This window comes from Bacillus lumedeiriae (genome assembly GCF_044891285.1).
Lineage (GTDB): Bacteria > Bacillota > Bacilli > Bacillales > Domibacillaceae > Pseudobacillus > Pseudobacillus lumedeiriae.
The window spans coordinates 1-46,130 of the sequence record NZ_JAUIYO010000020.1; the positions used below are offsets into that span (position 1 = coordinate 1).

At 39.2% G+C, this 46,130-nt stretch carries 41 protein-coding genes, 8 tRNA genes and 1 pseudogene; 12 read left to right on the forward strand and 38 right to left on the reverse strand.

Features of this window, described 5'->3' with window-relative positions; genetic code table 11:
• Together QYG89_RS15480 and QYG89_RS15485 are read right to left on the reverse strand one after the other, a co-directional pair.
• Positions 1-181 (reverse strand): annotated as a pseudogene (locus tag QYG89_RS15480) (urocanate hydratase); the annotation flags it as partial.
• Between the two features lie 322 nt (positions 182-503).
• Entirely contained in the window at positions 504-1,454 is a 951-nt protein-coding gene (locus QYG89_RS15485) for a substrate-binding domain-containing protein (RefSeq protein ID WP_404318944.1), read from the reverse strand.
• A 312-nt stretch (positions 1,455-1,766) separates the two neighbouring features.
• Between QYG89_RS15485 and modA the strand changes: the two genes are divergently transcribed.
• From modA to sspK, 4 genes are all read left to right on the forward strand, one after another.
• Positions 1,767-2,582 (forward strand): molybdate ABC transporter substrate-binding protein, encoded by an 816-nt coding sequence (gene modA / locus QYG89_RS15490; protein WP_404319010.1) that lies wholly within the window; start codon positions 1,767-1,769, stop codon positions 2,580-2,582.
• A 26-nt stretch (positions 2,583-2,608) separates the two neighbouring features.
• Positions 2,609-3,298: a molybdate ABC transporter permease subunit gene (modB, locus tag QYG89_RS15495; RefSeq protein WP_404318946.1), complete on the forward strand. Its 690-nt coding sequence runs from the start codon at positions 2,609-2,611 to the stop codon at positions 3,296-3,298.
• 12 nt (positions 3,299-3,310) lie between these two features.
• A complete protein-coding gene (locus QYG89_RS15500) occupies positions 3,311-3,988 on the forward strand; it encodes an ATP-binding cassette domain-containing protein (protein ID WP_404318948.1) in 678 nt (225 codons plus the stop codon).
• 112 nt (positions 3,989-4,100) lie between these two features.
• Positions 4,101-4,262: a small, acid-soluble spore protein K gene (gene sspK / locus QYG89_RS15505; RefSeq protein WP_404318950.1), complete on the forward strand. Its 162-nt coding sequence runs from the start codon at positions 4,101-4,103 to the stop codon at positions 4,260-4,262.
• 246 nt (positions 4,263-4,508) lie between these two features.
• Here the strand turns inward: sspK and brnQ are convergent, their stop codons facing one another.
• From brnQ to QYG89_RS15550, 9 genes are all read right to left on the reverse strand, one after another.
• Positions 4,509-5,828: a branched-chain amino acid transport system II carrier protein gene (brnQ, locus tag QYG89_RS15510; protein ID WP_404318951.1), complete on the reverse strand. Its 1,320-nt coding sequence runs from the start codon at positions 5,826-5,828 to the stop codon at positions 4,509-4,511.
• Between the two features lie 391 nt (positions 5,829-6,219).
• A complete protein-coding gene (locus QYG89_RS15515) occupies positions 6,220-7,680 on the reverse strand; it encodes a hypothetical protein (protein WP_404318953.1) in 1,461 nt (486 codons plus the stop codon).
• Positions 7,681-7,892: 212 nt separating this feature from the next.
• On the reverse strand, positions 7,893-8,816 hold the full coding sequence (locus QYG89_RS15520) for an FTR1 family iron permease (protein ID WP_404318955.1): 924 nt from the start codon (positions 8,814-8,816) through the stop codon (positions 7,893-7,895).
• 31 nt (positions 8,817-8,847) lie between these two features.
• Positions 8,848-9,609 carry a hypothetical protein gene (locus QYG89_RS15525; protein WP_404318957.1) on the reverse strand — a complete coding sequence of 254 codons (762 nt, stop codon included), beginning with the start codon at positions 9,607-9,609 and terminating at the stop codon, positions 8,848-8,850.
• Between the two features lie 141 nt (positions 9,610-9,750).
• A complete protein-coding gene (locus QYG89_RS15530) occupies positions 9,751-10,494 on the reverse strand; it encodes a glycosyltransferase family 2 protein (protein WP_404318959.1) in 744 nt (247 codons plus the stop codon).
• Complete coding sequence (locus tag QYG89_RS15535) at positions 10,491-11,957, reverse strand: alkaline phosphatase family protein (protein WP_404318961.1); 1,467 nt, start codon at positions 11,955-11,957, stop codon at positions 10,491-10,493. The genes QYG89_RS15530 and QYG89_RS15535 overlap by 4 nt, the downstream gene beginning before the upstream one ends.
• Entirely contained in the window at positions 11,954-12,895 is a 942-nt protein-coding gene (locus QYG89_RS15540; protein ID WP_404318962.1) for a lysylphosphatidylglycerol synthase transmembrane domain-containing protein, read from the reverse strand. Before QYG89_RS15540 ends, QYG89_RS15535 begins: the two co-directional genes overlap by 4 nt.
• On the reverse strand, positions 12,879-13,826 hold the full coding sequence (locus QYG89_RS15545) for an NAD-dependent epimerase/dehydratase family protein (protein ID WP_404318964.1): 948 nt from the start codon (positions 13,824-13,826) through the stop codon (positions 12,879-12,881). Before QYG89_RS15545 ends, QYG89_RS15540 begins: the two co-directional genes overlap by 17 nt.
• Before the next feature lie 106 nt (positions 13,827-13,932).
• Entirely contained in the window at positions 13,933-15,126 is a 1,194-nt protein-coding gene (locus tag QYG89_RS15550; protein WP_404318966.1) for a hypothetical protein, read from the reverse strand.
• 265 nt (positions 15,127-15,391) lie between these two features.
• On the opposite strand from QYG89_RS15550, the gene QYG89_RS15555 reads away from it, so the two are divergent.
• Positions 15,392-16,720: a UDP-glucose dehydrogenase family protein gene (locus QYG89_RS15555; RefSeq protein WP_404318968.1), complete on the forward strand. Its 1,329-nt coding sequence runs from the start codon at positions 15,392-15,394 to the stop codon at positions 16,718-16,720.
• 190 nt (positions 16,721-16,910) lie between these two features.
• On the opposite strand, the gene QYG89_RS15560 is transcribed toward QYG89_RS15555, so the two are convergent.
• The 5 genes from QYG89_RS15560 to QYG89_RS15580 all read right to left on the reverse strand — a co-directional run bounded on the left by QYG89_RS15560 (position 16,911) and on the right by QYG89_RS15580 (position 22,715).
• Positions 16,911-17,918, reverse strand: coding sequence for a glutaminase (locus QYG89_RS15560; RefSeq protein WP_404318970.1), 1,008 nt, complete (start codon positions 17,916-17,918; stop codon positions 16,911-16,913).
• 85 nt (positions 17,919-18,003) lie between these two features.
• Entirely contained in the window at positions 18,004-19,431 is a 1,428-nt protein-coding gene (locus QYG89_RS15565; RefSeq protein ID WP_404318972.1) for a M20 family metallopeptidase, read from the reverse strand.
• Positions 19,432-19,476: 45 nt separating this feature from the next.
• Positions 19,477-20,721: an MFS transporter gene (locus QYG89_RS15570; protein WP_404318974.1), complete on the reverse strand. Its 1,245-nt coding sequence runs from the start codon at positions 20,719-20,721 to the stop codon at positions 19,477-19,479.
• 473 nt (positions 20,722-21,194) lie between these two features.
• Positions 21,195-22,496 (reverse strand): hypothetical protein, encoded by a 1,302-nt coding sequence (locus QYG89_RS15575; protein ID WP_404318976.1) that lies wholly within the window; start codon positions 22,494-22,496, stop codon positions 21,195-21,197.
• A gap of 45 nt (positions 22,497-22,541) precedes the next feature.
• Positions 22,542-22,715 (reverse strand): hypothetical protein, encoded by a 174-nt coding sequence (locus tag QYG89_RS15580; RefSeq protein ID WP_404318977.1) that lies wholly within the window; start codon positions 22,713-22,715, stop codon positions 22,542-22,544.
• Between the two features lie 213 nt (positions 22,716-22,928).
• On the opposite strand from QYG89_RS15580, the gene QYG89_RS15585 reads away from it, so the two are divergent.
• Positions 22,929-24,068 (forward strand): YibE/F family protein, encoded by a 1,140-nt coding sequence (locus tag QYG89_RS15585; protein WP_404318979.1) that lies wholly within the window; start codon positions 22,929-22,931, stop codon positions 24,066-24,068.
• Complete coding sequence (locus tag QYG89_RS15590; RefSeq protein WP_404318981.1) at positions 24,065-24,838, forward strand: YibE/F family protein; 774 nt, start codon at positions 24,065-24,067, stop codon at positions 24,836-24,838. Before QYG89_RS15585 ends, QYG89_RS15590 begins: the two co-directional genes overlap by 4 nt.
• A gap of 373 nt (positions 24,839-25,211) precedes the next feature.
• On the opposite strand, the gene QYG89_RS15595 is transcribed toward QYG89_RS15590, so the two are convergent.
• A complete protein-coding gene (locus QYG89_RS15595) occupies positions 25,212-26,588 on the reverse strand; it encodes a sigma-54 interaction domain-containing protein (RefSeq protein WP_404318983.1) in 1,377 nt (458 codons plus the stop codon).
• Positions 26,589-27,196: 608 nt separating this feature from the next.
• On the opposite strand from QYG89_RS15595, the gene QYG89_RS15600 reads away from it, so the two are divergent.
• Complete coding sequence (locus QYG89_RS15600; protein WP_404318985.1) at positions 27,197-28,603, forward strand: amino acid permease; 1,407 nt, start codon at positions 27,197-27,199, stop codon at positions 28,601-28,603.
• Positions 28,604-28,991: 388 nt separating this feature from the next.
• On the opposite strand, the gene QYG89_RS15605 is transcribed toward QYG89_RS15600, so the two are convergent.
• From QYG89_RS15605 to QYG89_RS15630, 6 genes are all read right to left on the reverse strand, one after another.
• Positions 28,992-30,236 carry a M20 metallopeptidase family protein gene (locus tag QYG89_RS15605; RefSeq protein WP_404318987.1) on the reverse strand — a complete coding sequence of 415 codons (1,245 nt, stop codon included), beginning with the start codon at positions 30,234-30,236 and terminating at the stop codon, positions 28,992-28,994.
• Between the two features lie 110 nt (positions 30,237-30,346).
• A complete protein-coding gene (locus QYG89_RS15610; RefSeq protein WP_404318989.1) occupies positions 30,347-31,618 on the reverse strand; it encodes an MFS transporter in 1,272 nt (423 codons plus the stop codon).
• Positions 31,619-31,685: 67 nt separating this feature from the next.
• Positions 31,686-32,801, reverse strand: a complete 1,116-nt coding sequence (locus QYG89_RS15615; RefSeq protein WP_404318991.1) for a M20 metallopeptidase family protein — start codon at positions 32,799-32,801, stop codon at positions 31,686-31,688.
• Between the two features lie 368 nt (positions 32,802-33,169).
• A complete protein-coding gene (locus QYG89_RS15620) occupies positions 33,170-33,817 on the reverse strand; it encodes a GntR family transcriptional regulator (protein WP_404318992.1) in 648 nt (215 codons plus the stop codon).
• A gap of 136 nt (positions 33,818-33,953) precedes the next feature.
• Complete coding sequence (locus QYG89_RS15625; RefSeq protein WP_404318994.1) at positions 33,954-34,472, reverse strand: GNAT family N-acetyltransferase; 519 nt, start codon at positions 34,470-34,472, stop codon at positions 33,954-33,956.
• 26 nt (positions 34,473-34,498) lie between these two features.
• Positions 34,499-34,951, reverse strand: a complete 453-nt coding sequence (locus QYG89_RS15630) for a MarR family winged helix-turn-helix transcriptional regulator (protein ID WP_404319012.1) — start codon at positions 34,949-34,951, stop codon at positions 34,499-34,501.
• Between the two features lie 168 nt (positions 34,952-35,119).
• Between QYG89_RS15630 and QYG89_RS15635 the strand changes: the two genes are divergently transcribed.
• The 3 genes from QYG89_RS15635 (at position 35,120) to pssA (ending at position 36,766) form a co-directional block, all read left to right on the forward strand.
• Positions 35,120-35,560: a GNAT family N-acetyltransferase gene (locus QYG89_RS15635; protein ID WP_404319014.1), complete on the forward strand. Its 441-nt coding sequence runs from the start codon at positions 35,120-35,122 to the stop codon at positions 35,558-35,560.
• A 2-nt stretch (positions 35,561-35,562) separates the two neighbouring features.
• On the forward strand, positions 35,563-36,186 hold the full coding sequence (locus tag QYG89_RS15640; protein ID WP_404319015.1) for a YczE/YyaS/YitT family protein: 624 nt from the start codon (positions 35,563-35,565) through the stop codon (positions 36,184-36,186).
• Positions 36,187-36,274: 88 nt separating this feature from the next.
• Positions 36,275-36,766 carry a CDP-diacylglycerol--serine O-phosphatidyltransferase gene (pssA, locus tag QYG89_RS15645; protein ID WP_404318996.1) on the forward strand — a complete coding sequence of 164 codons (492 nt, stop codon included), beginning with the start codon at positions 36,275-36,277 and terminating at the stop codon, positions 36,764-36,766.
• A 247-nt stretch (positions 36,767-37,013) separates the two neighbouring features.
• On the opposite strand, the gene glmS is transcribed toward pssA, so the two are convergent.
• From glmS to sigW, 6 genes are all read right to left on the reverse strand, one after another.
• Positions 37,014-38,816 (reverse strand): glutamine--fructose-6-phosphate transaminase (isomerizing), encoded by a 1,803-nt coding sequence (gene glmS / locus QYG89_RS15650; protein WP_404318997.1) that lies wholly within the window; start codon positions 38,814-38,816, stop codon positions 37,014-37,016.
• 490 nt (positions 38,817-39,306) lie between these two features.
• A complete protein-coding gene (glmM, locus tag QYG89_RS15655; protein WP_404318999.1) occupies positions 39,307-40,653 on the reverse strand; it encodes a phosphoglucosamine mutase in 1,347 nt (448 codons plus the stop codon).
• A gap of 42 nt (positions 40,654-40,695) precedes the next feature.
• Positions 40,696-41,679 carry a CdaR family protein gene (locus tag QYG89_RS15660; RefSeq protein ID WP_404319001.1) on the reverse strand — a complete coding sequence of 328 codons (984 nt, stop codon included), beginning with the start codon at positions 41,677-41,679 and terminating at the stop codon, positions 40,696-40,698.
• The gene (cdaA, locus tag QYG89_RS15665; RefSeq protein ID WP_404319003.1) at positions 41,672-42,505 is read right to left on the reverse strand and encodes a diadenylate cyclase CdaA; all 834 of its coding nucleotides are present in this window, start codon (positions 42,503-42,505) and stop codon (positions 41,672-41,674) included. The genes QYG89_RS15660 and cdaA overlap by 8 nt, the downstream gene beginning before the upstream one ends.
• Positions 42,506-42,650: 145 nt before the next feature.
• Positions 42,651-43,271, reverse strand: coding sequence for an anti-sigma factor family protein (locus QYG89_RS15670; RefSeq protein ID WP_404319005.1), 621 nt, complete (start codon positions 43,269-43,271; stop codon positions 42,651-42,653).
• Between the two features lie 7 nt (positions 43,272-43,278).
• Entirely contained in the window at positions 43,279-43,842 is a 564-nt protein-coding gene (gene sigW, locus QYG89_RS15675; RefSeq protein WP_404319007.1) for an RNA polymerase sigma factor SigW, read from the reverse strand.
• Between the two features lie 163 nt (positions 43,843-44,005).
• On the opposite strand from sigW, the gene QYG89_RS15680 reads away from it, so the two are divergent.
• Positions 44,006-44,155 carry an aspartyl-phosphate phosphatase Spo0E family protein gene (locus QYG89_RS15680; protein WP_404319017.1) on the forward strand — a complete coding sequence of 50 codons (150 nt, stop codon included), beginning with the start codon at positions 44,006-44,008 and terminating at the stop codon, positions 44,153-44,155.
• Between the two features lie 157 nt (positions 44,156-44,312).
• On the opposite strand, the gene rocF is transcribed toward QYG89_RS15680, so the two are convergent.
• From rocF to QYG89_RS15725, 9 genes are all read right to left on the reverse strand, one after another.
• Positions 44,313-45,218 carry an arginase gene (gene rocF / locus QYG89_RS15685; RefSeq protein ID WP_404319008.1) on the reverse strand — a complete coding sequence of 302 codons (906 nt, stop codon included), beginning with the start codon at positions 45,216-45,218 and terminating at the stop codon, positions 44,313-44,315.
• Between the two features lie 142 nt (positions 45,219-45,360).
• A tRNA-Lys gene (locus QYG89_RS15690) sits at positions 45,361-45,433 on the reverse strand.
• 4 nt (positions 45,434-45,437) lie between these two features.
• A tRNA-Gln gene (locus QYG89_RS15695) sits at positions 45,438-45,512 on the reverse strand.
• A gap of 59 nt (positions 45,513-45,571) precedes the next feature.
• Positions 45,572-45,656: transfer RNA gene (locus QYG89_RS15700), tRNA-Tyr, on the reverse strand.
• A 22-nt stretch (positions 45,657-45,678) separates the two neighbouring features.
• A tRNA-Thr gene (locus QYG89_RS15705) sits at positions 45,679-45,754 on the reverse strand.
• Between the two features lie 8 nt (positions 45,755-45,762).
• Positions 45,763-45,835, reverse strand: a tRNA-Val gene (locus QYG89_RS15710).
• A 5-nt stretch (positions 45,836-45,840) separates the two neighbouring features.
• Positions 45,841-45,915: transfer RNA gene (locus QYG89_RS15715), tRNA-Glu, on the reverse strand.
• A 15-nt stretch (positions 45,916-45,930) separates the two neighbouring features.
• Positions 45,931-46,003, reverse strand: a tRNA-Thr gene (locus QYG89_RS15720).
• 1 nt (position 46,004) lies between these two features.
• Positions 46,005-46,079: transfer RNA gene (locus QYG89_RS15725), tRNA-Asn, on the reverse strand.
• Positions 46,080-46,130: the final 51 nt, after the last annotated feature.

Genomic DNA, 46,130 nt, shown 5'->3' on the forward strand with positions numbered 1-46,130 from the left:
CTTCCCAGTTACGAGCTGCTTTCCCAATGCCTCCGTAAACGACAAGTTTGTCTGGATGCTCAGCTACTTCAGGATCTAAGTTGTTCATTAACATACGAAGAACCGCTTCTTGCTGCCATCCTTTTGTGTTTAATTCTGTGCCTCGATAACGGATTACTTTTTCGCTTGAAATCGTCTTCATTTTTCCCGCCTCCTCGATTGATTAACTCCATTATATAGTCAAACTTCTATTTTGATCATTATGATTTGTTTATTATTTTATGTTTTATTTACAATATTTTTTATTAAATAAATTTTTTTATAATTTATTTTAACATTTACTTTTCCTGAGATAAAACAAATCACCGGAGCCTTCTTCACACCTTCTGCAGCAAAAATAGAACTGCCTCGAAACCAAAGTGTCAGACACTTCCTTACGAGACAGCCCCTATTATTAGTGCATTTTTATAATCGCTGACGAGGGCAATGATTTTCACCTTTACAGAGCAGGCGAGGAAACTATTTTAAAATGCTTCGTCCATGATCTGTCCCATCTGCGACAAATCATAACCGCCGATCGCTTGAATTTCTTTCTGAAATGAATCTGATCGTAAAATTTGCAGCAAATGATCAATGAGTGCTTTATTTTGTATTGTTTTTAAAATGACTAAATCATAGCGTTCCTTTATAAGAGGAATAAAGTCGACACCTACAATGTGGGCAGCTTTTTCGATGCCTACTCCTACATCCGCTTCCCCAGTGGCTACCTTGCCGGCAACCCCTATGTGGCTTGATTCTTCTATCTCATAACCATTCACTTGTTCAGGGGATATCCCTTGAATTCGTAACTGTTCATCCACCAATACTCTTGCACCAGATCCCTTTTCACGATTGACCATTTTGATTTCTGGTTTCGTTAAATCCGTCCATGAGTGAAGGTTTTTAGGGTTTCCTTTTGTGACATAAAAGCCTTCCCAGCGCGAAAGGAAATTCACCACAATATAAGAGCGGCCTACGAGAATTCTCCGGATATACGGAACATTGTATTCTCCGGTGTCACCGTCAAATAAATGAGTGCTGACTATGTCCGCCTCGCCTTGATACATGGAGATTAGACTATTCAAACTTCCCGCATAAGAGCGAAGCGGACGGCATCCTTTTAGATCTTTCTCTATATAGTTAGCCAAAATATCTAAACTAATATCCTGTCCGCTAATGATGATTTGCCTTGAGGCATGGGCGATTGGCATATATTCCTCAGACTCCATCGGCAAACCTATCCTTTTCCCTCTTGTTCCACTTTTGGCATTTTCCTTATACGATTCTAAGTCGTGAGCATCCACTCTCATTTGCCGCCCCACTCGATACGCGGGCAGTTCTCCTTTTTTTATTAGATCGTATACCGTTAACTTGGACACTTTCAATAATTGAGCAATTTCTTCAGTTGTATAAGAAACATGGTCATTGGTCCTCATCTTGTCCTCCATCCAATGGCTTGTTTCATTATTCCAACTGCTCTTTCAGCTGAAACAAGCCGATAGTGCTTCAACGTTTTATAATTAGTGATCTCTTGGATCACTCTTCCCCGTTTATACATGTTATTTCTCAATTATAGCACACGCCCTGCACTAGAACGGCGTATCGAAAAAGCATAGCGGCTTCTTCCTTACATAAAGAACACCCGGAAAAACTTGACACTTATTTTACGATCATTATATTTAGATATAATTGGTTATATTTAGTTATATATAAATATATAAAACTATCAATTCAAGGGGGGTTTTATGATGAAAAAGGCATGGCACTTTCTTTTTTTATTATGTCTGCTTATGATTCCTTTAGGGTGCTCAAATGGTGAACAACCTTCCACGACATCGTCTAAAGAATCAAATACCAATGAAGCTGTTTCAAGCAAAAAGACGGAACTGATCATTTCATCCGCAGCTAGTCTGACAGACGCATTAAATGAATTAGAGAATTCATTTGAAAGTAAACACCCTAACATTGACTTAACGTACAACTTCGGCAGTTCAGGTAAATTAGTACAGCAAATTGAACAAGGAGCTCCAGCGGATGTTTTCCTTTCAGCCAGCAAACAGGATATGGATACACTGCAGGAGAAAAGCCTCATCCAAGAAGAATCACGTTCAGATTTTGCTAAAAATGAAGTCGTTTTAATTACCAATAAAGATCACTCATTACCTCTCTCTTCGTTTGAGGAATTAAGCCCTAAGCAAATCAAGCATTTTGCAATCGGCGAGCCTGAAAGCGTACCTGTAGGAAGATATACGAAAGAAGTGCTTGAACATCTAAAATTGTGGGCACCACTACAAAGCAAACTAGTTTTAGGTTCAGACGTACGCCAAGTTCTTACATATGTAGAATCAGGCAATGCAGATGCCGGAGTCGTTTATTCCAGCGACGCAATGATTTCTGATAAAGTAAAAGTAGTCGCTGCAGCGAAACCGGAATGGCACGAGCCAATCATCTACCCGGGTGCTGTCACTTCTAACTCCAAACACACCAAAGAGGCGCAGGCATTCTTAACGTACCTTACAAGTAAGGAAGGAAAAGAAGTTTTTACAAAATACGGCTTTAAATAATTAAGTGGACGGGGGAAAAGATACGAATGATTGATATGAATTACACACCTTTACTTTTATCACTAAAAGTAGCAGCCATCTCGACCTCCGTCGTTTTTCTCACCGGAGTATTCTTTTCACACCTGCTTGCCCGGAAAAATTTTTTCGGAAAAAGTTTGATCGAATCCATCTTTTTACTTCCTCTCGTGTTGCCGCCAACGGTCGTCGGTTTCGGCTTGCTCATTCTCTTTGGCAAGAACGGGTGGATCGGAAGCTGGCTTTTATCTCTATTTGATATCCAAATTGTTTTTTCTTGGATTGGAGCAGTGATTGCTTCCATTGTCGTTTCTTTTCCTCTTATGTACCAAAGTGCCGCGGCCTCTTTTGAAAACTTGGATTCAAAATTAGAAATGGCAGCACGGACGATGGGCGCATCAGAGTGGAGAGTCTTTTGGACAATCTCCTTTCCCTTAGCATGGCCGGGCCTTCTTGCCGGTCTAGTTCTTTCTTTCGCAAGAGGACTAGGAGAATTCGGAGCTACTTTAATGCTGGCTGGATATATACCCGGAAGAACAGATACCATTCCAATGGCTATTTACTTTGCTGTAGAATCCGGACAAATGGAAAAGGCAACCTTTTGGGTAATCATTATCGTTGCTCTAGGATTTAGCACAATCATGTGGCTCAATTGGTGGAGTAAACGTAACATGCGGCGCTTTGCTAATAAAAATACGTAAGAGGAGGATAAGATGCTTGAAGTTCAAATTCAAAAAAAGCTAGATCATTTCTTGTTAGATATTGAATGGAAAATGGATGATGAAATTCTTGTTTTATTTGGACCATCTGGATCAGGAAAAACGACGATCCTCAACAGTATCGCCGGCCTAACTAATCCCGATTCCGGATCTATCCAATTAAATAATCTCTCCTTTTTCAATACAGACAGGGAATCACTTCCCCCGCAAAAGAGAAAGATCGGTTATCTCTTTCAAGATTATGCCCTTTTTCCTCATATGACAGTAGAGAAAAATATCGCCTATGGCGCGAAGAAGCAAAAGAACGGCAGCCCTTCACCCCTTATTGAACAATTATTAAGTATTTTAGGAATTAAACATTTACTCAAAAAGTATCCTCATCAAATTTCAGGAGGAGAAAAGCAAAGGGTTGCGCTCGCCCGTGCTTTTGCGACCGAGCCCTCTATTTTATTGTTAGATGAGCCTCTATCGGCTTTAGATCAAGATACACGCATAGAATGTCAAAATGAACTTCTGCGCCTTCATGTTATGTGGCGCATCCCATTTATTATTGTTACCCATGATATGAACGAAGCTAAGAAGCTTGGGGATACCATCCTTTTTCTTGAAAAAGGAAAGGTCATTAAAACGGTAAACAATCCAGACAAAAAATTTTCCGCTTATCACTCATAAGCACCTGATATTTTAAGTTTCCCACAAACTTCATGGAATCACTTTTGTTTCTTCTACCCATACTAGAAGTACGCGGAAACGCGAACTTCTACTACACGCCTGGAGGAGAACGATGAGAAATAAAGCAAAAGATTTCCCCGCTGATAATATGAATGGAGAAGCTGGTGAAGCACGGGCTAAAGCACAATATGCTTCTAAACGAGCTAATGGCACCATCAACACACAGCCTCAAGAACGCATGAAAGCTTCAAACGAAAGAACAAGAAACTCTTAACATTCACAAAAAAAGAAAGACTGACTCAAAAAGCCGTTAAAAACGACTTTTTAGGGCTAGTCTTTCTTTTTGACAAAGTCCAAACGGTATATTTTCACTAAGTTGATTGTAGAGGAAAGCGCAAAGACTCCTGCGGGGGAAGCAAAGCGCCTGGAACGGAAATCAACGGACAAGTGTAAAGAACCATCAAAAAAGAGGATACCCCTAAAAGTTATACTTTTGGGACATCCTCTCAAACTCTCACAATTATTTATTTTCTGCAGGATCTAAAACAGGATCTTCGCTTTGCTTTTGGCCGACAGCTTTGTCAATGATCGTTCCGACGATGAAACCTACTATCGCCGGCACGAGCCATGAAAACCCATTTGAACTTAAAGGAAGGACAGAAGCGACGCTGCTTAAAAATCCAACGTTTAAAACGGAGCCTAATGTTTCACATACGCTGACAATGAATGTTAAAAGGATTGCTCCTCTATATGACCCTGCATTCGGCACGTATTTGCGGAATACACCTAAGAAAACTAATACAATCGCAACTGGATAGAGTGCCAAGAAAATAGGCATAGCGTAATCAACAATTTTCTCTACTCCCATTGACCCTATAAACACTCCTACAATACAAATCACTAGTGCCCAAGCACGATAGCTCACTTTATTATTCGTTAGTTTATTCAGAAAATCTGCAATAACCGCAATGACGCCAATCGTAGAAGTTAAACATGCCAATGCGATCGCTATGGATAACGCAATCGTTCCAAAGTTACCTAGCAACATACTAACTACTTCAGATACGAGCGCTGTATCTCCAATATCTTTAGGAAATACACTGCTGCCTGATGCCCCAATATAGAGTAATCCTCCATAGACAATAAGCAAGCCGATCCCTGCGATTAATGTTCCGCTAATCGCCATTTTTCTCGCTGCAGCCCCTTTATACCCATAAGCCGCGATAGCTGCAATAAAAATCGGAGCACAAAGAATTCCTGTAATCACATCACCTGTCTGATAAGCACTAATAAAAGCATTTGAAAACGGTGTCTTTAAATCGGTTGCAACTGGTGTTCCAATCGGATCAAAAATTCCTTTACCTACAATAAACAAAAGAATCACTACTAAAAGAGGTGTAAGAATTTTTCCTATTTTATCAATTACATTTGATTGATCCATCGCAAAATAAAAGCTGATTGCAAAAAAGATGATGATCGTAATAGTAGAAGGAACATGAGGAAACAAGGTGTGAATGCCCAGCTCATGAGTTGTAGCTGCCATGCGCGGAATCGTCACAAACATCCCTATTCCAACCATAAGTAACAGGTTAAATACTTTGTAAAACCAAGGACTAATCGGTCTCGTGAGGTCTTCAAACTTACCGCCGGCATTTAATATCGCAATAACTGCTAACAAAGGAAGGACAATTCCAGTGACTGCGAAACCAGCCAATGCAGGAATCCAATTCGTCCCTGAAGCGTTTCCAATCGATGGCGGGAAAATTAGGTTGCCTGCTCCGAAGTATAAGGCAAATAAGGCAAAGCCTACTATAAAGCTATGTTGTATCGTTTTGTTCATTATATTGTGTCATTCCTTTCTTTCAATTTCATTATTTGGAAATCGTTTTCATTTTTCAAAGTACATTGAAGGTTATTCCATAACCCTGCATCGCTTCAACATTCCTATTACTTCTTCACTATTATAAAAATATGCAATTTTTGTGCCAACCACTTATTTTTATTCAGATTTTTTTACACATTATTTTCCCGCCCGCGCATCCACCTTGGTTTTTAACTATTTAAATATAATATAACAGCCGAAAATCCCTCTATAAAAAACCTTCAAACACAACAAAAAGAGGGGGAACTTTTCCCCCTCAAAACAAAATTTTTTTACTACTTTGCGCTTGTTCCACATCATAAACAGCGTCTAGTTAGATCTCTCCAGCATTTGTCAACAGCCTGTCTAATCAATTTCCACTTTTCCATTTATATAAAACAATATGATGATAAACTGGATCAAACAAAGAATTGGAGGAAAACTCCTTTAACGGCTCTACCTTCCCTGTGAGATCGATTCCCTGTGATATAAATCCTTCAATTACTTTATCCGTCAATAATATTTCCTTGTTTTTATAATAAGACGTATCATATAAAAACTTTGAATATGTATTGATCTCTTTGTGAGGAAATGGGACATCCAAATACGTAAAAACCCTGGACTCCTCCCAAGCGTATACAATAAACGGATCATCCCTCTGTGCCAAATAGGCAGCGATCTGGTACGTTGCAGGAAGTTCTTTTGACTGTTCTTTTAATAGAGCAGTCGTTTGATCAGCCTGAACACATAAAAACAGGCAAGAAAAAGCAAGAATCCAGCCATGTTTCCATTTTGAAAAAATAACTGCATACAAGCCAAACAGACCTAAAGTAATCACCGGTATGATATGTCTCGGTTTATCTATATTCTGAGCAAATAAAGCCCATAAAAAGTAGCTTGAAATAAGGATGATGAACAGATGGGCCAAGAAGCCATATTCTAGCCGCTTCCTTCGAACGGCTCCCCAAAAACAAAACAGATAAACGAGCAGCATTCCCGCCAATACATAAGACCTTACCGCCATTCCTGTCCAGCCAATGTTCTCAACCACTAATTGATATAGCCGCTCGATAAAAGATCGGTCGGCGGAGGCAGCCGTTCCGCCCCACTCATTAAAATGGCCGTTAGTAAAAGCAAACGCAAGCTTCATAAATCCAATGAAGCTCCCCTCCGTGATGGCTACCCCGCCTATCCACAGCAATTGAAACATGATAGCTAGGCACCCTAGAGAAAACAGTTGATTCATTTGTAATTGTCTGCTTTGCCATTTCTTATAAAAAAGAAATAACACTCCACTGATGAACGGAAGATACGATAAACGGATACCCAATAAAACACTTAACAGGAACAACGGGAGAATATTTGACCAAACACCCTGATTTTCATGGGCTGCATAGATACTCCAAACGTACCACCACAACACGGCGATAGCCGCCCCTTCCGACATCGGCTGATTAACCATTAAGACGACAAAGCCAGCGGAGTAAATCAGGGCCGCGGTCAGTATACTTAATGATGCAGATAAGCGGCTGCGGGCAAGTTTGTACATCGGAACGACGGCACTTGCATAGATCAATACATTAAACAATGTCAATGAAGCTGCTTTGTCAGCTATCCATTGATGTATAAGGGCCCCTCCTAATATAAAATAGGGATACCCTGGAAAATGAGGCTGCATAGCTAGTACATCATAACGCTCAAGTGCCAGGGCAAAATCAACTTGATCATATGTAGACGCAAAGGAGTTCACAAACATCAATTGTGCCAGAACCATGCCGATCATCAATAGGAAACTAAAAACAACTACTAGCTTCGATGTTATCTTTTCCACACTTCATCACACCTTTTAGTTCAAACGGCTATTTTGATAAATGGCTATGTTAATAACTATTGTTAATTGGAGCGGCGAGGAGGCTTCTAGACCGCCCGCAGAAATCAACAGAGGAGTTTCACAAAGCTTGAATATATTAAGAAAAAAACACTTATTAACTATAGAAAAAGCACAAGACATTTGCCTTGTACTTTTTTAGAAGGTTATTTTACCTATGAATTCAATGGATTAACTTCTTTTTCTTCCACTTCATTATTTTTACGATCCTTGGACTTTTCACTTGGCTGATAAGCAGTTAACAAATAGATTCCAACAAAGTAACCGATATAAGCAATGACTTCTTCAATCGACGGCATGGAAGAGTAGCCGAACAATGCTTTTAAGAAGATCCCAACGTCCCCGGAAAGCAATGGCGCAACACCGTTATCCCTTAAATAATGTGCATAATCAATCGGATGCTCCGGTAAGAACCAAGTAATATCATAAAGGTGCGGAATGACACTGCCAATGATGCCTACGTCCTGCATCATGGAAATCGCTTGAACGAGAAGTCCTGCAGCGATCAATATGATGAATGCCCCCGTCACTTTGAAAAAACTTTTCAAAGGAATACGCATCGTACCTTTAAAGAAGAAATACGATACGACAGCAGCGATGATCACACCAGTGATAGCACCCCATCCTTGCAAGGCGGCTCCGATGTTTCCGCCTGTGATCGCAGCAAAAAAGAATACAGTTTCTACTCCCTCACGCAACACGACAAGGAAAGAGTGAACGACCATCCCAACAATATTTCCAGTTGAGATGAACTTGTTCATTTTTCCTTCCATATTCCCTTTTATGTCCTTGCTGTGCGCTGCCATCCAAAACACCATCTGGGTCAAGAGGATTGTGGAAATAATCATGATCCCTATCTTTAAATATATTTCGCTCCCCATTGCCGCAAAGCCGGTAAACACGACTTGAAAAAGCATGGCAATTCCTACGCTGGCTAAGACGGCAAGACCGGCTCCCAGCCAAACGTATTTATTGTACTTAGCATGATCCATTCTTTTTAAGTAAGTGGTGATAATTCCAACAATGAGCAATGCTTCAAGTACTTCACGAAATGTAATCAACAATGCTTGAATTTCCACAATCTTTCACCTTCCCCATGATCACGCATTCCTATCTGCGCTTCTTTTTACGTATTGTAAAGATCACTATGCTTCCAATAACCGCTACTATTAATAACAGCGGAATCCAATTTCGAATATTGGATACATCCGTCCATTCTTTCTTTTTGGCAGCCTCTGTGTCTGTTGCACTTTCAGAAAAATGTCCTACTTCCAGACTTTTTAGTTTAAATTCTTTTTGCAGGGCAGAAAGAATCGCTTCCTTATTTTCCTTAAAGGCATCTAAATCAGACTCCTTCTTTCCAACTCCGAATAGTCCTGGATTACCAAGAGCATTCAATGCTTGATCGAAGTCTGCTTTTAGTTCTTTATTCAAATCAGGATTTACCGCTTCCACTCTTGGTGAAAGCGCCTCGTATGTAGCAAAAGCTTTCGCCAGCAATTTTTTACTTGTATCATATTCAGTGAATTTACTCTCGATGCTTTCCAACCTTCTTGCAATATTAAGCACTAACAGTTTCTCCATATTTTCAATGGCAGCCTCTTTGTCTTTAGCTTCGATTCGATCAAGAATGATTTTCGAAGGCTCCGGCCCCATATGCATATCAATTTCTTTTTTCACCGAGTCATAAATCTTTCTTGCCTCGGCAAAATTAGGCGGATTCTGATCCAGCTTAATCAGCATCTCTTTATAGGCTTCTGCAACATCTTCCTTATTCGGATCGCCATATGTATAGGCATGAGCAGTAGCCGAGAACATACTATTTAGAACAAAGACTAATAAAAAGGAAAAAAATATTGTTTTTTTGTACATGAACCTTCCTCCTACATACAAACAATGATAATGATTATCATTTCGAATGTCAATTTAAATTTTGCATCAATTTTTCGAAAATAAACAGACTCGTCAAAAGCTCATTCATGCAGATCATCGAAGTTTTTTAGTGACGCCCATTTACTTGCCCGTTAACTTATGAGCTGAACAATCAATCTTCACTTTTTGAACAGGTCTCTTTATCTCCTTAATAATTGCAGGTATGACTGAAGAAAAATAACCTCTAAACGTGATGAATGATTCTCCTGTAGATCGGACTCGGTATCGAATCGGCACTTCCTGCACTCGAAAGCCTTTCCTGACTAAATTCAAGGTAATGACTTGGGCATAATTGTAGTCGTGAATGATTTCGGCATGTTTTAATGCCTGCCGCGAGAATGCCCGCATACCAGACTGTCCATCAAAGATCCATTTTTTCAATAACAAGCTTTGGAGCATCGTAAAACAGTAGTTACCAAGCCGGCGGTGAATTTTCATTCCGTTTATCGTTCCTAAAAAGCGTGATCCCATAGTGTAATCTGCTTTCCCATCAAATATCGGCTGTAATAACTCAGGAATTTGTTGCGCTGGGTATTCCCCATCCGCATCAATCATCACTCCAATATCAGCCCCTCGTTCATAACACTCCTTGATTCCCGAGCGGACTGCAGCTCCAAGCCCCTGGTTTCTTTCAAAGCTGACAATATAGTCGGCACCTGCCTCTTTTGCTGCTTTAACCGTCTGATCTTTCGAGCCATCATCTATCACTAATACTTGAACTTCAACCTGTTTATGGAAGTCCCGCGGGATGCCTCTTATGACTTCCCCAATGGAGGCTTCCTCGTTATAAGCTGGTAAAAATACAATGACTTTCTGCGTTTTCATACTTGATGATCTCTTCCTTCTTTGATTGCTTCAACTAATACTTTTCCACGGCTGTGACTCGAGAATGGCGCCCCTAGAAGATAGGATAAAGTTGGAGCCATCGAAACGAGACTATGCTTTTGCTCGATTTTTTTTCCTTTTTCAATGTTCGGCCCGTGCATAAAAAATGGCACGTAGCGCTCTCCTTCATCTAAATGGCCATGGCCGCCAATTCCATCAGCTTGTCCATGGTCGGCACAAATAAATAGCGTTGTATTCTCCATCTTCCCTTCTTTTTCGAGCCATCCGACAAAATCCTCGACTAAGCGATCTGCTTCTTCAATCTTTTGAATATATTCATCATAAAGAACTCCTCGTGAATGCCCTGTTTGATCTGTAGCAATCAGCTGGACAATGAATAAATCCGGATCTTGTTCCTTCATAATTTTCTTAGCTCTCTTCATAATGTTAGGGTCCGCCTCGTCATTATGCATGACAGCTGTAACCGTTTCGACATCATCGCCCATCGAATCGACCAGATGAGCAATTCCCAGCAGCCTTCCTTTTTTGCCCACTTTCCGTAAAGAGTCGAAAATACTCTCCACTTTAATTCCAAGCTTCCACACCATATTTGACGTAATTCCATGTTCAAATGGATAGGTTCCAGTAAACATTGAAGTGAAACAAACGACCGTTCGAGCAGGATAAACCGTTTCCATGTTCGTATATTCGGTTCCATTTTCTTTTAATTCATCTAAGAAAGGGGTATTGGCTTGATAAAACCTTTCCTTCCTCATCCCATCAATAACAATAACGACCACTTTATCCGAAATCGGCTTCGTGGGGGATTTAGTAAAATCCTTTGTGTATGCTGTATACATGGCCGGCTTCCAATCAAATAAATTTCGATGAAGAATCCAAGCAAAAATCAAAATAAATCCGTAGAACATCAAGATCGAAAGTAAGTCGGTCTGTTCACCGGATACATTACTTTTATAAAGCATTTCCCAAATGGATAAAACTAATAAGAATTTCGGCAATTGCTCTTGGGCATTCCCACTTGTTGAATCACTATTCTTCAATACTAGTTTCCAGAAGCGCGTAAAGTTCAACCATGAGGTGCCGATCCTCAGGTGGTAATAAAGAGTGCCCCAGAAAAAGACGGTAAAAAAGAAGTAAAGTCCTGTTGCAAATAGTAATAAACTAAGATTCACATCATTCCAGACAATCAAATACACGATAAAAGGAATCCATAAATAATTCCTTAAGAATAAAGGAAAATCAAATATGAAATAGATGATCAAGATTGGAACGACAGGTAACAATGATATAAACAGCCCAGATAGCTGATCGAATGATCCTAAATCGACTATATGAAATAATAACATCGTCCCCAATACAAAAATCGGTGTAAAAGGCTTCCCTTCATTTAATAAGTTCCAACATCGGGCAGCCACCTTTTCAAATTTCGAAGCACTTTTCACTTTCCCCTAACTCCTCTCAGTTTTGTCCAATTTCTAATGGTGTCTAAATCAATGGGATGAGCCCACAGACAAAACGCTCCCGCTGCATAAGAAAAAAAGAATTTAATGCCATGGTTTAATACAGCCATGATGTATGCCGATTTAAGCGGGATTCCGACCAGACTTAAACCAAAAATCATCACACTCTCATAGTTGGCGATGCCTCCTGGAGTTACCTGGAATACTTGTCCCGCAATGGTCAAGCTATTCACAAAAGCCAGCTCCAGTATAGTCGCATTTTCTTGTAAAATATGTACAGTGCCGAACAGCACGCCCGCCTCTATGATCCAACTAAGCAATGTAGCTAAAAAAATAACGAATCCATTCACTCCAAATAATGCACTCTTCAGCCATATGATCTGTCTGTTCAAAAACTCAGCAAAATATCTTTTTATAACCAACAAGGAAAGGAGAACGATCGTACATCCGCTCACAATAAGCCAGACTGGAATCTTATACGCAATATCCAAAACAAACAACCCAACAAAAGCGATTCCTATTAAACAGCCCATATCCATCACCCTTAGTACAATGACGGAATGAAAGGCCTCTTCCCTTTTTATAAGCTTTTCTCTTTTATGCAAAATTTCCGCCCTAATGACGTCCCCAATCTTTATAGGAAAGAGATGGTTGATGAACAAACTGTAGAGTATACCTAATAAACAAGAGAGAAAGCTTACCCTTTTCCTTAAGTAGAATTTCCAAGCCGCTGCTTTCAAACAAAAAGAAATGAAATAAAGAGAAAGCATCACAAACAGCCAAAAAGGATTTTGAAGCAGCAATTGAACAGCGCGCCATATTTCACCCACATCAAAATACATGATCGTCAATACGATAAATGCGACAATAATGACTAGCGAGATAAAGCGTTTAGCGGACTTTTTATAGAAACGCTTCATACTCTTTAGCCCACTTCACAGTCTCCGCTATCCCTCTGCGAAAATCGACCTTTGGTGTGTAACCTAATACGTCGGCAGCTTTTGAAATATCAGCCCATGTCTTGTCAACATCTCCCTTTCGATGCCCTTCCCTCTTCACCGTCATAGTTGGAAAATAGACCTTTAATTCATTCAACATTGTTTCCATTGTCACTGGTCTCCCTGAACCAATATTGAATGTCTCACTCTCTGTGCTATTCATGATCGTCAAATAAATTCCAGTCACGATGTCATCGATATACGTATAGTCGCGGGCGCTGCCTGAACCAAAAATATGAATATCTTCACCGTTTAGAAGCTTTTTTATGAAATGGCCAATCGCCATATCCGGCCTTCCCCACGGACCAAATACAGTAAAGAATCTTAAAATATTCATTTGAAAGCCATATAAATGTTCGTAGGCATGACAAAAAGCTTCAGCCGAATACTTTGCAGCCGCATAAGGAGAGATCACTTTACCCGTTGCCATATTTTCATGGAAAGGACCTTCTTGATTCCCATAAACGGAGGAAGAAGAGGCAAAAATAACTTTTGACACACCTGCTTGTCCTGCCCCTTCTAAGACATTGATGGTTGCCTTTATATCATAATCCACATATTCTAACGGCTGATCAAGGGAATAGGAAACACCGGGAAGAGCAGCAAGATGAATAACGACCTTCGGGGAGATTTCTTTGATCGCAGCAATCGTTCCTTCTCGATCAAGCAGATCTTTATTATAGTAGTGAAAGTCTCCAAACTTTTTTATATGATCCAAATGAAGTCTTTTTCTTTCAGGAGAATAATACGGATGGAGACAATCGATGATGTGTACTTCGTGATGTTCTGCTAACAATCTTCTGGCTAGATGACTTCCAATAAAGCCCGCTCCGCCCGTTACAATAATCTTCAAGAAACAACACCTCTAGTTTTAAACTTTACCTATCATTATAACTTAAGTAAAAAGGAAAAAAACCTTGAGCAGTACAAGGTTTTTTCCAATGATTTGTTAGTAATCATTATTTCGCTTTCTCAATAACCGTTTCAAGAGCAGCGCGAATTTCTTTTAAAGTGGCTTCGCCGGCTGCTTTATCTTTTCCTTTAGCTTCTTCTAGATATTTTTGCGCTTTTTCATTTAGAGCGTTATATTCTTGTTCACCAATTAAAGCTTTGATGTCTTCACCAATTACATCAATAAATAAAGCACCTTCTAGAGCAGTGATGACAGACTTATCTTCACCCCAATTTTCCACACTCTCATCGTACTCGTGTAGAGCAATTTTTGAGAAGCCGCGTACAAACGCCTTATTCACAGCAACTGGGTCCAGTGTTTTTACATCCGTTTGTAAATCAAATTGTTTTTGAATGAATGCCGCATCTTCTTGAGCATGTTTATTTAAGTAGCTAAAAATAGATTGATAGAAAGCCCATCCTTCAGCCTGTTGGATTTTTGCTTCTTCCGCATTTTCTTTCGCTGAAGCCGCTGCTTTTGTTGCATACCCGTTAGGAGTTGCACCCGTTGCGAAATAGAATGTTTTCATCAAAGTTTTATCTACTACTTGTTTTCCAAGACTGAATCCTAATTTATCGTCAGCTTCAACCGCTTTTTCAATTTCAGCAAAACCGCCGGCAATGGCATCTTCCATGTTTGTAGAGTATGCAGTATCACGCTTTTGGACTGTTGTTTGAATGATTGCATAAAATTCTTTTGCTTCTTCAATCTCTTCTTTTACTACTTCTTTGTTGCCCCAGTTTTCATCTACTTCAGTGAACTCATGTTTCATTGTTGTATAGAATACTTTTTGCATTAATTTATCAAAAATTTGCTTCACAACAACTTTATCCATAGAGCCATCTTTTCCGGCTGCCAATGCTGTTGTAATATGTTGATCAATTGTATCTTCAAACTCTGCATCTCTTTTTTGAACTAATTCTTGCAGATTAGTAGTATAAAGCTCCGTCACTTTATCAAAGTCTACGTCTTTGCCTTCTTTAGCCTTTTCCAATTCGGCCACTGCTTCTTTGAACACTTCGCCGTAGTTCACTTCCGCTTTTTCTGCTTCATCCTTCTTCACATCTTCTTGCTTCGCTTCTTCTTGCTTATTCTCTTCTGGTTTTTCTTTCGTTTCGCTATCAGTTGTGTTACATGCTGTTAAAACCGAACTAGCTAGAAATAGACCAGCAAAAATTTTCTTCAAATCTCTCTTCTTCATCCCTTAATCCCCCAAAGAAATAATTTTCATCAACGATAATGATTTTCATTTATGTTTAGAATTATAATAGAGAATGATTTTCACTGTCAATACATTTTTTACTCTTTTGATTAAAACTCTCCCTTCCATTAAGCCCCTAAAGTGGATAAATCATTTCCAGCAAAAAACTTGTTGCAGCACATTCAATAGCTTTACAATCTACTTGGGACACCCTCAAACCGAACAGTCGATGAATATGTCCTATAAAATGAAAGGGAATGTCACTATGAAAAAGATTACAATCGTTGGAACAGGGCATGTTGGCTTGGTTACCGGTGTATGTTTCGCAGAAATCGGCCATCAAGTAACTTGCTATGATATAAACGCTGAAAGAATAGAACAACTCCAAAAAGGGATTTGTCCATTTTTCGAACCCGAGTTGGACAGATTACTTGAAAGCAATCTGAATAAAGGAAGAGTCTCTTTTACAAATAATGAACAAGAAGCCTTTCAACATGTCGAAATTATTTATGTAACTGTCGGGACGCCGCCGCTGGCAGATGGTTCCGTTGATCTTCAATATATAAAGGAAGCTGCCCGTATCATTGGAGAGAATATAACAAATGACTCCATTGTTGTGACAAAGAGTACGGTTCCAATTGGCACAAATAAACAAATAAAAGCTATAATTGAATCATTTTTAAGTGAAGGAATAAAGGTAGATATCGTTTCAAATCCTGAATTTTTACGGGAAGGATCAGCTATTTACGATACGCTCCAGGCCGACCGTATCATTATTGGGGCAGAATCAGCCATAGCGGCAAGGGTAGTAGAGGAAATCAACAAACCTTTTAATAGGCCCATTTTTAAAACTGATTTAAATAGTGCAGAAATGATTAAATATGCTGCAAATGCCTTTTTAGCCGCTAAAATTAGTTTTATTAATGAAGTCGCCAATATTTGTGAAGAGGTGGAAGCAAATATAGAAGACGTCTCCTTCGGAATGGGGCTTGATTCCCGAATTGGAAATCACCATTTAAAAGCTGGAATTGGCTATGGAGGATCGTGTTTTCCAAAAGACATAAAGGCCCTTTTAGACATCGCCAGCCAACACCTTAAATCGTTCGATATGCTGAAAACGGTGATCGACGTTAACAATAAACAGCAACACCTGCTCATCGACAAAGCTATTCAACAATACGGAAGTTTAAAAGGGAAAAACGTCGCCCTGCTCGGACTTGCCTTCAAGCCAAATACCGATGATATACGTGAGTCCAGCGCTATTACACTGGCCAGACATTTAATAGATGAGGGAGCCGTCATTACTGCCTACGACCCGAAAGCAATTGAAAAAACAAAACAAGTATTGGGCAATCAAATCCAATACGCTTCTACGATAGAAAGTGCTCTTACAGAAAAAGAAATGGCCTTCATTGCTACAGACTGGGATGAAATCAAGGACTTTCAACTAGGAAGGTACGAAGAACTCATGAAGACCCCTATTCTACTGGACGGCCGAAATTGCTACCCCCTTAAAGAAGTCAAAAACTACGGAATCGACTATATTTCAATAGGAAGACACGCCGTTTTAAAGGGTAATGCTTTTGATAGATAGGCTATGTTAATGACTATTGTTGATTGGAGTGGAAATCAACAAGGGAGTTTAACAAACCCTATAGATAAAAAACACGAGCGAAAACTGAATGGAACGTCCAGTTTTCGCTCATGTCGATGTACAACTTTATTTTGTGAATGATAAAAGTACGTGCTTGTTTCTCGCACAATTCCCTTTAAAATGAATAGCATTAGAAAATATTTAAATCCCATTCCCTCGCTATATGTTTTAACAGCATACTCCCCGCTACACTATTTCCGTATTCATCTATTGCCGGACTATAAATTCCAATTCCGCACCCATCCGGAAATGGGGATTTCTTAGAACCGGCGTGTGCTGGAACAGCGGCCATAATTCCTCCAGACACTCCACTTTTAGCCGGTAATCCGATAAAAGCTGCGAATTTACCAGAAGCGTTATACATACCGCATGTCACCATTAATGCTTTCGTTAACTTGGCCACTTCTTTCGGAAAGATTTGTTCCTTTCGAATCGGATGAAATCCATCATAAGCTAAGATTAACCCGATCATAGCTACATCTTGTGTATTTACTTCAATAGAACATTGCTTTAAATAGACCTCTAAAGCTTCTTCTACTGTGCATTCTAGAAATCCCGTCTCTTTCAAATAATAAGCCAAGGCTCGATTTCGATGGGCTGTTCGCCATTCCGACTGAAACACTTCCTCATTGATAGACGGGCGTTTTCCCACCATTTTTTCGATTAATGTTAAGAACGATTCTATTTTTGTTAGTGGTGCTCTTCCTCCAAGTAAAGAAGCTACGGTGAGAGCACCGGCATTGATCATAGGATTAAAAGGTCTTCCTGGCTTATGCACTTCTAAACGGATAATCGAATTAAAAGCGTCTCCAGTAGGTTCGACATCTACCCTATCTAAGACGTAGGGAGTACCAAAGTCCAAACAAGCAGCTATAAAACCAATCACTTTCGAAATACTTTGTAAGGTGAAAGAGGCTTCACACTCCCCGGACTTCAAGACCACTCCATCTGGACCTGCCATCGCAATACCTAATTGTGATGGATTGGCCATTGCTAAGGCAGGAATATAGGCAGCACATCGACCTTCCATGGCATACGAGCGGTAATGCTCCACCCATTTATCTAAGTGGACAAGGTCCCTGTGCTTTTCATAAATTTTATCTTGATCAAATGGGACTATCTCTTTTACTACAGCCATGTTCCATCTTTCCTTTCTACAGAAGCAAAATAAAAGATGAGAATGAAGTAAATTCTCATCATCAACCAACTTTATGAACGTACGATTATACGTGTACCTCTTTTCGAGGCGGCACCACATTTTCAGGAATTAGAGAAACATATGGTTCCCCTTCTAAGCGTTCTTTCCATTCTCTCTTCGCCTTTTCTATAATATCTGTACTTTCCATCGCATCAATAGCGGTACAAGCGATCACTTTCCCTGCTTGAAGCATGCCTTTGTGGGCGATAGGCATGGCCCCTTGCGACACTACTTGCCAAGTATGAAAAGGAGTGCCAAGTGCCCAACACGCTGTTAAGCATTGCATCGTTGGAACAAACCAACTAACATCACCAACATCAGTAGACCCCGATAATGCAGTCTCATCACCAAGAGGCGGAATGACATCCACAATGTCTTTATCTTTTAATTTCTTCGATGTTTCTTTATCCAAGCCTGCTAAAGAAGCATCAACGTCTTCTTGAGAAAGAGTGGCCCGGATTTCTTTAGCGAACTGCTGGTCAAACTCATCGTAAAAAGGAACACCGACAGCAGTTAAATTTTTATGCATCACACCTGCTAATGTTGTATTCGGTATTAAGTTGGAAGCAGTGCCTTCAAATACGGCTTCCACGGTTGTTCCAGTCATCAAGGCTGCTCCTTTAGCAATATTGTGTACACGTTCGTATAGATCCTTTACTTGCTGCTTTTTCGGCGCGCGGATTAAATAGACAACTTCCGCATGAGGTTGTACAACATTCGGTGAAGCCCCGCCTGTATCAGTAATCGCATAATGCACTCTCGCTTCGGGAATCATATGCTCTCTTAAATAATTAACACCAACGTTCATTAATTCCACTGCATCTAATGCACTGCGGCCTAAGTGAGGGGCAACGGCAGCATGCGCGCTCTTCCCATTAAATTTAAAAGTCACAGAGTAGTTTGCAAGAGTACTGACATTCCAAATAGCAGGTACCGTGGACGGATGCCAGGAAAGCGCCAGGTCGACATCATCAAACAATCCCGCACGGGCCATAAACGCTTTTCCAGAGCCACTTTCTTCAGCCGGACAGCCATAATAACGAACTGTCCCCTGCAAACCTGTTTGCTCCATGTAATCTTTAATAGCAACGGCAGCGGCAAAAGCACCGGCTCCCAGCAAATTATGACCGCATCCATGCCCATGGCCGCCTGCAGCAACTGGCTCATGTTCAGCAAAGCCTTTTTTCTGGCTTAGCCCTGTTAAAGCATCGAATTCACCCAAAATAGCGACTACTGGTTTACCAATTCCGTAACTCCCAATAAATCCTGTTCGGAGTCCGGCCACCTCTCTCTCAACGTGAAATCCTTCACCTTCCAACGCTTCACTTAAATACTTGGAGGATTGGTGTTCTTCGAAGCAGATTTCTGGACAATCCCAAATTTTATCACTTAGCTCAATAATCTTATCTCTTTTTTGTTCGATAAGATCCGAAATGAGTGTTTGCAATTCCATAAACAAATCTCCCCTCTACTTTTAAGCAAAAAACGTTTTTATTGATCATACCTCTAATGCGCTGGCTTCTTCCCTATTTTGTTTGAGCAGATCTCCTTTTTTATCATTTAAGGTTAAAAGTGCTCCAATACAGACAATAGAGAATCCTATTAACATCCAAAAAGCAGCATCAAATGAACCATTAAACGCATCGACAATAAATCCAATCGCCATTGGCGTGATAAAACCAGCCAATTGACCACCAGTATTTGCAATTCCCATGGCTGTACCAGTAACTGAAGACGGCAATTGTTTCAGCACGATTGCCGGCAGTAGTGTCAAAACGAAGGAAATGAATAGATTAATGATCGTTTGATACGTAATAAAAGACGGCACACTTGAAGCCGTAAACATGAGATACAACAAAATCCCGGTACATAAACAAGCAAAGCTTCCTGCCAATCTTTCCCGGCCTTTTGGCAGCTTATCGATTATATAACCACTTAAATAGATCCCTGCTAACATTGTTACTCCTGGAATAGTCTGAATCCAGCCGAGTGAAATTAAATCAAGACCGCGATTTTTAACTAAATAGGTCGGTAACCATGCTGCAAGTCCCCAGTTGACTGCATAAATACTAAAATAGGCAATAACCAAATTCCATATCATTGGCGTTTTAATCAACGAACTAAAAATCCCCTTTTGATTCGGAACAGCGGTGTGAGCGATTTCCTCCTCTGGGTTGCTTTCTGGAAGTTTAATGAAGTACCAGTAAAAGGCTGCAATAACAGCACCTGCGACTCCTAATATGATAAACATAGTACGCCAGCCTATCGTCGTAAGCATCCAAGCAGATGCGATCGGGATAATAAGCGCCACAATCCCGCCTGATGACAGCATGACTGACATCGCTCGAGCCCGTTCATCTTTAGGATACGTAAGCGATATGATTTTAGAGCTGGCAGGCTGAAAGCCACCTTCCCCGATACCAAATAGAAAACGGATCATAACCATAGAGACCAGGGACCAAGCAGCACCAGTCAATCCTGTAAAGATCGACCACAAAACAACTGCGGCAATGAGAACTTTCCTAGGTCCAAATCGGTCCGCCAGCCACCCTCCAGGCATTTGCATAATGGCATATCCGGCGAAAAAACTACTGAGTAAGAGTCCAGTAGAGGATGGGCTCAAATGTAAATCTTCCGTAATGGACAAAACGGCATAGTTCATAATATAACGATCTAGATTGCCTAAAGTCCATCCTAGAAAAAGTAAAGCTAGAATCCAATTTCTTGTGCGTATTGATGTCATATTGTCTAATTCCCCCTATGTTAAATAAGTAGTTTATGTGGATGTTGAAAATGAAACGCACTTTCGGATTCGATAATCAGAAAAAGTTAAAGTTATTTTTGAAAATATTTTTAGAAGCGCTTTCATTTTTAACATCTAGGCTTCTGAATTCCCAGGGCAGCAAAAACATGTGAATCACGGGAGATTTCGGGAATTGCTAAAATTCATGCTTTTGTGTGAAAAGACTATTCATTATATTCATGTCATGTATCTACTCGATTCAATCTGCCCATTCTTAAATGAATTAAACGATTAACGGAGCTCGCTGAATCCTATGATTCCCCCTTTATCAACAGAAGAGAAGGTAGTTCTTTTCCTTTTGCGAATATATAACGAAAATTTCGTTATATGTATTTTATGCAATATTACGGCTCATTTCAATGGTTTTTTTCTTCCAAAAAACAAAAAAAAATAAGCATTCAACATTTGAATGCTTATTTCAACCGATAAACTTTAATGGGTCTTCCTCGGGTGTGATGTGACTCTTCACCAATATTCTCTGCTAAATCTACGTTACACAAATCAGCTACAATTCTCTGAGCATTTCGTTCACTCATCTGGAGATGTGCAGCCAAATCCTTCGTCGTAAAATCGTTCCAACCCATTTTTTGCATCAAAGCGTCTATTTTCTTAAACGTTTTTACACTGATGTTTCCTTTCTTTAATTTCTCTAAAAAATCTTTGTTATCTGTACGATAGGAATAAGTCAGCTCTTCCTCCTGTCCTGCTGACTCAATGACCATTCCATCATCCTGAACAATGACAATCCCTGGCTCCGCTTTTTCCTTCGACTGTCGAAGAGCACGATGAGCATTTACTTCTGCAGAGAATACCGTTTGCCCAAAACCAATTCCTACGGCAACAGCTGTATCTGCTTCAAGTGACAAGTATTGGGCTTTTTCCTTGAATGTCTGAATCTCCCGTTCAATAGCACCCCGAGAACTGAAAACTGTATATCGTCCGTTTCCTTCCTCAAAGAGAGATCCATCTAATTTCTCGCAAAGCTGAATGAGTGTTTCCTTCATCCTAAGCTCTAAATATTGGATCTGATAAGTTTGCTTCATCCTTTCTTTAATAGAGTCAAAATCCTTCACCTCAATCATTCCCACACCGATCTGGGTATCTTTATAGTAAGAAGTCTTTATCTTTTCGAAAAAAATCCTTATCGTTTGAAAAATTTCAATACGAGTAGGCGACATCCAATACGAGGGAACACCAGCTTTTTTTAAAGCTTCATTGACAGTTGGATAACACGTTAAAGCACCATCTATCTTTTTTTGTTTCCACAAATCAAAGTGAAATTCAAACATTTCCTTAGGATCAATATCAACATCAAAAGTTTTCACATGAAGATCTTTTACCTTCTTTTTCAACTGCTGCAATCCTTCTCCTTCCGCTACATTCGTAGGCGGAAACATGTCGATGCTTATCCTATCTAATAACTTCCCTTGAGAATATACCAGCTCCATGAAGCCTTTATAGATACTGGATTCCGTTGAGTATATATAAACCAGGTTTTCATCTGAAGATAATGTTTTTTTTGCAACCCTATACGGGATGTATCCCGAAAAGAGCCAGAAATCGACTTGATGATCATGTTCTAAGACAATTTTCTCTACTTCCTTTGTCTCTGTATAGGAGTAAGGTATAAACTCCATTTCTTGTTCAATTTCATTAGCTAATTCAAGAATTCGCTTTACTGACAAACTTGGGCCGACAACGCCGATTCTATACATTTTCTATTCCTGCTTTCTAGATACTTATATTAGAATATATTAACGCTAGCTTCTAAGTAAATCCATTTCTTTACCAGTTAATCTAATATTTCTATCTTCATTGATCGACATCACCTTTGTCAAAATAAAACACACACGTTCAATTACTTTAATTGTAATCGTTAACGTGTACTTCGGAGAATTATAGGGCAGCTTCCATGTTTGCGCTTTTGACTTCATTATTCATTTTTTCCCAGATGGGTTACATATATGGATGTATCAGACGGAAATATTAAAAAGTAATCGAATAAAGCAAATGTTAAATTGGAAAAGGCTGCCTTGACCGTTGAAAATATTCTTGCTATCCTAAGTCCATTATTAGGAAGGCCGCATTTACATTTGGTCCTCCAAACCAATAGGCTCACACTCTCCCTGATCATTGGAGGTTTTTTTTTGAATGTTATCGTAAACATATGTAAAAAAATGACTCACAAACAAATTTTATTTTACACTATACTAGCGCTTTGCTTCATCTCCTCTATTTTGTTTGTTAATCACGATTATTCATTCTACGATCGTCCAATCGCTAAAGTCATCAAAACGAATCTGGAAGATACAACTGAGATCACCGATACATATAACAATGAAGATTATCTATTCACCCAGCACATAGTAGCTATATTAAAAAACGGCAAAGAAAAAGGACAGCTGATCCATTTAACTAATGAGTATTCATCCTCAGGGGCTTACGATCAGGAATACCATGTTGGAAATGATTTGTTTGTTACAATTCAGTCGAACACAGCAGGAAGTACAGACCTAAGCGGAACGATCACAGACGTAAAACGTGATAAATACGTTTTACTCATAGCATGGATTTTTATCTTTACTTTGCTGATCGTAGGAAAAAGACAAGGGCTGTTTTCTATTATAAGTTTAATCGTCAATGCTCTTTTGTTATCCTTCGCATTAGACATATATGTGAATAATCCGAACATCAGTCTGCTGTTGATATGCGGAGTAAGTGTTCTTTTATTTACTATCATTTCTTTGTTACTCATTAGCGGATTTAATGAAAAAACGTATGCAGCTATTGTTGCAACACTACTTGGTACGTTTATGTCGTTGTTAATTACTTATTTTGTTATGCGGGCCACTTCGGAAAACGGCCTCCGATATGAGGAAATGCAATTTTTGACCCGCCCTTACCAAATGGTTTTTATGGCAGGTTTATTTATTGGATCGTTAGGAGCTGTAATGGACGTGGCCATTACTATGTCTTCTTCTATCTTTGCTTTATATGAAAAGAATAACAATATACCTGTCAAAGCATTAAAAACCTCGGGAATGGATATTGGGAAAGACGTTATGGGAACGATCACAAGTATTTTGTTTTTTGCCTATATCAGCGGTTCTATTCCCATGCTTATTTTGTATTTAAAAAATGCTTCCCCCTTGGGGTTTACCCTTTCCATGAACCTTTCATTGGAATTGGCTCGAGCGCTGGCGGGCGGGATTGGTGTCGTGTTAACGATTCCAATAGGTCTATATACTTCTATTTTTTTCGTTAATCGAAAGAGGGCAAGATTATGAACGCATTATTGTGGCTGGCAGCCATTTTATTTATATTGATGATACTTGTTGGCGGAAAAAAAGGAGCACGATCTTTTATTTCTTTATTCTTAAACTTTGGCGTGCTCTTTCTTACTATCCTCTTTATGACAGATCCAAGTATCAGTCCCATTCTCTTAACGTTCATCGCTTGTACGCTAATTGGCTTCATTAGCCTATTTTATATTAATGAAGTGAACAGTAAAACGGTCATAGCGTTCATTTCTACTATGATCACCATTGTGATTTTACTCCTTTTTATTGTCATTGTGACAGAAAAATCGATGATTCAGGGGTTTGGAGAAGAAGAAACAGAAGGGATTAGCGCATTTTCCCTTTATATCGGAGTAGATTTTGTTAAAATCGGAGCTTCTGTCATTATTATGAGTACAATAGGTGCCATTATGGATGTGGCCATTTCCATTGCCTCTTCCATGCGTGAAATTTTTAATCACAATCCGCTCATCAGCAGGAAAGATTTATTCACATCAGGAGTCGGCATTGGGAAAGATATCTTGGGAACAGATACGAATACATTATTTTTCGCCTTCTTTGGAGGATATTTAGGATTGCTTTTATGGTTTAAAGATTTATCTTATTCTATTGGAGAAATCGTCAATTCAAAAGTATTTAGTGCTGAGATGGTAACGATACTCTGTGCCGGAATAGGGATTGCTCTAATTATCCCAATTGCTTCCTGGATTAATGCCTATTTTTTAGTCAGAACAAGAGAAAAATCAGGAAATGTTTAACTAGGGGGCGTGGCATGAAAGCTAAAACAATTTATGTTGGCATTTGTGAGTTTGAGACCTATGCCACTAGGCGCTGCGATGCCAAAAGCAGCCAATATAAATTCGGATTTAATCGATAGAACTAGAGCGGATAAACTCTGGTTCTTTTTCTTTCCTCCCCCTCAAGTGCTAAGTGGTAACAGGCATTATTTCAAAAGTATTAGTGGTACTCCTATATAACGGGTCTTCGACGACAGCATTTCCCCTTTCTATACGATTTCCTTATCAAATATGCTGCCCACAACGTTTTTAAATTGGACGCCTTGGCCATTTTTGTCATACTTGAATGTGAAATCAGCTTGGTACGCACAGTCTAGGAAAGACACGCTCATAGCTATTCTTTATACTTTTTTAGCTTGTAAATGACAGAAGGCTGACTAATGCCTAGATACTTAGCTATTTCATAAGTGGATTTACATTGTTCTTGGGCTTTGGAAATCATTAATTTTTCTACGCGTTCTATTACAGCTTTGAGATTATGATCTTCTGTTATAAATTGTTCAATCAGGGAGGCTTCACCTCTATTAGATACTTCTTGCCCAAGAACAGAAGAAGGCAGGCAATTTGGCCAGATAATAGTCTCATCAGATATTAAAATGAGGCGTTCGATTAAATTTTCCAATTCACGTACATTGCCAGGCCATCTATAATTAAGTAGTATTTCATATGTCGAAGGGTGTAACTTTTTTGTAGTTTTGTATTTACTGTTAATTAACTCAATATAGTGATTTATTAGCAAAGAGATATCTTCTTTTCGTTCTCGTAATGGAGGAATATGAAGGGGTATTACATTTAATCTGTAATATAAATCGAGACGAAACTCCCCTTTTTGAACCATCTCTTCTAAATTTCTATTAGTAGCTCCCACCAGCCTAAAGTCAACATGCTGCTCTTTATATCCCCCTATTCGCATAAACTTTTTTTCTTGTAGTACTTTGAGCAATTTGGCTTGAATGGATAATGGAAGTTCTCCAATTTCATCCAAAAATAAAGTTCCATTATGGGCCTGTTCAATTAATCCCTGTCTCCCTTTCTTTTGAGCCCCTGTAAACGATCCTGGCTCATAACCGAACATTTCTGATTCAAATAAACTTACAGGAATTGTGCTGCAATTCACTTCAATAAACGGTTCTTTTTGACGATGGCTTTGAGTATGGAGCTTTCGGGCAAACATACTTTTTCCAACTCCAGATTCTCCTGTCATTAAAACAGTGGCATCCGTGTTTGCCACTCGCTGGAGAGTTTTCGTGATATGCTGCATTTCCTTGCTTCGATAGAGAGCCTCTTCTTTTTCTCTTAGTTTCTCTACCTCTGTTTGATAGCCTTTTAATTTTCTTTTTAATTGTTCATATTCATCCTGAAGATGGCTAATTTCCGTTTGGTCCATAGCATAACTAATCACCCGAATAATTTCACCATTATCATTGAAAATAGGATAGGCTGTTAACATAATCACCTTTCCTTTTTTTGTATGCTGAATAATTTGAGTCGGTTGTTTTTCATTAAGTACTATGGCAGTGATAGATGGAGAAAGGATCCCTTGTTCCTGAAGCTCAAAAACAGATTTCCCAATGTAGTTCTTTGGTTCATCTTCGTACACAGACCAGTGGTCAATATTAGTGTACAAAATAATTCCGTTTCCATCAGTAATTGTAATATTGCTTTTAGATGTTTTTATAATTTTCTCTAAGATCATCTCTGTAATAGACATAGGGTTCTCCTTTTTTGTCGATTTTTCCAAGTAGTATTCAAATTATAGTTTAATTATAATTAAACTATAATTCAAAAATTAATCAATAATCAATAAATTAATCAATAAGTTTGATTTTTGATTTAAAAGCTGATCGCTTTTTATCACATTTAGTACGTATATGTCGAATTTAAGGCGAATAACTTTTGGCACGCATCTTGCTTAATAGAAGAGAGATACTTTATAACATCTTGAAAACGCTTAACCTTAAAGTGATTAGATAAATGTATTTTTATGGTTTTTTCATCCAGATAGTGTTAATTGATTTTTTTGAATGTTTGTATATTTATTACTAATACTAAACCATCCATTATGAAAAGGAGTTGATAAGAGGAAATCTAGGTGATTCTAATGATTAAATCACATAGCAGAAGAAGAAATTTGATGGTATTTTAAATATTAATATCACCAAAAATATTCTGTTTATTGTTAATGTTCGATTTAGTAGTCATTAACAATTAAATTTATTCTCAGCTTACGTAAATACACCCTCATCATAATACGTTAAAAGCTGTTGAAATTTTGTAAAAGTTAGACTAACAAAAAACTTCTAAAGTGGGTGACTTAAATTGGGTGATCAAAACAATAATTTGAAACACGGGCTTAAAACAAGGCATGTAACGATGATTTCTATTGGCGGCGTGATCGGCGCAGGTCTGTTTGTAGGCAGCGGCACAATGATTATGTCGGCAGGTCCTGGTGCCCTCCTGTCTTATATCATTGCAGGGTTAATAATTGTTCTTATTATGCGGATGCTGGGGGAAATGGCCGTTGTAAACCCTGATAGTGGTTCTTTTTCAACGTATGCACACCAAGCAATCGGCCCTTGGGCTGGGTTTACCATCGGTTGGTTATATTGGTTCAACTGGGTGATTATCGTTACAATTGAAGCTACCTTATTAGGAGAAATGGTTAATAACTGGTTTCCTTCAGTACCTGTATGGGCAGCAAGCGTCGTATTCCCTGTTTTAATGACTATTACAAATATCTTTTCGGTTAAAGTATATGGGGAATTTGAATACTGGCTAGCCTCCATTAAAGTAATAGCTATCGTTATTTTCCTCGGCTTAGGTGCAGCAATCATTTTTGGTCTTGTTCCCGGTGTTGAAGTCCAAAGCTTTTCGACATTGGCTACAGTTGATACATTTTTCTCTAATGGGTTTCTCCCGGTGATTCTTGGAGTAATCTTTATTACGTTCTCCCTATCTGGAAGTGAGGTCGCTGCGATTGCGGCTGGCGAATCTGAAAATCCAGAAAAAAATATAATAAGAGCAATAAACGCTGTAGTTTGGCGGCTTCTTCTCTTCTTTATTGGATCGGTAGCTGTGATCATTATGGTGATTCCACAGGGTTCCGAACATTTGCTTAAGACCCCTTTTGCCAGTGTATTTGATATGGCAGGTCTCCCTGCTGCGGGTCAAGTAATGAACTTTGTTATTTTTATCTCCCTTCTTTCTGTTTTGAATTCAGGACTTTATACAAGCTCCCGTATGGTATATTCTCTATCAAAGAAAGGATCAGCTCCAAAGTTCCTGTCCAATGTCAATAAAAGAGGAATTCCAATTTGGGCATTAGCGACAAGTTTATTTTTTGCTTATGTATTCACAATGTTTAAATTTATTGCTCCTAATACTTTGTTTGTATTTTTGGCCAATAGTTCAGGCGGCGTAACAATCATTATGTATATTTTTATTGCCTTTTCACATATACGTTTACGGAGAAGATTGGAAGGGACAAACCCGGGAGCACTTAAAGTAAAAATGTGGCTGTTCCCTTACTTAACTTATGCAACGATTATTGTATTGTTTGCTATTTTTGCCGCTCAGGCTTTTATTGGCTCTATGCGCTTACAATTTTTCCTTACTTCCATTTTGACCATCTTGGTTGTAGGATCTTACTTCCTTTTCTATCATAAAAAAGAAGATATAGTTCCAAATCTGGCAGAAACAGATTTAAAAGAAGTCAAAGTTGATTAAGGGTAAAAGATGGGACGATTGCAAGCAGTCTCTCGTGTCATCACGAGATCTTCTGCCCTGAAACCTCCCTTTACTACAGAGTAGTTTAGAGTAATCTCGAATAAGAGAGTTGAAATAGACACCGCTTAGTGAAATTCAAATCATTAAATCCTGCCTCGTGAGTCATGTTAATCACTCATGGGGCAGGATTTTTCATACTCTTTCCCATTCTTTTAAAACAAAGCTGTATTAAACTCCCCTATTGATCTTCGCTGGGACCCCCGCTTTCCGCTTTAATCAACAAAGAGATAAAATCAACCATAGTCATTAACCTAGCCTAATATAAAAGCCCCTTTGGCTAATCATCGCCAAAGGGGCAAAGCTTCGCAGCTTCATTTCAAATCTATTTTTATTTACGTTGAGCTTTTAACCATTCCATAGCAACATTGGCATGTAGTGCAGAACCATATTTGAAAATATCTTCGTTTTGATGCATGCGTGGATTGTGAACAGGCGGTTCTCCCTCTTTACCAGTACCTAAAACAACAAATGCAGAAGGAACTGCTTGAGAGATATGAGAGAAATCTTCTGACCCTCCCAACGCTCCGAGATCGGTAATCTGTTCCTTTCCCATAACAGCTTCTAGTGCGGGCATAATTTCATCAATAAACTCTCCGTCATTATGGGTAGTTGGTGTATGGAAATCAACAATATTATATTCTCCACGCCATGCTTTCACTACATGATCAATCATTTCTGGAATTCTCTTACACATATGATCTCTTGATTCTTGGTCAAAACTACGCATATTACCTTGTAAAACTGCCTTATCAGGGATAATATTTGTCACTGTACCGCCATTCATTGCCCCGATAGAGAATGTCACATTGGCCCGCGGGTCCACTTCACGAGTATATAATAAGTTTAAACTCGTATATAATTGATTCATGATCATGTTAGCATCAATGGTTTTATGCGGTTGCGAGCTATGCCCCCCGTTCCCTTGAATCTCAACAATATAAGTATCCATAGCTTGAGTTAATGTTCCTTTGTGTACAGATAATGTGCCAGCTTCTTGATCAGGCATAATGTGTATACCAAACGCTGCATCTACTTTAGGGTTTTGCAGCAGCCCATCATCAATCATCAGTTTAGCACCATAGCCCCATTCTTCACCTGGCTGAAACATTAATTTAACCGTTCCTTGCAGCTTATCTTCATGGTCCTTTAGCATTTGGGCAGCACCTAATAGCATAGCGACGTGTGAGTCATGACCGCAGGCATGCATTTTCCCTGCATTCTTCGACTTATATTCGGATTCATATTCTTCTTCAAGCGGCAGGGCATCCATATCGGCACGAAGGAGGATACAAGGTTCTCCTTTACCAATAGTAGCTACAACACCTGTACAATGTTCCTGTACTCCAAATCCTGCTTTCGCGTATTTCTTTGTAATTTCTTCAGGCACGACACCACATGGTTTATTTTCAATTCCCATTTCATTCAAACGTTGTTGAATATATTTTTGTGTGTTAGGAAGATCGAAACCAAGCTCCGGATGTTGGTGTAAATATCGGCGGTCTTTAATGATTTGTTCTTCATACTTCTTAGATTCCTCAAAAAAATTAACCATATTTGTTTCAGTAGCAGCCATTATATCGTTCCTTCCTCTCATTTGAAGAAGCTGTCTTACAAGGGTCAGACCCTTGTAAGACAGCTTCTTTATTTTTTTAGAATATCCTATTATCTTCTTTACATCCGAAGTTACACGGCTTCTTTTTGCACAGGATCTAAATCTGCATCTGCACCAAACTTTGGTTTTGTTTTAATGGCAATGAAAAATAATAAGAATTCTACAACCGCAAGCACGATTAATGTTTTTATAAGTAATTCATAGGAATGATTAATATTATAAATTAATCCAGATGCGATTGGAGCGACAGCTGCACCCAATGATGTAAATAAAGATACGATTCCGTATTTAGAACTGTATTCTTTCTCACCAAAAAGGGCTCCTGTCAGATAGGCAGGTGTAACCGTAACAGCCGTTGAGCCTAATGCTGAAAATACGGTGAACAGTATGCCAGGGATTAATAAGTTTGCTTTCATTAAAAATAGAAAACATATGATATCTGATGCAACGATAAAAGTCAGAGTTTTAATTAATCCTAACTTGTCATATAATCTTCCGACTAATAGTTTCGCAGCAATGACCATCGATGCAGCTAAAGATAATAGTAAAGCAGCTTGTTGAGGTGAGGTGCCTATATCCGTTAAATAAGGGACCAAGTGAAGAATCATACTATTAACAACAATTCCACCGACTACGATTCCTAAGCAAAGAGCCCAAAATGATACTGATTTGAATGCTTCCTTTTGAGTAAGTCCTGCTAATGCTTTCTCTGGTGTACTAGTTGAAGTTTTTTCTTCACCTAGTGGTAATAGACCTTTATCAGCTGGACTTAATTTAATAACAAATACGATCAATGGAACGAGTATAACCAATATTAAAATCCCAATAGTTAAATAAGCCGTTCTCCATCCGTATGCTCCGATGATCCAAGTCACTAAAGGACTGAGAATCATAGCACCGAAACCAGTTCCCGATAGGGCGATTCCTAAGCTTAATCCGCGTTTTGCATGAAACCAGTTTGTAATAAGAACGGAAACGGGAATCAAACCAGCCCCTGCTAATGCCATCCCCATTGGTACTGCAAATAAAAGAAAATGATTGAGTTCAGTTGCAAAAGAAAACCCGATATATGCCACTGCACCTAGAATGGTGAATATAGACATATACAATTTTATATTCATCATCTTCATCAATCTACCAGCGATTGGAGCTGTAATCATAGCAGTTGTAGCCATGATCGTGTAATACGACGTAAACTCAGCTCGTCCAAATCCAAGCTCTTCTGTAACAGGCTTCGTAAAAAGTGAGATTAAGTTGGCAATAGGAGCATATAAAAAAGTCATAATCATGAAGCCCGCCAGCAATATCCACCAGCCGTAAAAAATGCCGCCTTTTTTATTCATATCATACAATCCTCCGTTTTCTAATGTTGTTTTGACTATGTGCTTCCCTCTAACACTTTGCGTAAAATTACAATTCAACTAATTCCTTGAATAGTTCAACCCCTGTTTCAATAAGTTCATCACGGAAGTCGTACTCATAGGTATGAACTTGCGGGTAATCTTCTCCATTTCCGATCAAGCAATATGCACCCTTTGTTAACTTTGTAAAGTGTCCAAAGTCTTCAGAGCCTCGTAATGCTTCTTTCATCTCAACTAATTCCATTCCCTTGGCTTTTACAGCAGAACGAATTTTATCTGCGCTTTCTTTATGGTTTACCGTTTCTGGAAATTCATCGTTATAATGAAAACTTACTTTTAATCCGAATGCCTCGCCCTGGGATTTAGCAAAATTTTCAAGATTTTCTTGAAGCCGATCCAGTTCTTCTTCGTAAAGAGCTCGTATTGTCATACGAAGGTCTCCTTTTGATGCAGAAAGACCAAACGCTTTTTCCCCCACATCGATTTGTACAATTGTACACAGGACAAGACCTTTATTTACTTCAGGAGATGTGAATTCCGGAATCGCTTGGACAATATTAGCGATAGCAAAGGATGGATTGATACCATCTTCTGGCTGACTGGCGTGCGCTGGAGAACCTTCCAGATGTATCGTCATCCCTTTAGATGCACAAAATGCTGTACCATCAATAATCCCTACAGTTTTGTATGGGATAGCACTCATATTATGGTAGGCAAAAATTTCATCAATATTATGTTCTTCAATGAAGTCAACACACTGAATTGCCCCATCTCCAGTTTCTTCAGCAGGCTGGAAGAGGAAAAAAACGTTTTTATCTGCACCATTTTGATCAATTTCAAGAGCAAACCCTGCTAATGTTGCCGAGTGACCATCATGACCGCATTTGTGTGCTTTTCCGGGGAATTGGGAAGCCCATGGAAGATCGATAACTTCATCCATTGGAAGTGCATCAAAATCTGCACGGAAAGCAATATTCGGCTTATCTGCTCCCGCTCGATAAATTGCGTAGAACCAATTGCCTTTATCTACAATTTCAAGACTTGTATACGTTTTCAAAAATTCCATTAAATGTTGTTTTGTCCATACTTCTTCGTTAGATAGCTCAGGATGTTGATGCAATTCATGCCGAAGTTTTTTGGCTAATTCAAAATTTTGAATTTTCAATGTAAGTCATCCCCTTATAATATGCATTTCTCTAATTTTCACTTTTTATCACTATTCTTCAATAGCTTCTATTCTAACTCTTCAATACACAGCATCATATTATTCTGTGTATTGTATATTATATATTATATATCGTTTTTTTCAATAAAAAAATAATTCTATTTTTTTAAAAATAGAATTATTTTTTATGAATTGGCTATGTTAATGACTATTATTGGTTTTGGAGAAAAAACACGAGACTCTTATGGGAAAAGCGTGTTCCTGGGAGACCCGGCAGGCACGATAGCAGCGAGAAGGCTCCCGGACCGCCCGCAGAAATCAACAGGGGCGCTTCACATAGACTATGGTTTTCACAAGTATTTTTGAACTTATAGTGGTATAACTTCTGTTTTGTCTATATTCCAATGTACTTCTTTCATGAATCTTTCTAACTCAGCTGAATCGCCTTTGCTAAACAGTTCGAACATCTTTCTATGCTCATTATTCGTTTGTAAAAGCCTTTTCTTTGTTAGTTCCACCTGATTTGGATCAGCAAAATTTTTCAGAAACCTCTTTTCTAACTGTAATAGAAGATTTACGAGGCTCTTGTTTGGACAGACCGCTAAATAAACACCATGGAAGGCTTCTTGCATTTTATGATACATTAGAAAATTCCCTGTATTAATAGCCAAATCCATACTCTGGATATAAAATTCCATTTCTTTCATGTGTTTGTCGGTTAAAAGCGGTGCCGCAAGTGAAGCAGCTAAGCCGTCCAATGCACCAATGATAAAATAGGTTTCTTTTGCTTCTTCCTTTGTCAGACTTTTAATTAAAAATCCTTTTCTTGGGATATTCTCCAATAATCCTTCAGACGAAAGCTGTATTAACGCTTCTCTAACAGGTGTCCTGCTAACCTTTAAACTCTCACTGATCGCACTTTCATTCACCTTACTGCCAGCAATCAGCTTCCCGTTGTTGATTTGATCGACGATATAATTATACACATGGTCTTTTAACGATAAATAATTATTCATATAGTAACCTCAATACATTTTTTATAACCTATTATAATATACTATTTTTCTTAAAACTCAACTTTCCGAGTTGAAATTGAATACATAGGCAAAAAAATGCTATAGACCCCCTTTAAAATTCTTCCTAACAAAAAATTTATATGAGTGTTTTGGTCATTATAAAATCCATTTGTTCTTCATTCCCCATGTAAAAAGAGTGGGCTCCAGTTTGAATAAATCCCATTTTCTTATAAAAAGCAATAGCATTTTCATTTTTTTCCCATACACCCAGCCAGATTTTCTTTTTATTTCCTTCTATCGCAATTTCCAGCGCTTTATTTAACAGATATTTACCAATTCCATGTTTTTGAAATTTTTTCTTTATATAAATCCTCTCGATTTCAAGTGATTCATCGCCCATTTCTTCAGACTGAGCATTATTCGTATTGATCTTTAAATATCCAGCGGCTTCATTATTAAAATAACCAAAAAAGAATTGCGAAGAAACATTGGATAATTCCTTTTCCAATTGTTTTACGTTAAATGCCCTTTCCAAATAGGTATTCATATTTTCAAGTGAATTCTGATCCTTAAATGTCTCATTAAATGTTTCATAACTCATTTCTTGAAGTGTGCGCACATCTTCAAGGGTGCACTGTTTTATATTTATATCCATTTAAATATGCCGCTCCTTTATATCTATCAGTAATTTCTCTTGTTTCCCTTTTTTACAAATTCCCAGTCTTTTTCTACGTTTTTTCTTACTCTTTGAAGAAGATTGAAAATAGTTTCCACTTCTCTTTCGGAAAGCCCCTTTAATGCAATGATATTGGAATAATCATGTTCTCTTCTTATAAAAGGATAAACATTTTTTCCTTTCTCTGTCGGAAAGAGTTTTTTTATTTTTTTGTTATGTTGATCGTCCTTCTTTTCAATAAAGTCATTCATTTCAAGTTTTTTTATTGCACGGGCTGCTGTTGTTCGGTCCACTTTTATCATCTCAGCTAACTTTTCTTGAATGATTCCTGGATTTTCACATATTCGCACAAGGTACATATACTGCCCTTTTGTAAGGTCATATTCTTTAAATTCTATATTACTTATAGAATCCAATGCCCTTGCGATCATCCCAACTTCACGAAGAATTTCCTTCATCATTAACTCCTTAGTACATATTTTTATTGTAAATGCAACAAAAATGATATACATTAAACTTAACGTATTTTTGTTGTATTTGCAATAAAACTAATCCTATACATAATGTGGCGGGCATCCTTCATTATAACTTGCCTAAAAAATAACTGTAGAAAGGGCCGAAGAATGATGGAGTCAAAAATAATTGCTATAGAAGAAGATTTAAAAAAAGCCTTTGATATAAGAAAAGAAATATTCGTTAAAGAACAAGGTGTTCCATTTGAAGATGAATTTGACGAATTTGATACACTTAACGGACAATGTGAACACCTATTGGTTTATTTCAATGAACAACCAGTCGGAACAGGAAGGATAAGAATGGTTGATGGTTATGGTAAACTAGAGAGAATTTGCATCTTACAGCCTTACCGTAAACTTGGTTTAGGGAAAATAATTATTAAAGCATTAGAAGAAGCGGCCGAAAGAAATGGAGTCTCTAAGGTTAAATTGCATGGACAAAAACAGGCAGAAGGTTTTTATAACAAACTTGGCTATCAGACTTCATCAGACCTATTTATGGAAGATGGAATCCCTCATATTTTAATGGTGAAAGATTTACCTGCGAGATAATGATGAAAAAGTTGAGCAAAACAAAATGTACATTTTATATTTTAGGAATTTTGATATTAGCATTTGGCATTGCTCTTACTATTCAATCACAACTTGGAACATCACCTTTTGATGCACTGTTGGTCGGACTATCTAAAACAGCAGGTCTTACGGTAGGCAGCTGGGAAATCATCATTGCTTTTATACTGATATTTTGCAATTCGTTTCTAAAAAGGCAAAGACCCGAATTCTTGGGACTACTGACATCCTTTATAACTGGTATTAGTGTAGATCTGTGGCTTTTCTTATTAAACCATTTGATTACACCTGAACTATGGTACAGTAAACTTGTTTGTTTTGGGGTAGGTTTAATTGTTATGGGGCTCGGAACTGCAATTTATTTACACACACACTTTGCACCGATTCCTGTTGACCATTTAACCTTGATTATTCAAGAATTAACTAACATGAGCATGCAGTTTTCAAGAACAGTGATTTATCTATTCTTCTTGATGTCTGCCATCATATTCAACGGCCCCATTGGTATTGGGACTGTAATTACTCTTTGTTTAGGTGGAGCTATTCTTAATTATTTTATGCAAATCATTCAAAGCCTAGAGTCTCACACTTCCCTCTCCAATCAATAATACCCCTTAACATAGCTAAGAATAACAGAAGAATCTATAGGAAATGCTATTTAGATGGAGAGGATTGTTTACGTCAGGGGGAGCTGCCTTGTTTAATCAAATCGTAAAAGTCGTACCTAATTTATTGACGATCGGAAACTTGTTATGCGGTGTTCTTTCGATTACCTTTAATATGAGCGGGCTTTTGGAAACAGCCTCTATTTTTATTTTCTTTTCAGCTGTTTTAGATCTTCTTGACGGAAGGATTGCACGAAAATTAAAAGTGAATAGTGAATTTGGTGTAGAGTTGGATTCCTTAGCTGATATCGTTAGTTTTGGAGTTGCTCCTGCACTTTTATTTCATTCAATAGCAGAACCTTCCATTTTAACTTCTTTGGCATTTATCCTTTTCCCAACGATGGGGGCATTAAGGTTAGCTAAATTTAGTGTAAAACCAACTATTGGGTATTTTAAAGGATTACCTATACCAGCTGCCGGACTGCCTTTGGCTGGTATGGGATTATTTTCATATAGCAATACATGGATCACTTTAATTCTTGCCCTTCTAATGGTAAGTCCCATTAAGGTAAAAAAACTTTAATTTTGATGAAAGGTCCAGTTATCCTTGTATTTATATTGGACCCATGAATCAGTTGATTGATTATTTAACAACTACAATAAGAATATCCTCTTTCAACCTGACTTAGTATCTCCTCTTTTTTCCCCCTTTAATGTGCGCATCCATACACTACACTTTGAACACAAAAATACCCCTTTAGACAATCGTATCTAAAGGGGTAACGCTTCGCATCTTGTTTATAAATTTGCAATCACACCAACAGCCTCTGTTATTCCACTGTCACGCTCTTCGCCAGGTTACGCGGCTTATCGACGTCGCAGCTGCGGTGCAGGGCAGCGTAGTAGGCGATCAACTGCATTGGAACAACAGCAGCAAGCGGCGTCAGCAATTCGTGAACGGCCGGAATCACGAAGCGGTCTTCCTCGCTCTCCAATCCTTTCATGGAAATGATGCATGGATTAGCACCACGGGCCACTACTTCTTTCACGTTGCCGCGAATGCTTAAGTTCACGTCTTGTTGAGTAGCAAGAGCAACAACTGGTGTTCCTTCTTCAATCAAGGCAATCGTACCGTGCTTCAATTCTCCTCCAGCAAAACCTTCTGCTTGGATGTAAGAGATTTCTTTTAATTTTAACGCGCCCTCAAGGCTGACGTAATAGTCAAGAGCACGACCGATAAAGAAACAATTACGAGTAGAGGCTAAGTAATCTCTCGCAATTTGTTCGAACTCCGCTTTCGTATCGCAAAGAACTTCCATCGCATTAGCAACGATACCAAGTTCATGGATCAGATCAAATTCTAGCTTGATGCCGCGTGATTCAGCTGTTGCATGGGCAAGAATAGAAAGCACCGCAATTTGAGCTGTGTAAGCTTTCGTAGAAGCAACGGCAATTTCCGGTCCTGCATGAAGCAGAAGCGTATAATCGGCTTCACGGGATAACGTTGACCCTTGAACATTTGTGATCGTTAATGCTTTGCAGCCCATTTCCTTCACTTTGACGAGTACCGCGCGGCTGTCTGCTGTTTCGCCGCTTTGAGAAATAAATATGAACAGCGGCTTTTCCGATAAAAGCGGCATGTTGTAACCAAATTCACTAGCCACATGCACTTCCGTCGGTATTTTCGCCACTTTTTCTAAGAATTGTTTCCCAACAAGTCCAGCATGATAACTCGTTCCGCACGCCACGATATATAAACGATCTGCTTCGTTTAATGCTTGAATGATCCCTTGATCAATTGTCAACTTCCCTTGATCATTTTGATAAGCTTGAATGATCTTTCTCATTACGAGCGGCTGCTCATCAATTTCTTTCAACATGTAATGCGGATACGTACCTTTTTCAATATCACTCGCATCTAGCTCTGCTGTGTAAGGAGCACGCTGGATTTCTTGACCGTCTAGATTTTTAATCGTCACTTTTTCTTTTGTAACGATGACCATCTCTTTATCCATTAATTCTACGAACTGATCTGTTATTTGAATCATTGCCATAGCATCCGAAGCAACGACATTAAACCCTTCTCCTAGACCAACAAGAAGCGGACTTTTATTTTTTGCGACGAAAATCGTTTCTTCTTGTTCCGCGTCTAATAAAGCGAGTGCATAGGAACCTTTCAACATTTGCAGTGTTTTGCGAAAGGCGGCTTCCGTGTCTAGCCCTTCATTCGCAAAAATTTCGACAAGCTGAACGATTACTTCTGTATCGGTATCACTTTTCATCGGTACATCAAGCAAGTATTCCTTTTTCAACTGCTCATAGTTTTCGATCACACCGTTATGCACAAGCGTAAAGCGTCCAGCTGTGCTTTGATGAGGATGAGCATTGTCCTTGCTTGGCACACCGTGAGTGGCCCAGCGCGTATGTCCAATTCCTGTTACCGCCTGTACGTTAACATCTACTGTTTGCCGCAGGTCAGCAATTCGTCCTTTTTCTCTAAAAACATGTACACCTTTTTCATTTCTCACTGCAATGCCCGCAGAGTCATAGCCCCGATACTCTAACTTCTCTAATCCGTTCAACAAGATTTCCTTGACATCTTTATATCCAATATATCCAACGATTCCGCACATAGAATGTTCCTCCTATTAAGAAGGCAGGCAAAAGCAGAGCGCTTATTGCCGCTCTTCTTTTTCTATTTACTTCTCCGCATTTCCATTCTCTTTGTCCGCAAGGTTACCCTTACGATTTAAAGAAGGACTGACGATTGTGCGGTGATCAACCGGGAGGCATCCGCCGAATATTTCGATAAACCTCCTCCTCGTCAACTAGCTGGGCTCTCTCCCGCTAGTCCAGGCGCTTGTATAAAACAACTATAATAAAGTAATGTTCACTCCTTTCTTTACTATTTTTGTAAAGCAGAATCATCATACACTACTCAAATTCCTATAGTCAACTAATATCTTCCCTCATAAGATAAAAAGAAACTTCCATCAACAGGAATTGTACGTTCAGTTACTGGGAAGGAAATTGAATATTAGTACATGTATATGAAAAAGAGGCGCAAGTGTGCGCCTCTTTCCATCTATTCTCTCCTAGCTTAAAATTAAAACATAGGATTTATTATTTTATCCCCATTTCCGCTTCTACAACAACAGAAATCCGCTCAACAAAAGCTATACACTGTTCCTCTGTCTGTGCTTCAACCATGACACGCACGAGCGGTTCAGTTCCAGATGGACGGACAAGCACCCGGCCATTCCCGTTCATTTCTGCTTCTACTTCAGAAATGACTGCTTTTACTTTTTCATTTTCTGTTACTTTATACTTGTCAGTTACTCGAACGTTTTTAAGGATTTGCGGATACTTTTTCATTTCCGCCGCAAGCTCCGATAAAGGCTTTTTCGTCATTTTCATAATGTTGACGAGCTGCAAGCCAGTTAATAGTCCATCACCGGTTGTATTGTAGTCTAAAAAGACAATATGGCCTGATTGTTCTCCACCAAGATTGTAATGATTCTTTTTCATCTCTTCAACAACATAACGGTCACCAACTGCGGTTTGTACACTCTGAATGCCAAGTGCATCTAGTCCTTTATAGAAACCGAGATTACTCATAACAGTGGAAACAACAACTGATTGATTTAATCTGCCTTGTTCCTGCATATACTTAGCACAAATAAACATAATTTGATCGCCGTCTACAATGTTTCCTTTTTCATCAACAGCAATTAAGCGATCACCGTCACCATCAAAAGACAGCCCCACATCGGCCTTTTTCTCTAGCAAGAAAGCAGCCAATGCTTCCGGATGAGTAGACCCTACGCCATCATTAATATTTAGACCGTTCGGCGACGTTCCCATCGTTGAAATATCTGCTTCTAAGTCCGCATACAGGTGAGGGGCCAGTGAAGAAGTGGCTCCATGCGCACAGTCAAGCGCAATATGAATGCCTGAGAAATCTTCATCCACCGATTGTTTTAAGTATTGGATGTACTTTTGGCCTCCCTCAAAATAATCGCTGACCTGCCCAAGTTCCGCCCCAATCGGACGCGGCAAGTTATCTATTTCTTGATCAAGAAGCCCTTCAATTTCTTCTTCCTGTTCATCAGACAATTTGAAGCCATCAGGACCGAAAAATTTAATTCCATTGTCTCCTACAGGGTTATGTGAAGCAGATATCATCACACCTGTCTGAGCATCCATTACCTTCGTTAAATACGCCACGCCTGGCGTGGAAATAACACCTAAACGCATCACTTCCGCACCGATGGATAAAAGACCAGCAACGAGAGCTCCTTCAAGCATGTGACCAGAAATACGTGTATCACGGCCTACAACGACTTTCGGGCGCTCTGCATTTTTCGTTAACACATATCCTCCAAATCTGCCTAATTTAAAGGCAAGCTCTGGGGTTAATTCAGTATTTGCCACGCCTCTTACTCCATCAGTTCCAAAGTACTTTCCCATGTATCGATTCTCTCCTTTGTTTTACCTTCTGTTCAAACAGCTTTATTCGCCGCTTTCTTTTTCTGGTTCACTTTCCGGACTTCCTTCGACTGTCACTTTCACTTTCACCATTTGCGGGGAAACAAAATTTAAGCCTTCTCCAACTTCAATCGGCACAGTAAGTGTCGTGTCTTTTTTTATATCATGCACTTCAACCGGTACGACCAATTGTTCCATTTGTTTTAAAACGGACTCTTTTCCGTAAATCGTTATTTCGTCTATTTCAGGCTTAACGGACATGACTGTGACTCCTTTAGGCGGCGTACCCTTAGGGAACACTTTAAGTGCTATCTTTTTGCTTGGATTCTTCACAGAAATAGACACTTGAACAGTTTCCGGCTCTACTTTAACATCAAGTTTATTAAATTCCCTGTCCAGCACTTGTACTTTCGCTGTACCTGTTGTTTCTTTGTCTACCTTTTCCTTCACATCAAGGGTTGCCTTGACGTAAACAATTCTATTGAGTGCAGCTTTTGATCCAGTTACTTTCACCCGTTTCGGATCCACTGAAACAGCCTCTTCCTGGTATCCTTCTGCCAGCATATTATCATTAAACTCAGGACTGACGACAAAGTAATCAGAAACTTTCTCTTCAATCATCACATTTACTGTTTCTGGATGTACAATCACTTCCAGCTTATCAGAAAACTGTTTATGTTGAATCGGTACACGATGCTCCCCAATACTCACATTTGTTAGATCAACAAACAGTTCGAAATCCCTGAGCCGCTTCGTTGATTCAACAATGCTTTTTGGCCCCTTCACTTCTACTTTCACCTTATCGGGCATACCAGACACAAATAAATTCTCTGTATCATAGTATGCCTGAACTGGAATATCGGTAATTACTTCACTATTCTCCTGGGAAGAGTTGTCCGCCTTTTGGATTAACTTAAAATCATCAAAATTTACGGATATATACAAAAGAACAGCTAGAAACAAAGCAACGATGCGTACAAACCAGGAACTTTCCACAAATTTATCCATTGCTTCTTCTCCCCCTCCAGATCCACCGGTTTAGGGAATCACTTTCCGTTTTAAGTAATTCATGCGCTAAAAGTTGTTCAAACTCCTCAGAAGAAAGGTCACGGAACAAATCGCCATTTTTCGTAACAGACACGGCGCCAGTTTCTTCAGAGACGATAATTGTAATACTATCTGTCACTTCACTAATGCCTAGTGCAGCCCTATGCCTTGTCCCTAGTTCTTTAGAGATAAACGGGCTTTCTGATAACGGCAGATAACAGGCAGCTGCTGCTATTTGTTTTCTTTGAATAATAACTGCCCCATCATGAAGGGGAGTATTTGGAATGAAAATATTAATCAACAATTCCGATGTAATCGATGCATGCAAAGGAATTCCGGTTTCAATATACTCATTCATTCCCGTTTCCTTCTCCAATGAAATCAGAGCGCCAATTCGCCTTTTAGCCATATAGCTAACTGACTTCGTAAGTGCTTCAATCAAGTCACGCTGCTCCTGATCTTCTTGCATTACATTTCTGGAAAAGAAGCCTCCCCGGCCAAGCTGCTCTAGTGCCCGCCGCACTTCCGGCTGGAAGATAATAATAACTGCCAGGAATCCCCATGTAAGTGCCTGTTCCATAATCCAGCTTAACGTATCAAGTCCGAACAATCCGCTCAATCCTCGCACAACGATAATAACAAAAATACCTTTGACGAGCTGAACAGCTTTTGTTCCGCGTATAATCATTAAAATTTTATAAAAAACAAACCAAACAAGCAATATATCAAGTGCATTGGAGAGGTAATCCAATACTGTAAAATGTTCGAAATAATTTGAAAACGGCATATTACATCCTCCAATAATGTAATGACTGTAGCCGTAGAGAGGCCTTGTTTTTAATTAACTAATCCATTATAACATAGTCTGCAGAAAAGTCAGAGCCGAAACAATCGGCATCCGGCTATTCCGGCAAAAGAAACATTACTAGTTACTAATCCAATGCTCCATGGATCATTTCTTTTAGCTTAAACCATATCCAGCCAAAAACCTCATCAATCTCTTCAATCTTACCCGTGACATTTCCAGCTGAAGCCATATATTTTTCACCATTAATAACAGTGACATTTCCTTGTACTTCTCCTTCAATGCGAATGTCACCATTCTCAACGACAAGATCGCCCTTTACTTTTTCTCCTGCTGGAACGATGACTGTGTCGTCTTCCACTTGTAAGTTATCGTATTTTGTAAAAGCAAAGTTTTCTGTCTCCTGCTGCCATAATGATAAAAATCCGCCTATCGTTAACACAACAAATAAGGAAGCTGCTGCAAAAAGAGGATGTTTCCGTATCCAGCGCTGAATAATAATGGTTTTTTCTTCTTTGGGCAAAGCCTGCAAGACACACTTGGTAAATCCTTTAGGTGCCTGAAGATGGGAGGAGCTTTGCACAAGGGCAATAGCCTTCTTTAATTCTAAAAAGTGCTTCCGGCAATGATCACAAGTTTCTAAATGTGTATTTAATTGCCGCTTTCCATCGGAAACAAGTTCCCCATCTAAATAACTATGCATTAAGCGAACCATTTCTTTTTGACAAGAAACCACGATTCCACCCATCCCTTCTTTACACATTCCGCAAATATTTCCGAAGTGCTTCGCGGCCTCTATGTACGCGGGTTTTCACCGTACCGAGGGGAAGTTCCAAAATTTCTGCAATTTCCTGCAGCTGCAGCTCTTCGATATATTTTAAGATGATGACTGATCTGTACTTTTCGGGTAGTTTAAAGATCGCTGCCTGAATGGTTTCCTGCAGCTCTAAATTTTCTATTGCTTCTTCAGGAAGTTTCTCCGGAGAAGCCACCTGCGAATACATATTTAAACCTTCTGTCCCAGTAATTTCAGCATCTAGATGATAATCAGGCTTTTTTTTACGAATACGATCAATACAAAGGTTTGTTGCAATTCTGTAAAGCCATGTTGCAAATTTTTTCCCCGGATCATACGTATGGATATTGATAAACGCTTTAATGAATGCTTCCTGTGCCGCATCTTCCGCCTCATGACGATCCCACAACATCCTGAAACAGATTTGATAGACTTTATCTTTATAAAGCTCTACAATCTCACTAAAAGCATTCTGGTCTCCCTTTAACACTTGCTTAATTCTTCTTTGGACGATTAATTCCATCATTTTACCTCCTGCCCCTGCAGGTATCTTTTAGTACGTTTATCAACTAAAAAGGTTTCAAAAGCACAATTATATCATAACAAATACGAGAAAAAAGTTTACATATTTTTGTAAAAGGGTATGATGACTATAACAAATAAATGGCAGGAGTTGAAAGATCGTGATGGCTGCAATAGATATACTAGAAAAAATTGAAGATTGCCGAAACGACATGGTAATGCTGGCAATGCAAACATCATTTTCTGATCAAAAAGTAGTAGAGATGAGCGTGAAACTTGATCAATTATTAAATCAACTTGAACAATTAAAATAACCGGAAGCTGGCCCGATGCCAGTACTTCCGGTTATTGTGTTTTATAAGGCTATATTAATGATTCATGTTGTAACTTTGCTGCTTTGCTAATTGGAGCCGGAGATATGAGACTCCCGCTCCATCTGCGGAAATCAACAAGCACGTTTAACAAAGCCTGTTATAACAGTTTGCTTCCAAACAAAGACGCCATCAAAGCTACTGCGGCTGAAGCTGTCTTGTTTTTCTCATCAAGAATTGGATTAACTTCTACAAATTCAGCAGAAGTAATCATTCCACTTTCCGCTAACATTTCCATAGCTAAATGACTTTCTCTATAACTGATTCCGCCAATTACCGGCGTTCCTACACCTGGTGCATCCCTTGGATCTAATCCATCCAAATCAAGAGAAAGATGAACACCATCTGTTTTCTCTTTTAAATATTCCATCGTTTCTTCGATAACCTTCGTCATCCCTAATCGGTCGATTTCATGCATCGTGTACACTTTGATGCCTTTTTCTTTAATAAGTGCCTTTTCTCCTTCGTCGAGATCACGAGCACCAATAATCACAATGTTTTCTGGCTTTACTTTTGGCGAATCACCATAAATGCCTGTAAGCTCCTCATGTCCAAGGCCGATGCTAACGGCTAAAGGCATGCCATGAATATTACCTGTAGGAGATGTTTCAGCAGTATTCAGGTCACCGTGTGCATCATACCAAATAACTCCAAGGTTCTTATAATGTTTAGTTACACCTGCAAGTGTTCCGATCGCAATGCTGTGATCGCCCCCAAGAACAAGCGGGAAGCTGCCAGATTGAATAACTTTATCTACTTTCTCTGCCAATTTGTAACTCGCCTCAGCAACTGCTTTCAAATTCTTTAAGTTTGTATTCTCACTATGAACAGAATGTCTTCTGCTAATTTCAATATCACCGCAATCTTCCACTTCATATTGCAAAGCTTCAAGGCGGTCGCTTATACCCGCATACCGGATAGCGCTGGGTCCCATGTCTACCCCTCTGCGCAATTGACCTAAATCCATTGGTACTCCAATGATTGATACTTTTTCTTGTTTAGTCATATAAAGTCTCCTTTCGTGTTGCTCGTCCTATTTTAACCGAAAAGAAGCACTTGACTCAACTCGACAATTTTCTGAATAATTATTCGCACGTTTATAAAGAAAAGAAGCTATTTCATTTAAATGAAATAGCTTCTTTAAAGAGTGAGCCATGAAGGACTCGAACCTTCGACCCTCTGATTAAAAGTCAGATGCTCTACCAACTGAGCTAATGGCTCGTTATGGCTGGGCTAGCTGGATTCGAACCAGCGCGTGACGGAGTCAAAGTCCGTTGCCTTACCGCTTGGCTATAGCCCAATCATTATGTAAAAAAACAAAAGGACATGTAAGGATGTCCAGGCTGTATTTATTAAAACTGGTGGAGGGGGACGGATTCGAACCGCCGAACCCTGAGGGAGCGGATTTACAGTCCGCCGCGTTTAGCCACTTCGCTACCCCTCCGCACGTATAATAAATTTTAAAGTGGTGCCGGCGAGAGGACTTGAACCCCCAACCTACTGATTACAAGTCAGTTGCTCTACCAATTGAGCTACACCGGCAATACTGATGGAGGATGACGGGCTCGAACCGCCGACCCTCTGCTTGTAAGGCAGATGCTCTCCCAGCTGAGCTAATCCTCCATAAATGGTGACCCCTACGGGATTCGAACCCGTGTTACCGCCGTGAAAGGGCGGTGTCTTAACCGCTTGACCAAGGGGCCATTTTGAAAATAGTAAGCTTCCAACCGGGCTCGAACCGGTGACCTCTTCCTTACCATGGAAGTGCTCTACCTGCTGAGCTATGGAAGCATGGCTCCGCAGGCAAGATTCGAACTTGCGACCGATCGGTTAACAGCCGATTGCTCTACCACTGAGCTACTGCGGAATAATTTTATGCTTAATATTTCGCCTGGCAGCGTCCTACTCTCACAGGGGG

Coding starts and splice junctions, on each gene's coding strand:
- QYG89_RS15485 (WP_404318944.1), bottom strand. CDS start 1,454: ATGAGGACCAATGACCATGTTTCTTATACAACTGAAGAAATTGCTCAA.
- modA (WP_404319010.1), top strand. CDS start 1,767: ATGAAAAAGGCATGGCACTTTCTTTTTTTATTATGTCTGCTTATGATT.
- modB (WP_404318946.1), top strand. CDS start 2,609: ATGATTGATATGAATTACACACCTTTACTTTTATCACTAAAAGTAGCA.
- QYG89_RS15500 (WP_404318948.1), top strand. CDS start 3,311: ATGCTTGAAGTTCAAATTCAAAAAAAGCTAGATCATTTCTTGTTAGAT.
- sspK (WP_404318950.1), top strand. CDS start 4,101: ATGAGAAATAAAGCAAAAGATTTCCCCGCTGATAATATGAATGGAGAA.
- brnQ (WP_404318951.1), bottom strand. CDS start 5,828: ATGAACAAAACGATACAACATAGCTTTATAGTAGGCTTTGCCTTATTT.
- QYG89_RS15525 (WP_404318957.1), bottom strand. CDS start 9,609: ATGTACAAAAAAACAATATTTTTTTCCTTTTTATTAGTCTTTGTTCTA.
- QYG89_RS15530 (WP_404318959.1), bottom strand. CDS start 10,494: ATGAAAACGCAGAAAGTCATTGTATTTTTACCAGCTTATAACGAGGAA.
- QYG89_RS15540 (WP_404318962.1), bottom strand. CDS start 12,895: ATGAAGCGTTTCTATAAAAAGTCCGCTAAACGCTTTATCTCGCTAGTC.
- QYG89_RS15550 (WP_404318966.1), bottom strand. CDS start 15,126: ATGAAGAAGAGAGATTTGAAGAAAATTTTTGCTGGTCTATTTCTAGCT.
- QYG89_RS15555 (WP_404318968.1), top strand. CDS start 15,392: ATGAAAAAGATTACAATCGTTGGAACAGGGCATGTTGGCTTGGTTACC.
- QYG89_RS15560 (WP_404318970.1), bottom strand. CDS start 17,918: ATGGCTGTAGTAAAAGAGATAGTCCCATTTGATCAAGATAAAATTTAT.
- QYG89_RS15565 (WP_404318972.1), bottom strand. CDS start 19,431: ATGGAATTGCAAACACTCATTTCGGATCTTATCGAACAAAAAAGAGAT.
- QYG89_RS15570 (WP_404318974.1), bottom strand. CDS start 20,721: ATGACATCAATACGCACAAGAAATTGGATTCTAGCTTTACTTTTTCTA.
- QYG89_RS15575 (WP_404318976.1), bottom strand. CDS start 22,496: ATGTATAGAATCGGCGTTGTCGGCCCAAGTTTGTCAGTAAAGCGAATT.
- QYG89_RS15580 (WP_404318977.1), bottom strand. CDS start 22,715: ATGAAGTCAAAAGCGCAAACATGGAAGCTGCCCTATAATTCTCCGAAG.
- QYG89_RS15590 (WP_404318981.1), top strand. CDS start 24,065: ATGAACGCATTATTGTGGCTGGCAGCCATTTTATTTATATTGATGATA.
- QYG89_RS15595 (WP_404318983.1), bottom strand. CDS start 26,588: ATGTCTATTACAGAGATGATCTTAGAGAAAATTATAAAAACATCTAAA.
- QYG89_RS15605 (WP_404318987.1), bottom strand. CDS start 30,236: ATGGCTGCTACTGAAACAAATATGGTTAATTTTTTTGAGGAATCTAAG.
- QYG89_RS15610 (WP_404318989.1), bottom strand. CDS start 31,618: ATGAATAAAAAAGGCGGCATTTTTTACGGCTGGTGGATATTGCTGGCG.
- QYG89_RS15620 (WP_404318992.1), bottom strand. CDS start 33,817: ATGAATAATTATTTATCGTTAAAAGACCATGTGTATAATTATATCGTC.
- QYG89_RS15625 (WP_404318994.1), bottom strand. CDS start 34,472: ATGGATATAAATATAAAACAGTGCACCCTTGAAGATGTGCGCACACTT.
- QYG89_RS15630 (WP_404319012.1), bottom strand. CDS start 34,951: ATGAAGGAAATTCTTCGTGAAGTTGGGATGATCGCAAGGGCATTGGAT.
- QYG89_RS15635 (WP_404319014.1), top strand. CDS start 35,120: ATGGAGTCAAAAATAATTGCTATAGAAGAAGATTTAAAAAAAGCCTTT.
- QYG89_RS15640 (WP_404319015.1), top strand. CDS start 35,563: ATGAAAAAGTTGAGCAAAACAAAATGTACATTTTATATTTTAGGAATT.
- glmS (WP_404318997.1), bottom strand. CDS start 38,816: ATGTGCGGAATCGTTGGATATATTGGATATAAAGATGTCAAGGAAATC.
- glmM (WP_404318999.1), bottom strand. CDS start 40,653: ATGGGAAAGTACTTTGGAACTGATGGAGTAAGAGGCGTGGCAAATACT.
- QYG89_RS15660 (WP_404319001.1), bottom strand. CDS start 41,679: ATGGATAAATTTGTGGAAAGTTCCTGGTTTGTACGCATCGTTGCTTTG.
- cdaA (WP_404319003.1), bottom strand. CDS start 42,505: ATGCCGTTTTCAAATTATTTCGAACATTTTACAGTATTGGATTACCTC.
- QYG89_RS15670 (WP_404319005.1), bottom strand. CDS start 43,271: ATGGGTGGAATCGTGGTTTCTTGTCAAAAAGAAATGGTTCGCTTAATG.
- sigW (WP_404319007.1), bottom strand. CDS start 43,842: ATGGAATTAATCGTCCAAAGAAGAATTAAGCAAGTGTTAAAGGGAGAC.
- QYG89_RS15680 (WP_404319017.1), top strand. CDS start 44,006: ATGGCTGCAATAGATATACTAGAAAAAATTGAAGATTGCCGAAACGAC.
- rocF (WP_404319008.1), bottom strand. CDS start 45,218: ATGACTAAACAAGAAAAAGTATCAATCATTGGAGTACCAATGGATTTA.